The organism is Streptomyces sp. A01, from assembly GCF_059026195.1.
In genome coordinates this window covers 1-56,785 of the sequence record NZ_JBWLKN010000031.1, presented here as the reverse complement: position 1 = coordinate 56,785, position 56,785 = coordinate 1, and the positions used below count along the sequence as shown (strand labels likewise).

At 69.7% G+C, this 56,785-nt stretch carries 54 protein-coding genes and 1 other RNA gene; 21 read left to right on the top strand and 34 right to left on the bottom strand.

What is annotated here, in order from left to right:
* Positions 1-129: 129 nt before the first annotated feature.
* The 6 genes from AC5P1B_RS30400 (at position 130) to AC5P1B_RS30375 (ending at position 9,389) form a co-directional block, all read left to right on the top strand.
* Positions 130-1,602 carry an aldehyde dehydrogenase gene (locus tag AC5P1B_RS30400; protein WP_493891195.1) on the top strand — a complete coding sequence of 491 codons (1,473 nt, stop codon included), beginning with the start codon at positions 130-132 and terminating at the stop codon, positions 1,600-1,602.
* A complete protein-coding gene (locus AC5P1B_RS30395; RefSeq protein ID WP_493891194.1) occupies positions 1,599-1,832 on the top strand; it encodes a ferredoxin in 234 nt (77 codons plus the stop codon). The genes AC5P1B_RS30400 and AC5P1B_RS30395 overlap by 4 nt, the downstream gene beginning before the upstream one ends.
* Before the next feature lie 123 nt (positions 1,833-1,955).
* Positions 1,956-4,841 (top strand): class III lanthionine synthetase LanKC, encoded by a 2,886-nt coding sequence (gene lanKC / locus AC5P1B_RS30390; RefSeq protein ID WP_493891193.1) that lies wholly within the window; start codon positions 1,956-1,958, stop codon positions 4,839-4,841.
* 81 nt (positions 4,842-4,922) lie between these two features.
* Positions 4,923-5,054, top strand: a complete 132-nt coding sequence (locus tag AC5P1B_RS30385) for a SapB/AmfS family lanthipeptide (RefSeq protein WP_493891192.1) — start codon at positions 4,923-4,925, stop codon at positions 5,052-5,054.
* Between the two features lie 260 nt (positions 5,055-5,314).
* Positions 5,315-7,351 (top strand): ABC transporter ATP-binding protein, encoded by a 2,037-nt coding sequence (locus tag AC5P1B_RS30380; RefSeq protein WP_493891191.1) that lies wholly within the window; start codon positions 5,315-5,317, stop codon positions 7,349-7,351.
* Entirely contained in the window at positions 7,344-9,389 is a 2,046-nt protein-coding gene (locus tag AC5P1B_RS30375; RefSeq protein ID WP_493891190.1) for an ATP-binding cassette domain-containing protein, read from the top strand. The genes AC5P1B_RS30380 and AC5P1B_RS30375 overlap by 8 nt, the downstream gene beginning before the upstream one ends.
* A 189-nt stretch (positions 9,390-9,578) precedes the next feature.
* On the opposite strand, the gene AC5P1B_RS30370 is transcribed toward AC5P1B_RS30375, so the two are convergent.
* Together AC5P1B_RS30370 and AC5P1B_RS30365 are read right to left on the bottom strand one after the other, a co-directional pair.
* On the bottom strand, positions 9,579-10,202 hold the full coding sequence (locus tag AC5P1B_RS30370) for a response regulator transcription factor (RefSeq protein WP_493891189.1): 624 nt from the start codon (positions 10,200-10,202) through the stop codon (positions 9,579-9,581).
* A 178-nt stretch (positions 10,203-10,380) separates the two neighbouring features.
* Positions 10,381-10,986, bottom strand: coding sequence for a TetR family transcriptional regulator (locus AC5P1B_RS30365; RefSeq protein ID WP_493891188.1), 606 nt, complete (start codon positions 10,984-10,986; stop codon positions 10,381-10,383).
* 337 nt (positions 10,987-11,323) lie between these two features.
* Here AC5P1B_RS30365 and AC5P1B_RS30360 point away from each other — a divergent pair, with 337 nt between their 5' ends.
* The 4 genes from AC5P1B_RS30360 (at position 11,324) to AC5P1B_RS30345 (ending at position 15,753) form a co-directional block, all read left to right on the top strand.
* Entirely contained in the window at positions 11,324-12,703 is a 1,380-nt protein-coding gene (locus AC5P1B_RS30360) for a glycosyltransferase family 4 protein (RefSeq protein WP_493891187.1), read from the top strand.
* 194 nt (positions 12,704-12,897) lie between these two features.
* Entirely contained in the window at positions 12,898-13,698 is an 801-nt protein-coding gene (locus AC5P1B_RS30355; protein ID WP_493891186.1) for a class I SAM-dependent methyltransferase, read from the top strand.
* Positions 13,695-14,795 (top strand): prenyltransferase/squalene oxidase repeat-containing protein, encoded by a 1,101-nt coding sequence (locus AC5P1B_RS30350; RefSeq protein ID WP_493891185.1) that lies wholly within the window; start codon positions 13,695-13,697, stop codon positions 14,793-14,795. The genes AC5P1B_RS30355 and AC5P1B_RS30350 overlap by 4 nt, the downstream gene beginning before the upstream one ends.
* A gap of 169 nt (positions 14,796-14,964) precedes the next feature.
* Positions 14,965-15,753: a maleylpyruvate isomerase family mycothiol-dependent enzyme gene (locus tag AC5P1B_RS30345; protein WP_493891184.1), complete on the top strand. Its 789-nt coding sequence runs from the start codon at positions 14,965-14,967 to the stop codon at positions 15,751-15,753.
* Between the two features lie 190 nt (positions 15,754-15,943).
* Here AC5P1B_RS30345 and AC5P1B_RS30340 read toward each other — a convergent pair whose 3' ends face one another.
* From AC5P1B_RS30340 to AC5P1B_RS30325, 4 genes are all read right to left on the bottom strand, one after another.
* Positions 15,944-16,954 (bottom strand): LLM class F420-dependent oxidoreductase, encoded by a 1,011-nt coding sequence (locus AC5P1B_RS30340; RefSeq protein WP_493891183.1) that lies wholly within the window; start codon positions 16,952-16,954, stop codon positions 15,944-15,946.
* Between the two features lie 187 nt (positions 16,955-17,141).
* A complete protein-coding gene (locus AC5P1B_RS30335; RefSeq protein WP_493891182.1) occupies positions 17,142-17,981 on the bottom strand; it encodes a hypothetical protein in 840 nt (279 codons plus the stop codon).
* 154 nt (positions 17,982-18,135) lie between these two features.
* Positions 18,136-19,068, bottom strand: a complete 933-nt coding sequence (locus AC5P1B_RS30330; RefSeq protein ID WP_493891181.1) for an N-acetylmuramoyl-L-alanine amidase — start codon at positions 19,066-19,068, stop codon at positions 18,136-18,138.
* Positions 19,069-19,275: 207 nt separating this feature from the next.
* On the bottom strand, positions 19,276-19,914 hold the full coding sequence (locus AC5P1B_RS30325) for a class I SAM-dependent methyltransferase (RefSeq protein ID WP_493891180.1): 639 nt from the start codon (positions 19,912-19,914) through the stop codon (positions 19,276-19,278).
* A 265-nt stretch (positions 19,915-20,179) separates the two neighbouring features.
* Here AC5P1B_RS30325 and AC5P1B_RS30320 point away from each other — a divergent pair, with 265 nt between their 5' ends.
* Entirely contained in the window at positions 20,180-21,046 is an 867-nt protein-coding gene (locus AC5P1B_RS30320) for an SDR family NAD(P)-dependent oxidoreductase (protein WP_493891179.1), read from the top strand.
* 112 nt (positions 21,047-21,158) lie between these two features.
* Here the strand turns inward: AC5P1B_RS30320 and AC5P1B_RS30315 are convergent, their stop codons facing one another.
* The 4 genes from AC5P1B_RS30315 to AC5P1B_RS30300 all read right to left on the bottom strand — a co-directional run bounded on the left by AC5P1B_RS30315 (position 21,159) and on the right by AC5P1B_RS30300 (position 25,037).
* Complete coding sequence (locus AC5P1B_RS30315; RefSeq protein ID WP_493891178.1) at positions 21,159-21,797, bottom strand: response regulator transcription factor; 639 nt, start codon at positions 21,795-21,797, stop codon at positions 21,159-21,161.
* Complete coding sequence (locus tag AC5P1B_RS30310) at positions 21,794-23,140, bottom strand: sensor histidine kinase (RefSeq protein WP_493891177.1); 1,347 nt, start codon at positions 23,138-23,140, stop codon at positions 21,794-21,796. Before AC5P1B_RS30310 ends, AC5P1B_RS30315 begins: the two co-directional genes overlap by 4 nt.
* 230 nt (positions 23,141-23,370) lie before the next feature.
* Positions 23,371-24,096 carry an ABC transporter permease gene (locus AC5P1B_RS30305; protein WP_493891176.1) on the bottom strand — a complete coding sequence of 242 codons (726 nt, stop codon included), beginning with the start codon at positions 24,094-24,096 and terminating at the stop codon, positions 23,371-23,373.
* The gene (locus tag AC5P1B_RS30300) at positions 24,093-25,037 is read right to left on the bottom strand and encodes an ABC transporter ATP-binding protein (protein ID WP_493891216.1); all 945 of its coding nucleotides are present in this window, start codon (positions 25,035-25,037) and stop codon (positions 24,093-24,095) included. The genes AC5P1B_RS30305 and AC5P1B_RS30300 overlap by 4 nt, the downstream gene beginning before the upstream one ends.
* A gap of 503 nt (positions 25,038-25,540) precedes the next feature.
* Between AC5P1B_RS30300 and AC5P1B_RS30295 the strand changes: the two genes are divergently transcribed.
* The 3 genes from AC5P1B_RS30295 to AC5P1B_RS30285 all read left to right on the top strand — a co-directional run bounded on the left by AC5P1B_RS30295 (position 25,541) and on the right by AC5P1B_RS30285 (position 28,764).
* Positions 25,541-26,443 carry a MaoC/PaaZ C-terminal domain-containing protein gene (locus AC5P1B_RS30295; protein ID WP_493891175.1) on the top strand — a complete coding sequence of 301 codons (903 nt, stop codon included), beginning with the start codon at positions 25,541-25,543 and terminating at the stop codon, positions 26,441-26,443.
* Positions 26,444-26,592: 149 nt separating this feature from the next.
* Entirely contained in the window at positions 26,593-27,678 is a 1,086-nt protein-coding gene (locus tag AC5P1B_RS30290) for a Zn-dependent alcohol dehydrogenase (RefSeq protein ID WP_493891174.1), read from the top strand.
* A gap of 114 nt (positions 27,679-27,792) precedes the next feature.
* Positions 27,793-28,764, top strand: coding sequence for a 3-oxoacyl-ACP reductase (locus AC5P1B_RS30285; protein ID WP_493891173.1), 972 nt, complete (start codon positions 27,793-27,795; stop codon positions 28,762-28,764).
* Between the two features lie 132 nt (positions 28,765-28,896).
* Here the strand turns inward: AC5P1B_RS30285 and AC5P1B_RS30280 are convergent, their stop codons facing one another.
* Complete coding sequence (locus tag AC5P1B_RS30280) at positions 28,897-29,106, bottom strand: hypothetical protein (RefSeq protein ID WP_493891172.1); 210 nt, start codon at positions 29,104-29,106, stop codon at positions 28,897-28,899.
* A 327-nt stretch (positions 29,107-29,433) separates the two neighbouring features.
* Positions 29,434-30,852 carry a hypothetical protein gene (locus tag AC5P1B_RS30275; RefSeq protein ID WP_493891171.1) on the bottom strand — a complete coding sequence of 473 codons (1,419 nt, stop codon included), beginning with the start codon at positions 30,850-30,852 and terminating at the stop codon, positions 29,434-29,436.
* Between the two features lie 287 nt (positions 30,853-31,139).
* Between AC5P1B_RS30275 and AC5P1B_RS30270 the strand changes: the two genes are divergently transcribed.
* The 4 genes from AC5P1B_RS30270 (at position 31,140) to AC5P1B_RS30255 (ending at position 35,172) form a co-directional block, all read left to right on the top strand.
* On the top strand, positions 31,140-32,195 hold the full coding sequence (locus tag AC5P1B_RS30270) for an ABC transporter substrate-binding protein (RefSeq protein ID WP_493891170.1): 1,056 nt from the start codon (positions 31,140-31,142) through the stop codon (positions 32,193-32,195).
* A 147-nt stretch (positions 32,196-32,342) separates the two neighbouring features.
* The gene (locus AC5P1B_RS30265) at positions 32,343-33,206 is read left to right on the top strand and encodes a Nif3-like dinuclear metal center hexameric protein (protein WP_493891169.1); all 864 of its coding nucleotides are present in this window, start codon (positions 32,343-32,345) and stop codon (positions 33,204-33,206) included.
* The gene (locus AC5P1B_RS30260) at positions 33,203-33,946 is read left to right on the top strand and encodes a zinc ribbon domain-containing protein (RefSeq protein WP_493891215.1); all 744 of its coding nucleotides are present in this window, start codon (positions 33,203-33,205) and stop codon (positions 33,944-33,946) included. The genes AC5P1B_RS30265 and AC5P1B_RS30260 overlap by 4 nt, the downstream gene beginning before the upstream one ends.
* Positions 33,947-33,951: 5 nt before the next feature.
* Entirely contained in the window at positions 33,952-35,172 is a 1,221-nt protein-coding gene (locus AC5P1B_RS30255) for a bifunctional RNase H/acid phosphatase (RefSeq protein ID WP_493891168.1), read from the top strand.
* A gap of 143 nt (positions 35,173-35,315) precedes the next feature.
* Here the strand turns inward: AC5P1B_RS30255 and eda are convergent, their stop codons facing one another.
* The 4 genes from eda to AC5P1B_RS30235 all read right to left on the bottom strand — a co-directional run bounded on the left by eda (position 35,316) and on the right by AC5P1B_RS30235 (position 39,071).
* The gene (gene eda, locus AC5P1B_RS30250; RefSeq protein ID WP_493891214.1) at positions 35,316-35,927 is read right to left on the bottom strand and encodes a bifunctional 4-hydroxy-2-oxoglutarate aldolase/2-dehydro-3-deoxy-phosphogluconate aldolase; all 612 of its coding nucleotides are present in this window, start codon (positions 35,925-35,927) and stop codon (positions 35,316-35,318) included.
* Positions 35,928-36,218: 291 nt separating this feature from the next.
* On the bottom strand, positions 36,219-37,016 hold the full coding sequence (gene yaaA / locus AC5P1B_RS30245) for a peroxide stress protein YaaA (protein WP_493891167.1): 798 nt from the start codon (positions 37,014-37,016) through the stop codon (positions 36,219-36,221).
* A gap of 371 nt (positions 37,017-37,387) precedes the next feature.
* A complete protein-coding gene (locus tag AC5P1B_RS30240; protein WP_493891213.1) occupies positions 37,388-38,602 on the bottom strand; it encodes an APC family permease in 1,215 nt (404 codons plus the stop codon).
* 103 nt (positions 38,603-38,705) lie between these two features.
* Positions 38,706-39,071, bottom strand: coding sequence for an ArsR/SmtB family transcription factor (locus AC5P1B_RS30235; RefSeq protein ID WP_493891166.1), 366 nt, complete (start codon positions 39,069-39,071; stop codon positions 38,706-38,708).
* A gap of 159 nt (positions 39,072-39,230) precedes the next feature.
* On the opposite strand from AC5P1B_RS30235, the gene rnpB reads away from it, so the two are divergent.
* Positions 39,231-39,654, top strand: an RNA gene (gene rnpB / locus AC5P1B_RS30230) — RNase P RNA component class A.
* Positions 39,655-39,749: 95 nt separating this feature from the next.
* Here the strand turns inward: rnpB and AC5P1B_RS30225 are convergent.
* From AC5P1B_RS30225 to AC5P1B_RS30185, 9 genes are all read right to left on the bottom strand, one after another.
* Positions 39,750-40,199 (bottom strand): NUDIX hydrolase, encoded by a 450-nt coding sequence (locus AC5P1B_RS30225; RefSeq protein WP_493891165.1) that lies wholly within the window; start codon positions 40,197-40,199, stop codon positions 39,750-39,752.
* Between the two features lie 21 nt (positions 40,200-40,220).
* Positions 40,221-40,934, bottom strand: coding sequence for a sulfatase-like hydrolase/transferase (locus AC5P1B_RS30220; protein WP_493891212.1), 714 nt, complete (start codon positions 40,932-40,934; stop codon positions 40,221-40,223).
* A gap of 365 nt (positions 40,935-41,299) precedes the next feature.
* Entirely contained in the window at positions 41,300-41,515 is a 216-nt protein-coding gene (locus AC5P1B_RS30215) for a hypothetical protein (RefSeq protein WP_493891164.1), read from the bottom strand.
* On the bottom strand, positions 41,508-42,143 hold the full coding sequence (locus tag AC5P1B_RS30210; protein WP_493891162.1) for a nucleoside/nucleotide kinase family protein: 636 nt from the start codon (positions 42,141-42,143) through the stop codon (positions 41,508-41,510). The genes AC5P1B_RS30215 and AC5P1B_RS30210 overlap by 8 nt, the downstream gene beginning before the upstream one ends.
* Complete coding sequence (locus AC5P1B_RS30205) at positions 42,140-42,757, bottom strand: hypothetical protein (protein ID WP_493891161.1); 618 nt, start codon at positions 42,755-42,757, stop codon at positions 42,140-42,142. The genes AC5P1B_RS30210 and AC5P1B_RS30205 overlap by 4 nt, the downstream gene beginning before the upstream one ends.
* Before the next feature lie 637 nt (positions 42,758-43,394).
* Entirely contained in the window at positions 43,395-43,793 is a 399-nt protein-coding gene (locus AC5P1B_RS30200) for a hypothetical protein (RefSeq protein ID WP_493891160.1), read from the bottom strand.
* A 214-nt stretch (positions 43,794-44,007) separates the two neighbouring features.
* Positions 44,008-44,751: a DEAD/DEAH box helicase family protein gene (locus tag AC5P1B_RS30195; protein ID WP_493891159.1), complete on the bottom strand. Its 744-nt coding sequence runs from the start codon at positions 44,749-44,751 to the stop codon at positions 44,008-44,010.
* Positions 44,687-45,073, bottom strand: coding sequence for a DEAD/DEAH box helicase family protein (locus AC5P1B_RS30190; protein ID WP_493891158.1), 387 nt, complete (start codon positions 45,071-45,073; stop codon positions 44,687-44,689). Before AC5P1B_RS30190 ends, AC5P1B_RS30195 begins: the two co-directional genes overlap by 65 nt.
* Positions 45,074-45,075: 2 nt before the next feature.
* The gene (locus AC5P1B_RS30185) at positions 45,076-45,654 is read right to left on the bottom strand and encodes a restriction endonuclease (protein ID WP_493891157.1); all 579 of its coding nucleotides are present in this window, start codon (positions 45,652-45,654) and stop codon (positions 45,076-45,078) included.
* Between the two features lie 201 nt (positions 45,655-45,855).
* Here AC5P1B_RS30185 and AC5P1B_RS30180 point away from each other — a divergent pair, with 201 nt between their 5' ends.
* Both AC5P1B_RS30180 and AC5P1B_RS30175 read left to right on the top strand, forming a co-directional pair.
* On the top strand, positions 45,856-46,398 hold the full coding sequence (locus tag AC5P1B_RS30180) for a hypothetical protein (protein WP_493891156.1): 543 nt from the start codon (positions 45,856-45,858) through the stop codon (positions 46,396-46,398).
* Positions 46,399-46,668: 270 nt separating this feature from the next.
* Complete coding sequence (locus AC5P1B_RS30175; RefSeq protein ID WP_493891155.1) at positions 46,669-47,097, top strand: HIT family protein; 429 nt, start codon at positions 46,669-46,671, stop codon at positions 47,095-47,097.
* An 84-nt stretch (positions 47,098-47,181) separates the two neighbouring features.
* Here the strand turns inward: AC5P1B_RS30175 and AC5P1B_RS30170 are convergent, their stop codons facing one another.
* From AC5P1B_RS30170 to AC5P1B_RS30130, 9 genes are all read right to left on the bottom strand, one after another.
* Positions 47,182-48,264: a glycosyltransferase gene (locus AC5P1B_RS30170; RefSeq protein WP_493891154.1), complete on the bottom strand. Its 1,083-nt coding sequence runs from the start codon at positions 48,262-48,264 to the stop codon at positions 47,182-47,184.
* A gap of 14 nt (positions 48,265-48,278) precedes the next feature.
* Positions 48,279-48,878 carry a glycosyltransferase gene (locus tag AC5P1B_RS30165; protein WP_493891153.1) on the bottom strand — a complete coding sequence of 200 codons (600 nt, stop codon included), beginning with the start codon at positions 48,876-48,878 and terminating at the stop codon, positions 48,279-48,281.
* 512 nt (positions 48,879-49,390) lie between these two features.
* Positions 49,391-50,488: a glycosyltransferase family 4 protein gene (locus AC5P1B_RS30160; protein ID WP_493891211.1), complete on the bottom strand. Its 1,098-nt coding sequence runs from the start codon at positions 50,486-50,488 to the stop codon at positions 49,391-49,393.
* Between the two features lie 91 nt (positions 50,489-50,579).
* Positions 50,580-51,353 (bottom strand): phytanoyl-CoA dioxygenase family protein, encoded by a 774-nt coding sequence (locus AC5P1B_RS30155; RefSeq protein WP_493891152.1) that lies wholly within the window; start codon positions 51,351-51,353, stop codon positions 50,580-50,582.
* A gap of 39 nt (positions 51,354-51,392) precedes the next feature.
* Positions 51,393-52,541: a hypothetical protein gene (locus tag AC5P1B_RS30150; RefSeq protein WP_493891151.1), complete on the bottom strand. Its 1,149-nt coding sequence runs from the start codon at positions 52,539-52,541 to the stop codon at positions 51,393-51,395.
* 218 nt (positions 52,542-52,759) lie between these two features.
* Positions 52,760-53,500: a polysaccharide deacetylase family protein gene (locus tag AC5P1B_RS30145; protein ID WP_493891150.1), complete on the bottom strand. Its 741-nt coding sequence runs from the start codon at positions 53,498-53,500 to the stop codon at positions 52,760-52,762.
* The gene (locus tag AC5P1B_RS30140) at positions 53,493-54,548 is read right to left on the bottom strand and encodes a glycosyltransferase family 2 protein (protein WP_493891149.1); all 1,056 of its coding nucleotides are present in this window, start codon (positions 54,546-54,548) and stop codon (positions 53,493-53,495) included. Before AC5P1B_RS30140 ends, AC5P1B_RS30145 begins: the two co-directional genes overlap by 8 nt.
* The gene (locus tag AC5P1B_RS30135) at positions 54,541-55,269 is read right to left on the bottom strand and encodes a hypothetical protein (protein ID WP_493891147.1); all 729 of its coding nucleotides are present in this window, start codon (positions 55,267-55,269) and stop codon (positions 54,541-54,543) included. The genes AC5P1B_RS30140 and AC5P1B_RS30135 overlap by 8 nt, the downstream gene beginning before the upstream one ends.
* 5 nt (positions 55,270-55,274) lie before the next feature.
* Positions 55,275-56,252, bottom strand: a complete 978-nt coding sequence (locus AC5P1B_RS30130) for a UDP-glucuronic acid decarboxylase family protein (protein WP_493891145.1) — start codon at positions 56,250-56,252, stop codon at positions 55,275-55,277.
* Between the last annotated feature and the right edge of the window lie 533 nt (positions 56,253-56,785).

Here is a 56,785-nt window from a genome sequence, read left to right as displayed (position 1 = left end):
CGCTCCGCGCGGCGCGTTCCCGCCCCGTGCCGACCGTGTGCGCCCCGCGCGGCCATTGCCCGTGCCGTCGTGAGCTGATATCAGTTCTGATGCAGCGTCAGATTCTCGCCGAGCCGCGGAGGCAGCGGAATGAGCGACCTGATCGAATACGGGCAGCTGTTCATCGGGGGCGCTTACGTCGCTCCGTCCTGCTCGGCAACCCTGGAAGTCGTCTCGCCCCACACCGAGCAGGTGATCGGGCGGGTCCCGCACGCCGCCCGGGCCGATGTGGACCGGGCCGTCGCCGCCGCCCGAGCCGCGTTCGACGACGGGCCGTGGCCCCGTATGGAACTGGCGGAGCGGATCGCCGTCGTCACCCGTATCAAGGACGCCATCGCCGCCAGGCACGAGGAGATCGCCCGGCTCATCAGCGCTCAGAACGGGTCCCCGTACTCCTGGAGCGTCCTGGCGCAGGCGCTCGGCGCGATGATGGTGTGGGACTGCGCCCTCACCGTCGCCCGGGGCTACACCTTCGAGGAGCGGCGGACCGGGGCCCTCGGGCCGCTGCTGATACGGAGCGAACCGGTCGGCGTGGTGGCGGCCGTCGTGCCGTGGAACGTCCCGCAGTTCGTTGCGGCGGCGAAGCTGGCTCCCGCGCTGCTCACCGGCTGCCCGGTGGTCCTCAAGCCGTCGCCGGAGACCCCGCTGGACGCGTTCCTGCTCGCGGACATCGCCACCGAGGCCGGGCTGCCGCCAGGAGTGCTGTCCGTGCTCCCGGCCGACCGCGAGGTCAGTGAGTACCTGGTCGGACACCCCGGCGTGGACAAGGTGTCCTTCACCGGCTCCGTCGCCGCGGGTAAGCGCGTCATGGAGGTCGCGGCCCGCAACCTCACGCGCGTGACGCTGGAGCTCGGCGGCAAGTCGGCCGCCGTGATCCTGCCGGACGCCGATCTGGAGGCCGCCGTCGCGGGGATCACGCCCAACGCGTGGATGAACAACGGGGAGGCGTGCGTCGCGCAGACCCGCATCCTCGCCCCGCGCCGCCACTACGACGAACTCGCCGAACGCTTCACCGCCGCCGCCACCGGGCTCGTCGTCGGCGACCCCCTGGACCCGGCGACACAGATCGGGCCGCTGGTCACGGCCCGGCAGCGGGAGCGTGTGCTCAACTACGTCGCGCTCGGGCAGCGGGAAGGCGCCAAGGTGCTCGCCGGCGGCGGGCGCCCGGCGGCGCGGGAACGCGGCTGGTACGTCGAGCCCACGCTGTTCGGGGAGGTCGACAACGCCATGCGCGTCGCCCGCGAGGAGATCTTCGGGCCGGTCATCTGCCTGCTGCCGTACGAGGACGAGGAACAGGCCATACGTATCGCGAACGACTCCGACTACGGCCTGTCCGGCAGCGTATGGACGGCCGACACCGAACGCGGCATCGCCCTGGCCCGCCAGGTACGCACCGGCACGTACTCCGTGAACACCTTCAGCCTCGACATGCTCGGCCCGTTCGGTGGCTACAAAAACTCAGGCATAGGGCGGGAGTTCGGCCCCGAGGGGCTGGCCGCCTATCTTGAGCAGAAGATGATCCACTTGCCCTCCGGGGCGGACGGGAACGGTGAGGCGGAATGACGGAACGCTGGCAGATCGAGGTCGACCGGGACGTGTGCATCGGGTCGGGGCTGTGCGTGGGGAGCGTGCCGGACGGGTTCCGGCTCAACGCGGAGCGCCAGTCCGAGCCGGTCGCCTCCGAGACGGCTCCCTCAGAGCCGCTGCTCGACGCCGCGGAGTGCTGCCCGGTCGAGGCGATCTCCATCCGTCTCGCCCCCGATGGCGAACACATATTCCCACCGGCCGAATAGCGCCGGGCTTCGCAACCGCTAAGTTACTTATGCGTTCCGCATAGGATCTTCATGACGGATGTGACTGTTGTCTGACCCGGCTCTCGTGGAACCCTCAAGCAACGCAACCGAGGGGGACGCGCAATGGACAAGCGATATGAGGTCTTCTGCCTGGCCGACAGGCATTTCTACGAGACCCCGGATCGCTTGACCGTTGCCGAGCCCGCTGTCCGTGAGCCGGGCAGCCAGTCGGCCGGCCAGCCGCCCGGTCAGCCGGGTGGGTCCGCCCGTCGGCCAGGTGGGGCCGGTGAGGGCGCTGACCCCGGTGGGACGGTAAGCGGCGGGCCCCGCTACGAGGCGGCGCAGCGCCCTGCCCCCGAGGGGTGGCGCACCGCCCTCTCCGGGGACTGGCTTCACGTCAACCCGGTCGGCGCGGACGGTACTCCACGGCCGGGGCACCCGAAGCAGGGCTGGAAGATTCATGTCTCCGCCTGTCTCGATAACGCGGAGAAAACAGCGGCGAAAGTCTGGGACTACTGTATACCCCGGGAAATACCGTTTAAATTCGTACCGGGCTCTAACGCACTTCACTTGCGCAATTCCAAGTACGCGGGACGCGGCTCAAGCGGAAAGTTCGTCACGATCTATCCGGCCGACGAAGCCGCCCTGCACACCGTTCTCACCGAGCTCGGCGAACTCCTGGAAGGCGAGCCGGGCCCGTACATCCTGACGGACCTGCGCTGGAACGACGGGCCGCTGTACGTGCGGTACGGCGGTTTCGCCCACCGCTACTGCGTGGACGGCAGCGGCACCCTCGTCCCCGCGATCGAGGACCCCACGGGCACCCTCGTCCCTGACCGCAGGGACCCGGCGTTCCACACCCCGGACTGGGTGCCGCTCCCCAGCTTCCTCGCTCCGCAGCTCGCCGCGCGGAACGCGACCACCACCGGGGACCTCCCGTACCGCATCGAGCGTGCCCTGCACTTCTCCAACGGCGGCGGCGTGTACGCCGGACGCGACACCCGCGATGACGAGAAGGTGGTCCTCAAGGAGGCCCGCCCGTATGCCGGACTCGCCTCGGACCGCGCGGACGCCGTCACCCGGCTGGAGCGGGAGAAGACGGCACTTGAGGCGCTTTCCGGGCTCGGGGTCGCTCCCGAGGTCCGCGACTGGTTCGTCCTCGGCGACCACCGCTTCCTGGTGATGGAGTTCCTGGAGGGCCGCACCCTCAACTCCTTCTTCGCGCAACGCCACCCGCTGCTCGCGACCGACCCCGAGCCCACCGCGCTCGCCGAGTACACGCAGTGGGCACTGCGTTTGCACCGCGCCGTGGAGGAGGCCGTGGCCGCCGTGCACGGCCGGGGTGTCGTCTTCAACGACCTGCACATGTTCAACATCATGGTCGCTCCCGACGAGGAGTCGGTGAAACTGCTCGACTTCGAGGCGGCCGCGCACGTCGACGAGGGGCGGCGGCAGGCCCTCGCCCACCCCGGCTTCATGGCACCGGCCGAACGGCGCGGCTTCGCGGTGGACCACTACGCGCTCGCCTGCCTGCGGCTGGCCCTGTTCGTACCGATGACCACGCTGCTGGCCATCGACCCCGGCAAGGCGGAACACCTCGCCGAGGTGGCGGCCGAGCAGTTCCCCGTGCCACACGCCTTCCTCGCGGAAGCCGTGGAGGTCATCACCGGCGGCGGCCGGGCGGGCCACGGGGCGGCGGAGTCGCGCGACGGAGCGCGCCCGCGAGGCGGAGCGCCGTCGCGCGGTGCGCGAGAGCGGCGGGACGAGAGCCCACGCGAGTGGGGGGTGCGCGGGGAACGAGGCACGGACGAGCCGGGCGAGGGCCGCACGGGCGGCAGCGCGTACGTACCGGTGCGACCCGCGGACTGGCCGCGCAGCCGCGATTCGATCGTGGCGGCCATCCGTGCCTCGGCCACTCCCCAGCGCGACGACCGGCTCTTCCCCGGTGACGTCGCCCAGTTCGCCGACGGCGGCGGGCTCGGCCTCGCCCACGGGGCGGCCGGAGTGCTCTACGCCCTCGACCAGTCAGGCGCCGACCGCTACCCGGACGGCGAGGAGTGGCTGCTCACGCACACAGACCCACCTCCGCTGGGCAGCCCGCTCGGTTTCTACGACGGGCTGATGGGCGTCGCGTACGTCCTCGACCAGCTCGGCCACACCGAGCGCGCCCTCCAGGTCGTCGGCCGGGTCCTCGAAGAGAAATGGCAACGGCTCGTGCCCGACCTGTACGGCGGGCTCGCCGGGGTCGGACTGGCCCTGGACCAGCTGTCCCGCTCGACCGGCGAAAGCGCGCTGCGCGACCGCGCGCTGGAGGCCGCCCACCTGCTCGCGCAGCGGTTCGGCGGCGACAGGCTGGGCGACGCCCCGGCGGACGCGGGCCCTGGAGCCAAGGCGTCCGGCGGCGACGGCGCGGTGCGGCGCGCGGGACTGCTGCACGGCGCGTCCGGCCCCGCCCTGTTCTTCCTGCGGATGTACGAACACGGCGGCGACCCCGCCTTCCTCGACCTCGCGGCGACCGCGCTGCGCCAGGACCTCGACCAGTGCGTCGCCGACCGGCACGGCACCTTGCTCGTGGACGAACGTGTCCGCGCCATGCCCTACCTCGGGGCGGGCAGCGTCGGCATCGGCATGGTCATCGACAGCTACCTCGTCCACCGCGACGACGAGGACCTGCGCCGCGCCAGGGACGCCATATTCCCCGCCGCACGGCTGCGCTACTACGCGCAGCCCGGGCTGTTCAACGGCCGCGCGGGGATGATCCTGCACCTCAGCCGCACCACCATCCCGGACGGCGGCGGCGACCGCGCCGCCCACCTGTCCGCCCAACTGTCAGGGCTCAGCTGGTATGTCGTGCCCTACCGGGGCGAACTGGCCTTTCCCGGCGACCAGATGATGCGCCTTTCCATGGACCTGGGCACCGGTGGCGCCGGGTGCTTGCTCGCGCTCGGCGCGGCACTGCACGACGCGCCCGCCGCACTGCCCTTCCTCCCGCCGCTACGGCGGCCCTAGAGCCGGTCCCCCGCCGGGGGGCCGTACCGCACCAACCGCACCCCTGTCCCCACGGGCTGGGCACAACGAAAGGAAGACACCATGTCGCTTCTCGACCTGCAGACGCTGGAGACCGAGACCGAGAACACCGGCGGTGGCGGCGGCGACCAGAGCAGCCTGAGCCTGTTGATCTGTGACACCCACAGCTCCAACAGCTTCCTGCTCTGCCTGTAACCGTCCCCATCCGCGACCAACGGGCGTTCATCCGCTCATGAGTCGCCTGTGATGACAACGGGCCAATGACGCGGTCCCGGGTGGTATGGCCCCTGCCCGGGATCGCCTCGCCCGGTCTACCCCGCCGGGTGGCTGCCCGCCCGGCGGCTGTCTGTCACACCACCCGTCACACCCACCGCTGTCCACCCGCCCTTCCCCGCTACTCGCTCCCTGTTCGCTTCCCTGTTCGTCCTTCCGTCCGCACGCGAGGACCGCCGCGCATGGCCGCAGTCACCGAGGACCCCAACGACCCCGGGCCCGACCCCGGACCCGGCCTCCATTCCGGACCCCTCCATTCCGGACCCGAGCAGGGTCCCAAGGCGGCACCGGGAGCCGAGGGCAGCGTCGGACGGCCACCGCACGCCACGGACAGCCCCCGCGCCGAGACCACCGCGGGCGCCGTGGCCCACCCGGAAGCGAAGGCCGACACCGCGGAAGCGCGCGCCACCGACCGCGCCCCCACCAAGGCCGCCCGCACCGCCGACCGGTTGCTGCTGGGCGCCATCCGGCACAACGCCTCCCGCGCCGCCGCGCTGTGCCTGCTGACCACCGCGACCGCCGCCGCCGGGCTGGCCCTGCCCGCCGTCCTCGGCCACACCGTCGATCTGCTGCTCGCCGACCGCGCGGCGGCCGACCGCTGGGTCATCGGCTGCGCCGCCATCATCACGCTGATCGTCGTCCTCGACGCCCTCGACGGACTCCTCACCGGCAGCACCAACGCCCGCTCCACGGCCTGGGTGCGCCGCCGAGTGCTGCGCCACACCCTTGCCCTCGGACCGCGCCCTGACCGCCTTGCCCCCGGCGACCTCGTGGCCCGGCTCGTCGGCAACGCCGCACACGCGGGCACCGCCCCCACGAGTGTCGCCTCGACCCTCGCCGCCGTCATCACCCCGGTGGGCGGGCTGATCGCCCTCGCCCTCATCGATCCATGGCTCGCCCTCGCCTTCCTGGTCGGACTGCCCCTCCTCGCCCTGCTCTTGCGTTCCTTTGTACGGGACACCACTGACAGCGTCGCCAGCTACCAGCACAGCCAGGGCCTGATCGCCGGGCGGCTGGTGGAGACGCTGCACGGGGCGCGGACGGTCGCCGCCGCGGGAACGGCTGAAAGGGAACGGGCACGTATTCTCAGTCCCCTGCCCGAACTAGGTAGGCACGGCTACCGCATGTGGCGTATCCAGGGTCGCTCAAGCGCCCAGGCGGCGGCCGTGCTCCCGCTGCTCCAGATCGCCGTGCTCGCCGTCGCCGGTGTCCGGCTGACCTCGGGGGCGCTCAGCGTCGGCAGCCTGCTCGCCGCTTCCAGATACGCCGCCCTCGCCACCGGTTTCGGCATGCTTGTCGGCCATCTCAACGGCCTGGTGCGCAGCCGTACGGCCGCCCGGCGGCTGGCGGACGTCCTGACGGAGCAGCCGACGCCGTACGGTGAGTGCCGGCTGCCGCCCACGACGGCCGGACACGGCGCGGCCAGCGGAACGCTGGAGCTGCGCGGGGTGAGTGTGGCGCGTGGTGGCCGCACCGTACTGAGCGAGGTGTCCCTGGTGGTGCCCGGCGGGCAGGTCGTCGCCGTCGTCGGCCGCTCGGGGGCGGGGAAGTCGCTGCTGGCCGCGCTCGTCGGGCGGCTCACCGACCCGGACGCCGGCCAGGTGCTGCTCGACGGTGTGCCGCTCACCGACCTCTCCCACGACGCGCTGCGCCAGGAGATCGGCTACGCCTTCGAGCGGCCCGCCCTGCTGGGCGGCACGATCGGCGGCACGATCGCCTTCGGGGGCGTGGAGCCGCCTCCCGAACAGGTCGCCGAGGCGGCGCGCGACGCCTGCGCGGACGGCTTCATCCGGCTGCTGCCCGACGGTTACGCCACGCCCTGCGAACAAGCCCCGCTGTCCGGCGGTGAGGCGCAACGGCTGGGCCTCGCCCGCGCCTTCGCGCATCCCGGCAGGCTGCTGGTGCTCGACGACGCGACCTCAAGCCTGGACACCGTCACCGAACTGCGCGTAGGCGAGGCCCTGACCCGCGGGGCGCGCTCCCGTACCTGCCTGATCGTCGCCCATCGCGCCACCACGGCCGCGCGCGCCGACCTGGTCGCCTGGCTCGACGACGGCGGCATCCGGGCGCTCGGCCCGCACGCGGAGCTGTGGCGACGCCCCGACTACCGCGCCGCGTTCAACGCGCCCGCCGAGACGGCCGCACCGCCACCCGACGGGACCGCCCCCGAGCCTGCCACCAGGACGGCCGCTTCGGCGGGAGGCCGCGCCGATGTCTGACCCGACCTCCGCTGACCGGGCCGCCACCGAGCCGACTGGTGCCGAATCGACCGCTACCGGGCCGACCGCCGCCGACGGAGCCGCCGCCGACGTGACGGCTTCAGGGCCGACCAACCGGCCGTACGCCGAGGGCCTGCGGTTTCTGCGCCGCAGGTGGCCGGTGCTCGCGCGGCTGTCCGCCTGGTCGGTGCTGGAAGCGGGGCAGACGTTCCTCACCGGCTTCGCCCTGGCCCGCGCCCTGGACGACGGGTTCCTCGCGGGTGAACGGAACACGGGGCTCGGCTGGCTCGGCCTGGCGGCACTCGCCGTCGTGGCGGGTGCGTACGGCACGGGGCGCGTCTACCGCGAGATCGCCGCACTGGTCGAGCCGCTGCGTGACGGGCTGGTGCGCAGGGTCGTGGACCGCGCCGTGCTGGACGCCGTGCGCGCCGGGCGGCGTGGCGGTGAGAGCGCCGCCGTGTCCCGCCTCACGCACCAGGTGGAGATCGCCAGGGACACCTTCGCCGGTCTGGTCATGGTCTCCCGCTCGTTCGTCTTCGTCGCGATCGGCGCACTGGCGGGGCTGTGCGCGCTCGCCCCCGAACTGCTGCTGATCATCGTGCCGCCACTCGTCCTCGGACTCGGATTGTTCGCGGCGTCCCTACGGCCGTTGGCCCGCCGCCAGGTGACCTTCCTCGACGCCGACGAGGACATCGCCGGGTCGCTGGGCGAGATCGCCTCCGGGCTGCGGGACATCACGGCGGCGGGCGCCGAGGAGCGGATGGGCGCGGAGGCCGACGTACGGATCGAGGCGGAGGCCGCGGCGGCCCGGGCCCTCGCCCGCTGGGGGACGCTGCGGGTGGTGGCCCTCGGGGTCGGCGGGCGGCTGCCGATCGTGCTGCTGCTGGTCGCCACCCCCTGGCTGCTCGACCGGGGCGTCACGGCGGGCGCTCTGGTCGGCGCCCTCGCCTACCTCACGCAGTCGCTGCTGCCCGCGCTCCAAAGCCTGATGCAGGGCCTGGGCGCGGGTGGCTCACGGCTGGCCGTGGTCATACGCCGCCTCGCCGAGCGCCCGCGTGACGACCCGCCCCGGCCGCCCAGCACCGACCCCGCCCGCCCGCTCGCCCCCGGCTCCGCTCCGCCCGCCGCGCCCCGGTCGGCCGTCGCGCTCCGTTCCGTGAGCTTCGCGTACGGCGCGCACGCGGCGCCCGTCGTCAGCGACCTCGATCTGGAGGTGCCCGTGGGCGGGCATCTGGCGGTGGTCGGGCCGAGTGGTATCGGCAAGTCGACACTGGCGGGCCTGATCGCCGGGCTGCTTGAGCCCCACAGCGGAGAGATCACCCTCTGCGGCGAACGTGTGCGCACCGGGAACGCGGCGGCGCTCGCCGCCGTACGCGTACTGATCCCGCAGGAGGCGTACATCTTCTCCGGGACGCTCGCCGACAACCTCGGTTATCTGCGCGCCGCGCCGGTGGAGGAGCCGGAGCTGTCGGCGGCCTCGGAGGCCGTAGGGCTCACCGAACTCGCCGGCAGGCTGGGCGGGTTCGCCGGGCATGTCGATCCGCAGGCGCTCTCGGCGGGGGAGGGGCAGCTGATCGCGCTGACGCGCGCCTACCTCTCGCCCGCTTCCGTGCTGCTGCTCGACGAGGCGACCTGCCATCTCGACCCGGCGGCCGAGGCGCGTGCGGAGCAGGCGTTCGCGCGGCGCCCCGGCAGCACGCTGATCGTGATCGCGCACCGGGTCAGCTCGGCACGCCGGGCTGACCGCGTGCTGGTCATGGACGGCCGGCACGCGATCAGCGGCACGCACGCGGAGCTGCTGACCAGCTCCGCGCTCTACGCCGATCTGGCGGGTGGCCGCGCGGCCACCCCACAGGACCTGCCCCGCGCCCGTCCCGGGGCCCCAGCAGACACCCCGTCAGGCTCTTCGTCAGGCCCTCCGGAAGGCACCGGGCAGGGCACCGCTGCCGGTGCCCTCCTCGGCACCGCCCCAGGCGCCCGGCCTGGTACCGCGTCAACCAGATCAGCCACATCAGGCCACCTCAGCCGTTCCAGCTGAGCCGGCTGCTTCTGCTGCCTGTCCTTCTGTTTGCTTCTCATGTTCCGTGTACTTCAGCGACGTCAGCCACCTCGGTGACCACCGCGTCCGCTGCCTCACCCGGCGCGCTCCCCAGCACGCCTTCCGGTGACTCATCGGACGTCGCCGCTTCGGACAACGCTTCGGTGGGGGCTCGGCGCTGAGGATGCCTTACAGCCAGCCGGCCCCCTGGGATATTCGGATGGCGTCGACGCGGTTGCGGGCGCCGGTCTTCCGGGTGATGGCGGCCATGTAGTTGCGTACGGTGCCGTGGCAGAGGTGCAGGCGGCGTGCGATATCGCCGATGGAGGCGCCCTCAGCCGCGAGGGACAGCACGCTCAGCTCCCTGCGCGTCAGCGGGATCTCCGAGGCCTGCATGAATCCGAAGCCGAGTGAGTCATCGACGTAACGTTCCCCCTTGGCCACCCGCCGTATCGCCTGGAGCAGCCGGTCCGGCGCCGCGTCCTTGTCGAGGTAGCCGAGGGCCCGTGCCTCGTAGGCCCGGCGCAGTGGGCCGGGACGTCCCGCGCTCGCCAGGACGAGGAGCGCGGATCTGCCTTCGCCTCCGCCCGGGGCGACTTTGCCGATACCCAGGTCGCCCGCGATGCCGGCGATCCCGGTGGCCCCGGGGCAGTCGATGTCCGCGACGCACACGTGGGGCCTCAGAGAACGGGCGGAGCTGGGCGCGTTGCGCCACGAGGTCGCCACCGTCTCGATGTCGTGGGCCGTGCTGAGTAAAGCGGTGAGTGCGGACCGTAACAGCCTGGTGTCATGGACCAGTAGAACTCTGATCACGTTCTGTTCCCTCCCCAAGCCCCCCGTCTCCGGCACTTCGCCGGAGCGAGGTCCATCAATACCCGCGAACGCCGGGTGGTTGACGAAAGTTATTGGCCAAAACGGGGCGCGGGGGCGCATTGCAAGCGTTGGATGCGCCCTTCTGTTCCTCAGCGCGCCCCGCGCGCCCCCTGGTGGGTCAGTTGGGGGCAGTGAGGTCGATGAGACGACACACCGTTTCGATGTCTATCTTGACCTGAGCGATCGAGGCGCGCCCGGAAAGCCAGGTGATGAGCGCCGAATGCCAGGTGTGCTCGATGACGCGGACGGCCGACAGCTGCGCCGGGGTCGGCGAGCCCGCGAGGCCCATCGCGTCCAGGATGATCGCGGTCGTGAGCCGGGAGACTGTGTCCACCTCGGGGCTGACCGACCGGTCGGCGAAGGTCAGCGCGCGCACCATCGCCTCGGCGAGATGCGGTTCGCGCTGCATCGCCCGGAAGGCGCGCATCAGCGTCTGCGCGACGCGGGCGGAGGGCTCCTCCTCCGTCGGCGGCCGCTTCCGCAGCGTCTCGTGCAGCCGCTGCAACTGGTCCTGCATGGTCGCCACCAGCAGGTGCACCTTGGAAGGGAAGTAGCGGTAGAGCGTGCCGAGGGCGACGCCCGAACTCTCGGCGACCTCCCGCATCTGCACGGCCTCGAAGCCGCCCCGGCTGGCCAGTTGGGCGCTGGCGTGCAGAATCCGGCGGCGGCGTGCCTCCTGCCGCTCGGTGAGCGGCAGTGGGGCTGACTTGGAGGCTGCGGTCATCTGTCCCACTTCGATGCGTTCCGTCTGCGGGCTGCGGACACCGTGCATGATGGCAGGGCCCGCGAGGCGGCGCGAGCCGCTGGAACCTGTTCCACTTTAGCGCGGGCGCGCGCGGGTGCCGCGGCTCTCGCGTGTCCGGCGACCGGTCGTAGCGGGACGTGGGCGAGGTGCGACATCCCCGGGTGATTCAGTGGCACGAATCACCCGGCGCGAAGCCGGGGCGGTGCGTCCGGGCGGGTATCTTCAAGACTTCCCGGACGTTCCGAGAGTGGAACTTGTTCTAGATATCAGTGAGCGGCTACGCTCCCGCTGAACTGCACCAAGAAGGGGGCCGTGAGTGACCGCTGAGGCCGCGCAGGCGACCGGGCCCGATCCGCTCAGGGCGGCGCCCCCCGCCGCCGACGGCAGCCCCCTGCGGATCGCGCTGCTCACGTACAAGGGCAACCCGTTCTGCGGCGGTCAGGGTGTGTACGTACGCCACCTGTCGCGCGAGCTCGCCCGGCTCGGCCACACCGTCGAGGTCCTTGGCGCACAGCCGTATCCGGTCCTGGACACCGTGGACAGCGGACAGTCCACCAAAGACGCTCTGGGCGCCGCGGGCGGCAGTGTCCGGCTCACCGAGCTGGCCAGCCTCGACCTCTACCGCCAGCCCGATCCCTTCCGTACCCCCAAGCCGCACGAGTACCGGGACTGGATCGACGTGCTGGAGGTCGGCACGATGTGGACGGGCGGTTTTCCCGAGCCGCTGACGTTCAGCCTCCGCGCCCGCAGGCACCTCGCCGCCCGCCGTGGCGCCTTCGACGTCGTGCACGACAACCAGACCCTGGGCTACGGCCTCCTCGGCCTGCCCCGAGCCGGATTCCCGCTGGTCACCACCGTCCACCACCCGATCACCGTGGATCGCCGGCTCGACCTCGACGCGGCCGCCCACTGGCGCCGCCGCGTCTCCGTGCGCCGCTGGTACGGCTTCACGCGCATGCAGAAACGCGTCGCCAAGCGGCTGCCGTCCGTGCTGACCGTCTCCGGGTCCTCCCGGCGCGAGATCGTCGACCACCTCGGGGTCCACCCCGGCCGGGTGCACGTCGTGCCCATCGGCGCCGACACCGAGATGTTCTCGCCCGACCCCGCCGTCGCCGAGATCCCCGGCCGCATCGTCACCACCTCCAGCGCCGACGTCCCCCTCAAGGGCCTGATCCACCTCATAGAGGCCCTCGCCAAGCTCCGTACCGAACAGCCCGCCGCGCACCTCGTCGTCGTCGGCAAGCGCGCCGAGGACGGACCGGTCGCCGCGGCGATCGCACGCTACGGCCTCGAACACGCCGTCGAGTTCGTCAAGGGCATCACCGACGCCGAACTGGTCGATCTCGTCCGCGGCGCCCAGATCGCGTGCGTCCCCTCGCTGTACGAGGGCTTCTCGCTGCCCGCCGCCGAGGCCATGGCCACCGGCACCCCGCTGGTCGCCACCACCGGCGGCGCCATCCCCGAGGTCGCGGGGCCCGACGGCGAGACCTGTCTGGCCGTGCCACCGGGTGACGCCGGAGCGCTCGCGCACGCGCTGGGACGGCTGCTCGGAGACGAAACGCTCCGGCGGCGCCTCGGTGCCGCCGGACGGGAGCGGGTACTGCGCCGGTTCACCTGGGCGCAGGCCGCGCGCGGCACCGTCGAGCACTACCGCGCGGCCATCCGGACGCAGGCCGCCGCGGCGCGGCGGCGCTGAGCGCGCCCGTGCCCGTGCTTCCGCCCCAGCGCCCGGCCCCGCCACCGGCCCACGCCCGGGCCCTGACCGCGCACCGGACCGCCCTCGCCCGGAACCGCCCGCCCCGACCCGCCACCCCGCCTCCGCGCTGACCGCCGGGGACGTATCACCGCCGCCGCGCACCACCGCCTGATGGAAAGAGAGGGCAGACCCCCGTGCTGACCGTCGACTTCTCCCGCTTCCCGCTCGCCGCAGGCGACCGGGTTCTCGACCTCGGCTGTGGCGCGGGCCGTCACGCCTTCGAGTGCTACCGGCGCGGCGCCCACGTCGTCGCGCTCGACCGCAACGGCGAGGAGATCCGTGAGGTCGCCAAGTGGTTCGCGGCGATGAAGGAGGCCGGTGAGGCCCCCGCCGGAGCCACCGCCACCGCCATGGAGGGGGACGCCCTCGCGCTGCCCTTCCCCGACGACAGCTTCGACGTCGTCATCATCTCCGAGGTCATGGAGCACATCCCCGACGACAAGGGGGTGCTCGCCGAGATGGTCCGGGTGCTCCGCCCGGGCGGCCGGATAGCGGTCACCGTGCCGCGCTACGGCCCCGAGAAGGTGTGCTGGGCGCTGTCCGACGCGTACCACGAGGTCGAGGGCGGCCACATCCGCATCTACCGCGGCGAGGAACTGCTCGGGAAGATGCGCGAGGCCGGACTGCGGCCCTACGGCACCCACCACGCACACGGACTGCACAGCCCCTACTGGTGGCTCAAGTGCGCGTTCGGTGTGGACAACGACAAGGCCCTGCCCGTACGCGCCTACCACAAGCTGCTGGTGTGGGACATCATGAAGAAACCGCTGGCCACCCGGGTCACCGAGCGCGCGCTCAACCCGCTCATCGGCAAGAGCTTCGTGGCCTACGCGACCAAGCCGCACGCCCCCGCCGACCCGCTGCTCACGGCCCCGGCGACTCCGCTCACCTCGGCGAGCGCCGTGGACGGCGCGGCCCGCGAGGAGCAGGAGTGACCGTCGCCGGACCCGGCCCCGAGCGTACGGAACACCTGGTCCTGCCCGGTGTGCTGTCCGCTGAGCAAGCCGCGGCCACGGTGCGGGGCATCCTCGCCGTGCAGCGCGCGGACGGCGCCATCCCGTGGTTCCGCGGGCACCACCTCGACCCGTGGGACCACACCGAGGCCGCCATGGCGCTGGACGCGGCGGGCGAACACGAACGCGCCGCGGCGGCCTACCGCTGGCTCGCCAGGCACCAGAACCCCGACGGGTCCTGGTACGCGGCCTACCCGGACCTGCCGGACGGCGTAGCCGCCGACCAGCCCACCGACCGGGGCAGAGAGACCAACTTCTGCGCGTACATCGCCGTCGGCGTCTGGCACCACTACCTCTCGACCGGCGACGACACCTTCATCGACGAACTGTGGCCCGCCGTCTTCGCCGCCATCGAATTCGTGCTCGGGCTCCAGTCACCCGGCGGCCAGATCGGCTGGAAGCGCGAGAATCCCGAGGACGGCGGCGCGGCCGTCGAGGACGCCCTGCTCACCGGCTGCTCCTCCATCCACCAGGCGCTGCGCTGCGCGCTCGCCATCGCCGAGCACCGCGAAGAGCCGCAGCCCGACTGGGAGTTGGCGCTCGGCTGGCTCGGCCACGCGATCCGCCGCCACCCCGAGCGGTTCCTCGACAAGGGCCGCTACTCGATGGACTGGTACTACCCGGTACTCGGCGGTGCCCTGACCGGCGTCGAGGCCAAGGAGCGCATCGAGGAGGGCTGGGACCGCTTCGTGGTCCCCGGCTACGGCGTGCGCTGCGTCCTGCCGAACCCCTGGGTGACGGGCGGCGAGAGCTGCGAACTGGCGCTTGCCCTCTGGGCCATGGGCGAGTCCGACCGCGCCGTGGAGGTGCTGCGGTCCATCCAGCACCTGAGGGCTGAGGACGGGCTGTACTGGACCGGCTACGTCTTCGACGACGACGCCATATGGCCGCGCGAACTGACGACGTGGACCGCCGGATCGCTGCTGCTCGCGGTGGCCGCGCTCGGCGGCGACGAGGCGACGACGGCCGTCTTCGGCGGCGAGCGCCTGCCCAGGGGACTCGACCCGGACTGCTGCTGACACCGGCTGCCTCCGGCCGGGACCGGCCGAGTCCGGCGGGACCCGGTAGGGGAGCGCTTCCAGGCTGCGGCCGTCGCTGTGGCTGTGGCCGTGGCCTTGGCTATGGCTGTCTCTGTGGACTGTGGCTCTGTGCCAGGGCGTTGTCAGTGGAGGGCTCTACGGTGGTTCCATGAGCCTTCTGGGATACGACCGCTACCTCTCCGCGTTCCTCGCCGAATGCGACCGACTGCGCGCCACCCTGGCCGGGGCCGACCTGTCGGCGAAGGTTCCCACCTGCCCGGAGTGGACCGTCGCCGACCTGGCACGGCACGTGGGCCAGGCCCACCGCTGGGCGGAGTCCCTGGTGCGGACCCGCGCCACCGAGTATGTCGCCGACGAGCAGCCCGAGTCGGCGGGGCCCGAGGGGGACGACCCGGCGGCCATGGACGCCTGGCTGGCGGAGGGCGGCGCGCGGTTCGCCGCCACCTTGGAGGAGGCGGGGCCCGACGCCGCGGTCTGGAGCTGGGACCCGAACCGGACATCGGCCTTCTGGGCCCGCCGCATGACGCACGAGACCCTGGTGCACCGGGCTGACGCGGCGGCGGCGACAGGCGGCGCCTATGAGGTCGACCCCGAGGTCGCGGCCGACGCCCTGGACGAGTGGCTGGGCATCGTCGGCAGCCCACTGGCCGCTCAGTTCAATCCGAAGCTGGGCGAACTGCGCGGCCGTCCGCGAAGCATCCATCTGCACGCGACGGACGCCCCGCCGGAGCTGGCCGCCGAATGGCTCATAGACCTGCACGAGGAGGGCTTCGACTGGCGCCGCGCTCATGAGAAGGCCACCGTCGCCCTGCGTGGCCCGCTCGCCGATGTGCTGCGCGTGTTCTTCCGGCGCCTTCCGCTGGACAGCGACCGGGTGGAGCTCATAGGGGACCGCGCGGTGCTGGAATTCTGGCTTGAGCGAGCCAGCTTCGAGTGACGCGCCGGGCAGGCGCCGGCCTGAGAGCCGGACGCCTGCCCTGGGTGGCACTCCCGCAGCCCGGCTCGGTGAGCGTACGCAGGGGAGCAGTCACGCACGCGGTGGCGGGGACACGCGCACGCGGCCTCGCGGACACGTGCGGCGTCGTGGTCACCTACGCGGCGTTGGAGTCGCCTACGCGGCGGCGGGGTCAGGAGTTGAGTTCGGCGAGCGTACGGAGCGTGTGTGCGTCGGACGGGGTCACCAGCAGGTCCGTCACCGGGCCCGCGCGCCACACCTCCAGCCGCTCCGCGATCCGTTCGCGCGGGCCGACCAGCGATACCTCATCGGCGAAGGTGTCCGGCACGGCCTCGGCCGCCTCCTGCCGGTAGCCCGAGAGATACAGCTCCTGGACACGGCGGGCCTCCGCCTCGTATCCCCATCTCGCCATCAGGTCGGCGTGGAAGTTGCGGGAGGCGTGTCCCATGCCGCCGATGTAGAGGGCGAGCATGTCCTTCACCGGGCGCAGGCCCTCGGCGATGTCGGTACACACCCTGGCGTGCGCCATCGGGGCGACGAGGAAGCCCGGCGGCGCCTTGGCGAGGACGTCGGCGTACAGCTCGGTGCGCGACGGCGACCAGTACAGCGGCAGCCAGCCATCGGCGATGCGCACGGTCTGCGCGATGTTCCGGGGGCCCTGCGCCCCGAGGACGACCGGCAGCGAAGCGCGCAGCGGGTGGGTGATCGACCGCAGCGGCTTGCCGAGCCCGGTGCCGTCCGGACCGGTGTACGGGTGCTGAAAGAACTCTCCTTCGAGCCGCACCGGCCCTTCGCGGCGCAGTACCTGCCGTACGACATCCACGTATTCCCGGGTCGCGGTGAGCGGACTCTTCGGGAACGGGCGACCGTACCAGCCCTCCACCACCTGCGGCCCTGACAGCCCGAGCCCGAGCGTCATCCGGCCGCCGGAGAGATGGTCGAGGGTGAGTGCTTGCATTGCCGTGGCGGTGGGCGTGCGGGCCATCATCTGCGCGACGGCCGTGCCCAGAGTGATGCGCGAGGTGTGTGCGGCGATCCAGGTCAGCGTCGTGAAGGCGTCCGAACCCCAGGCTTCCGCCGTCCATACCGAGTGGTAGCCAAGGCGCTCGGCCTCCTGGGCGATGTCGACATGGCCCCGCCCTGGACCGCGTCCCCAGTAACCGAGTTGCAGACCGAGCCGCATGGCGCCCCTCCGCTCATCGTCAGGCCCGCCGCGTATCTGACCAGCCGTCAGGCGGCGGGCTGCCGGGCGGAGACTCTACGGGCCCGGTGCGCGGATGACAACGGTCCGTCGGGCTTGGCGCGCGCACGGCAACGGCCCCTCGCCCGTTGCCGTGCGAGGGGCCGTGCGGAAACTCAGGCGAGGCGAGTCAGCCGCGCTGAATTCCCGTGGTGTCCTGCAGGACGCCGCGACGGCCGTCCTGGGTCTGCGCGACGAGAGTCTGGCCGCGCTGCTCCACCGCGAGGTACCAGGTGCCGGGCGCCAGTTCGGCGATCGGCGTCGGCGTACCGTCCTCCGCGTACAGCGGACGAGCCACCGGCACCGCGAACCAGAACGGGGCGAAGTCCCCGCCACTGGGCTGCGGAGCGGGGGCCGCCGCGCCAGGCTGACCACCGTAGGACGGCTGGCCACCGGGCTGCGCACCGTACGGAGCCGGAGCACCCTGCTGCGGGCCGGGGTAGCCGTAGCCGGCGGGCTGACCCGGCTGACCCGGCTGGCCGGGCTGCCCACCGTACGGAGCGGCGGGCCTGGGGCTGCCGGAGCCCGCGAGGGGAGCCTTCAGCGCGGGCACGCGGGGAGTGGCGACCGCGGCGCCGCCCAGGGCGAGCAGGGCGATGAAGCCCAGGATCTGGCCGATCCCCTTGTCGAAGTTCTCGGGGTGGCTGAAGAGCAGCGTCCACGTGGAGATGAACGTCGCCGCGACGGCGAACGCCACCCCCCACTGGTCAAGGGCGAGGCCCAGCAGGCTGCGGCCCTGGGGCAGGAAGCGCGATCCGACGATGAGGGCCGCCGCGAGGACACCCAGCACGAAGATGCCCGCGGTGTTGGCGGCGAAGTCGGAGGTCCAGCCGTTGTACGCGGGGCAGCTTGAGTCCGGCACACCAGACGGGCAGTCCACGGCGATGAAGTCGAGGAACGAGGCGATGAACAGCAACACCGCTGCTCCGATCACCACGCCGTCGCCTCGAGTGAGGGAGCGGATGTTCACGTAAAATCCTCTGTTGTTTCGTCTGAGTCGTCGCTGTCGCCGGACGCGAGGTGCGAAAGCGCGGGGGTGGTCCCCCATCGTACGGGTGAATCTATCGCCGGAACGGCCGGGTCGTCTTGTGGAGATTGACCGTTACGGCTGCTCAACCAGGCCGTTATCGCTTCCCCCGCAAGAAGTCCGTAATGCCTTCCGCGATGCCACGCGCCGCCCGCTGCCGCCATTCCGCGTCGGTCAGCAGCCCGGCATCCTTCGAGTCGCGCATATTGCCACACTCGATGAACACCTTGGGAACCGTGGACAGATTGAGTCCGCCCAAATCGTCTCGGACCGTCAGACCATCGCCTCCCCCGAGGTAGTTGGCGGGCTTGCTGTCCGTCGCTTGAGTAAAGCGGTCCACCAGTCGGTCGCCGAGAAGGCGGGAGGGCCGGGTGATCTTGGACGTATCGGCGCCACCGCCCCGTACAGACGCGGGAAGGATGACATGAAACCCGCGCTGTCCGACAGTGCCCCCGTCCGCGTGGACGGAGACGGCCGCGTCTGCCTGCGCCTTGTTTCCGATTTTGGCCCGCTCGTCCACACACGGGCCGTACGGGCGGTCGTCGTTCTGTGTGAGTTTCACGGTGGCACCACGCGCGGTGAGGAGCGCACGAACACGACGTGAGACGTCGAGAGTGAAGGACGCCTCCGAATATCCGGCGTTGGTCGCCGTGCCGGTGGTGTCGCACTCCTTGCTCTGTGCGCCGATATTCACCTGTCGGCCGATTTCCCGCGCATGATCCTTGTTACGGGGGTTGTGGCCCGGATCGATCACCACCACCTTGCCCCGCAACGCGTCGGAGGCGGGCCGGTCCTTGGGTTTCGCCGACGCGGTCGGATCGCCGGGACGGCCCTGCTCCGCCGCATCGCCCGGCGAGACGGCCCCGGACCGCGAGGGGTCCGGCGGGGTCCTGGCGCCGCCCTTGCCGTCGTCGTCCGTCGTACGCCACACGAGCCAGGCCGCGAAGCAGACCGGCACGAGCACGGCGAGCACGATGACGAGCGTCCGGCCGCGACGGCGGGAGGTGGGGGAAAAGCTGCCGTTCGACACCCGGGCGATGGTAGTCGGCTCATGCGGCGCCGGGATGGCACGGGGGAGGAGCCGGGGTGGGCGCGTCCCCTTCGAGCCACCGGGACGAGGCGTTCTGCCCAGGGATGTGGGGAAGCGCTCGCGGAACACGGGGCACGGAGGACGGGGCGCGGCGGTGGGCCGGGGCGTCAGAGCGGATGAGCGGGAGCGCCCGAGGTGTGGGGGGACTCACACGCCCGGCGCGGTACGGCGCAGCACACGCAGCGACCCCGTCGCCGAAACCTCGGTGAAGGCGCCCGACTCCAGGGCGCGGCGGTAGATCCGGTACGGGGCCTGGCCGCCGTCCGCCGGGTCGCGGAACACGTCGTGGATGACGAGCAGCCCCTCGGGCGCGACATGCGGCGCCCAGCCCTCGTAGTCGGCTCTCGCGTGCTCGTCGGTGTGCCCGCCGTCGATGAACACCATCCCGACCTGGCCGCCCCAGACCGCGGCGACCTGCGGGGAGCGGCCGACCACGGCGACCACGTGCTCTTCGAGCCCGGCCGCGTGCAGCGTGCGCCGGAAGGTGGGCAGCGTGTCCATCCGGCCCACCTCGGGATCGACGACCGTCGGGTCGTGGTACTCCCAGCCGGGCTGCTGCTCCTCGGAACCCCGGTGGTGGTCGACGGTGACGACCACGGTGCCCGCCGCGCGGGCGGCGTCGGCCAGCAGGATGGTCGACCGCCCGCAGTACGTGCCGACCTCAAGCAGCGGCAGCCCACCGGCGGTCGCAGCCGTCGCCGCCTCATAGAGGGCCAAGCCCTCATCGAGCGGCATGAACCCCTTCGCGGCCTCGAACGCGGCGACGGTCTCCGGCTTGGGCGGCATGGTCCCTCTTCCTCTTGTTCGTTTCGTTCGCTGTGTGGTGCGGGCTGTCCGTGTGCTCGTGCTGCTCGTACTGGGCCGACCGTTCATCGTGCCGCATGGCGCCGTCGGGGTGCGCCCGCGGGGTGCGGATGGCGGTGCGGGTGCGGTGACTGCCGACGCGTGCGCGCGTGCGCGTACTGAACTGCCGTGCGTGCGGGCAGGGGCAAGGGGGGCAAGGGCAGCCTCGTAGGCTGGCGCCTTCCGGCGCAGTCGCCGAGGAGTCACGATGACCTACGAGGAGGCCACCGCCATGCAGCACCCGCACGCCCCGTCTGCCCCGTCCGCCTCGCACGCGCCGCATGCTGCCGCTGCCGGGGAGGCCGCTGCCGCGTTTCCCGCGCGGGGGCGGCGTGTGCTCATCAGCGGCGCCTCGCGGGGGCTGGGGCGGGCGCTGGCGGTGGCCTTCGCGGCGCAGGGCGACCAGGTGGCGGTGCACTACGGGACGCGCCGCGCGGATGCCGAAGAAACGTTGGCGAGGCTGGCGGGCACCGGGCACGCGCTGATCGGGGCGGACCTCTCGACACCGGACGGCGCGGCCGAACTGGCGGAGGCGGCGGCCGCCGCGCTGTGCGGCATCGACGTGCTGGTGAACAACACGGCGGTGAACACCCCGCACCCGCCCGCGCGTACGTCCTACGCGGACTGGACCGCCGCTTGGCGCGACCACGTCGCCGTGAACCTGCTCGGTACGGCCCATCTGAGCCACCTCGCCGCGCAGCGGATGATCGCCCAGGGCTCCGGCGGGCGGATCGTCAACATCGGCTCACGGGGCGCCTTCCGCGGTGAGCCCGACCACCCGGCGTACGGGGCGACGAAGGCGGCGGTGCACGCACTGGGCCAGTCCCTCGCCATCGCCCTCGCGCCGCACGGCATCGCCGTCTCCTCGGTGGCCCCCGGCTTCATCGACACGGACCGGGTCGCCCACCGGCTCTCCGGCGAGGAGGGCGCGGCCATCCGGGCCCAGAGCCCCTTCGGCCGCGTCGCCGCGCCGGACGAGATCGCGGCGGCCGTGCTGTGGCTCGCCTCCCCGCAGGCGCAGTGGAGCTCGGGCACCGTCCTGGACCTCAACGGGGCCTCCTACCTGCGCACCTGAGCGGTCCCGCGTACCTGAGCGGTGGCCGGGAGCGGGCGGGGGCATGCGGACGGTTGCCGCGAGCGAGCGCCTGCCTGGCGGTGGTTCCAGGCCGAGCGCGTCCCTGGCCTGGTCAGAGCCAGCCGTTCTGGCGGGCGGCACGGACCGCCTCCATCCGGTTGCGGGTCCGGGTCTTGCCGATGGCGGCGGACAGGTAGTTGCGCACCGTCGCGGGGGACAGGTGCACCTTGGCCGCGATGTCGGCGACGGTGGCGCCGTCCGCCGCCGCCGTCAGGACATCCCGCTCGCGCGGCGTCAGCGGGTTCGGCCCGGCGCTCAGCGCGGCGGCGGCGAGTGCCGGGTCGATGACGCGTTCGCCCGCCAGCACCCGGCGGATCGCCACCGCGAGCTCCTCCACCGGCCCGTCCTTGACGAGGAAGCCGGAGGCGCCGGCCTCCATCGCCCGGCGCAGATAGCCGGGACGGCCGAACGTGGTGAGGACGAGCACCCGGCAGCCGGGGAGCCGGGTGCGGAGTTCGGCCGCGGCGTCCAGGCCGCTCCGGCCGGGGAGTTCGATGTCGAGCAGGGCGATGTCGGGCCGGACCTCCAGTGCGCGCGGCAGGATCTCGTCCCCGGCGGCGACCTGCGCGACGACCTCGATATCCGGCTCAAGACCGAGGAGCAGGGCGAGCGCGCCGCGCATCATGCCCTGGTCCTCGGCGAGCAGGACGCGTACCGGACGCCCGTCCGGCGCGTACTCCGTGTCCTTCACCGGTCTCCCACCTCGCTGGCCCCATTGTTCCCGTTTTCCCCGTTACCCCTGTTATCTTCGTCGTCACCACTGTCCCCGTCGATGGGGAGTTCGGCGGTGAGCCGGAAGCCGCGCCGTCCGGCGGACCCGGAGCGCAGCGAACCACCCGCCGCGGCGAGACGTTCCGCCAGGCCGGTCAGCCCCGTACCGCCGGTACCGCCGCGCATTCGCAGCGCCACCGGTGACGGCGCGGCGGCGCTCCGAGCGGTCGGGCCATCGGCTGGATCGTCGGTCGGGTCGTCGGTCGGGTCATCGGCTGGGTCACCGGCTGGGGCATCGACCGGTCCGCGGGCGTGCAGGCGCTGGTGCGCGTGTCCGCGCCCCTGCCCGCACCCGGCGCCGTCGTCGAGGATGTCCAGCCGTACGTGGTCGGCACCCGCTCGCACCTCGATGTCGCAGCGCGCCGCACCGCTGTGCCGGACCGTGTTGGTGACGCCCTCGCGGACCACCCAGCCGAGCAACGCCTCGGCCTGGGGCGGCAGCGGCGGCCCTGACTGCCGTACGACGGCCTCGATGCCGGAGGCGTCGAGCAGCGAGCGCGCCCGGTCGAGTTCGGTGGTCAGGCTGCCCTCGCGGTAGCCGGTGACGGCCTCGCGGATCTCGGTGAGCGCCTGGCGGCCGATGGCCTCGATGTCGGCGGCCTGCGCGAGGGCGGCCTCGGGCGCGCGCGGTGTGAGCCGCCGTACCGCCTCAGCCTTCACGACGATCACCGACAGGGTGTGGCCGAGCAGGTCGTGCAGGTCGCGCGAGAACCGCAGCCGTTCCTGCTCCACGGCGGACCGGGCCAGCTCGCTGCGGGTGGCGTGCAGTTCGCGTACGGTGCCGGTCAGCCGGATGATGATCGCGACGACCGCTCCGGACAGTGCCGAGGAGTAGGCGACGCTCCACATCTTCTCCGTGTCACCGCTGTACGCGGTGCTCAGCTCGCCGATGGCCACGACGACGAGCAGCGCGGGCCCGACCTTGCGGCCCCAGACGGCCATCCCCGTAGCGAGTGAGACCAGCGAGAAGAGCATCAGCCAGCTCCCCCCGTACGAAGAGCCCAGCACGACCGCGAGCGCCGCCGTCGGCAGGAGCAGCAGCTGGGCGGCGCGGCGCCGGGCGGGGGCGAGGCTGGCGCCGACGAAGATCACGGCGACGTAGCACGCGGCGAAGAGCAGCAGCCCCGTTCCGGCGAGCCAGCGGTGGGGGACCGCCCCTCGCACCACGTCGACCGCCGCGCCGCTCGCCATGAGCAGCCAGGGCATGAGCGTCCATTCGCTGGGCCCTTCGCCAAGCTCCTCGTTGTTGCTCCGTGTGCTCATGGCTCCCGTTGTCCGCTTTCCGCCGCCTGCCGCGCAGCCCAGCTGGCCTGCTGCCCTGCTGTCTTGCTGTCTTGCTGTTTTGTTCTGTCTTGTTTCTGTCTTGCTGTCTGTTCGCCGTCGGGCCGGTGCGTCGTCGCCGTCGGGCCGGTGCGTCCCGCTGTGTCCGGTATGCCTATGTGACCATGCGCGCGTGGCGCGGCCGTCACCGGCCGGTCCGGTGCTCAGCCGGGTCATGCCGTATGGGCGCTCACGCGGTAGGAACGGAGGGCGTAGCCGCCGAACGCGGCGCACCACGCCACCAGCGTCAGTGCCGTGACCAGGCTGGGCGCGTGCCCCTCGGTGACGCTCCAGCCCAGGTCGGCGAAGCGGTGGGTGGGCGTCCAGTCGGATATCGCACGCAGCCAGCCGGGGAAGTTGTCCACCGGTATCCACAGCCCGCCCGCGATGGCCAGGCCCAGGTTGCAGGCCATGTTGACCACGCCCGTCGTCTGGGCGGACAGGAGGTAGCCGTTGCCGAGACCGAGCAGGGTGAAGGGCGCGGTGCCGATCCACAGCAGGGCGACGAGCGCCGCCCACTGCCAGACGTCCAGCTCCACGTGGTTGATGACGCGGCCCGCGAGCAGCACCGCCGCGATGGCGGGCAGGACGATCACGGAGCCGGTGAGCGCGCGGCCGGCCACGATCCGGGATGGCGGCAGCGGAGTGACCCGCAACTGCCGTAGCCAGCCGGTCGCCTTGTCCTCGGACAGGCCGGTGCCGACGCTGAGGGCGGAGCCGAGGGCGCCGTACGCGGCCATGCCGACCATCAGCGAGACCGCGACGTCCTTCCGGTCGCCGCTGTTGACCCCGAGGTTGCTGAAGAGCAGATACAGCATGACCGGCATGCCGATGCCGAAGACGACGAACCCGGTGTCGCGCAGCGTCCGGCGCACTTCGAGCTGGATGTAGTCGATCATCGGGAAGACTCCTGCACGGCGTGGGTCGGGGAAGGGGACGGGGCGTGGAGCGGCGGCGCGCCGCCCTGTGTGTCCGGGCCGGTGGTCAGCGCGAGGAACGCGTCTTCGAGGCTGGCCGGGGCCACCTCCAGGCCGCGGATGGCGCCCTGCTCGGCCAGCGCGCGTACCGTCGCGTCGGAGTCGGAGCTGCGCAGCCGCGCGCGGTCACCGCGGATCTCCACCGACGTCACGCCCGGCAGCAGGGCGAGGCCCGTGGTGGCCGCGCCCGCCAGGTCGAAGGCGACCAGACTGCCGCCGACGGCACGCTTGACCTCGTCGGCACTGCCGTCGGCGGCGATCCGGCCCCGGTCGATGACCACGATCCGGTCGGAGTTCTCGTCCGCCTCCTGGAGGTAGTGCGTCGAGAAGAGCACGGTGTTGCCGCGCTCCGCGTACGCCCGCATGGAGGCCCAGAACGCCCGGCGGGCCTCCACATCGAGCGCCGCGGTCGGCTCGTCGAGCACGATCAGTTCCGGATTCCCGGCGAGCGCCATGGCGAAGCGCACACGCTGCGCCTGGCCGCCCGAGAGCTTGTCGACGCGGCGGTCCGCCAGGCTCTCAAGCCCCGCCAGGGCCAGGGCTTCCGGCACGGGCATGGGCGCCGGATAGCAGGAACCGACGAAGCGGACGAGTTCCCGCACCGTCACCCGGGCGATGGGCCGCCCGTCCTGGAGCATGGCGCCCACCCTGCCCTCGCGCGCCGCCCGCTGCGGTGTGTCACCGAAGAGCCTGACCTCACCGCTGGACGGCGGAAGCAGCCCGAGCAGCATGCTCAGGGAGGTGGACTTCCCCGCGCCGTTGCGGCCCAGGAGCGCCACGGTCTGACCGCGTGGAACCTCCAGGTCGAGCCGGTCCACGGCGCGGACCGCGCCGTAGCTGCGGGATACGCCGTTGAACGTCACGGCGGGTGGACCGCCGCGCCAGGTGCGCCCCGCGCCAGCCCCTGTCCCTGTCCCTGTCCTTGTCCTTGTCCTTGTCATGGTGCCCGTGCCCGTGACCGTGCCGGATGTTGTCGTCATGTCAGTGACGCTACGGAGCCGCCGAAGGCGACGGCAGAGGTGAATGTCGGTAGCTGACCAGGACAGATGTCATGGGTAACGGGGCGCGACCGGAGCCGGCCTGTCGTCATGGCCCTTCCCGGGTGCCGGTGGATCGGCTATACATGGGGGCATCGGCTAGAACGTGTTCTAGGTCTTGTCCGCGCCACGGCGCCACCCCCTGGGGCGCCACGGCGCGGACCGGCCGAGCGGGGCCTTGGCGCGGCCCGGCGGAGCACGGGCTGAGGGGCGCGGCGGCGCTCGCGCGGCGCCGCGGCCCGACCGGCTGATCAGCTATGACCCCGTTACGGCCAACGGCGCGGACGGCCGGGCCGGGGTCTTCCCGTCCCGGAAGGAGCAGTACGCCGATGCCCATCGACGTCGCCAAGGCCACCACCGCCGAGCCCACCAGCACGGAACTCGCCTGGGGCCACAAGGACGTACAGCTCTACCACTTGGGCATCGGGGCGGGTTCGGCCCAAGGCGCGCCAGGAGCGGCGACCGACCCCGGCGAACTCCGCTACACCCTGGAGAGCCGACTCCACGTCCTGCCCAGTTTCGCCACCGTGGCGGGCGGCGGCATGGCCCTCGCCGGTGGGCTCTCCGCGCCCGGCATCGACGTGGACCTCACCGCCGTGCTGCACGGCGGCCAGCGCGTCGAGCTGCACCGCCCGCTCCCCACCTCCGGGCGGGCGACCCAGACCTCACGGGTAGCCGCCGTCTACGACAAGGGCAAGGCCGCCGTCATCGTGCTGCGCTCCGACGTCGCCGACGCCGAGGGGCCGCTATGGAGCTGCGACACACAGATCTTCGTACGCGGTGAGGGCGGATTCGGGGGCGAGCGCGGCCAGTCCAGCCGCCCCGCCCTTCCCAGCCGGGAGCCGGATGTCACGGTCGACCGGGCCACCCGCGAGGACCAGGCGCTGCTCTACCGGCTCTCCGGCGACTGGAACCCGCTGCACGCCGACCCCGAGTTCGCCAAGCTGGCGGGTTTCGACCGGCCGATCCTGCACGGGCTGTGCACGTACGGCATCGTGCTCAAGGCCGTCGTGGACACCGTCCTCGGAGGCGATGTCAGCCGCGTCCGCTCGTACGCCACCCGCTTCGCCGGTGTCGTCTACCCGGGCGAGACGCTGCGCGTGCGGATGTGGCGGGAGAGCGGCCGGGTGCTGGTGCTCGCGACGGTGGACCGCCCCGGGGATGGCGACGACGGCGACGGGGAGCGGGACGACGTGCAGGTCCTCGTCGACACCGTGATCGAGCACAGCTAGACCGCGACCCTGAGTACGGCCCGGCACCACACCCCCGGCACCAGTCCTGACGCGGGCCCGGCTTCCGACCGAGCCTGACGGAGACCTGACCGGAGATCCGACCGGAGACCTGGCCGGAGTTCTTACGGAGTTCTGAGAGGAGTCGTACCGTGCGCGCAGCCGTACAGCACGAGATCGGGCGGGAGAAGCTCGACGTCCTTGACGACGTGGAGGCGGTGGGGTTCGGCCCCGGCAAGGTCAGAGTGCGGGTCCGGGCTACGGGACTGTGCCACTCCGATATCTCGGCGATGAACGGGGTGCTGCCGCAGCCCGCCCCGTTCGTCCCCGGACACGAGGGCGCTGGCGAGGTCATCGACGTCGGGGACGGCGTGACGGGCCTCAGCGTCGGCGACCGGGTCCTGATCTGCTGGCTGCCCGCCTGCGGCGACTGCCCGTCCTGCAAACGGGGCCAGACCCAGCTGTGCCTGGCGGGCTTCGCCAACGCCGGTACGCCCAACTTCCGGCGCGCCGGGGCGACCCCTGGCGATGTCTTCGGCTTCGCCGGAACGGGGACCTTCACCGAGGAGGTCGTCCTCGCGGCGGGATGCGCCGTGCCCATACCGGACGATGTGCCCTTCGACATCGCCGCGCTCATCGGCTGCGGGGTGACAACGGGTCTGGGCGCCGCCCTCAACACGGCCCGGGTCGAGGCCGGTTCTTCGGTCGCCGTCATCGGCTGCGGTGGCGTCGGGGTCAGCGTCATCCAGGGCGCCCGGGTGGCGGGCGCCGCACAGATCGTCGCCGTCGACCCGGTCACGTCCCGGCGCGAACGTGCGCTCACCTTCGGCGCCACGGAGGCCGTCGCCCCGGCGGAGCTGGCCGACATCAAGGGCCGGATCACCGGCGGCGAAGGCTTCGACTACGTCTTCGAGGCCGTCGGCACGTCAGCCACCGCCCGCACGGCGTATGAGACGACGCGGCGCGGCGGCACGCTGTGCGTCGTCGGGGCGGGCGCGCTCGACGACTTCTTCCAGGTCAGCATGTTCGAGTTGTTCTTCGACGAGAAGCGCGTCCTGCCCTCGCTGTACGGCGGTGGCGACGTGCTGCGGTCCTACGAGCGGGCCATCGCCCTGTGGCGGGCCGGGCGCGTCGACCTCGAACGGCTCATCACCCACCGGGTGCCGCTCGCCGAGGTCAACGAGGCGATCGACCAGATGCGCACGGGCGAGGCGCTGCGGACGTGCATCGAGCTCTGAGAGCACGAGCGGGCGTGATGAACACGACGGACGCGATGGATGTCATGGACGCACTGCACGCGATGGACGTAACCGACACAGCAGGCGCAGGAGCCGCAAGCCGGGAGGCGAGCCGTGGCGTTGCTTGAGGGGAAGACCGCGATCGTTACGGGCGCCGGGCGGGGCCTCGGGCGGGCGGAAGCGCTCGAACTGGCCCGGCTCGGTGCCCGTGTCGTCGTCAACGACTATGGCCAGCCGGGCCGCGACGGTACGGGAAAGGCGTGGTCAGGCCCGGCCAACGAGGTCGTCGCCGAGATCACGGAGGCGGGCGGCCAGGCCACGGCGCACACGGGCGACGTGGCCGACCACGAACAGGCCAGAAGCCTCATCCAGTGCGCCCTCGACACGTACGGCGCCCTCGACATCCTCGTCAACAACGCGGGCATCCTGCGAGACCGGATGGTCTTCTCGATGACCGAGGACGAGTGGGACTCGGTGATCCGGGTGCACCTCAAGGGGCACTTCAACACGACACACTTCGCGGCCGCCTACTGGCGCGAGCGCTTCAAGACCGCGTCCGACCGGGGCCGGAGCGAGGCGAAGACCGGCTACGGGCGCATCATCAACACCTCGTCGGAGGCGTTCCTCGCCGGTTCCGCCGGGCAGCCCAACTACGCTGCGGCCAAGGGCGGCATCGTCGGGCTCACCACGTCGACGGCGGCCGCGCTCGGCAAGTACGGCGTCACCGCCAACGCCATCTGCCCGCGAGCCAGGACGCGGATGACCGAGGATGTCTTCGCCGGATTCGGCGAGCCGTCGGCGGGCGAGCTCGACCCGCTGGCCCCTGAGCACGTCGCACCGCTGGTCGGCTACCTCGCCTCGCCGCCCGCGGGGCGGATCAACGGGCAGCTCTTCGTCGTCCACGGCGGGATGGTCGCGATCGTCGAACGCCCGAAGGTGGCGGCCAAGTTCGACGCGGCGCGGCCGGGCGCCGCCTTCACCGCCGAGGAACTGGACCATCTCCTCACCCCGCACTACGCGAGCCGCCCGCCCCACGAGAGCTTCGCCGCGGTGGAGGTGCTCGGCCTCAAGCGGGAGGCCGGGTGAGGCCAGGGCCGTTTGCCGGGCGGGGTCGTGCGGCGCTCGGTCCCTCGGCGCGGTGGCGGCGGGGCCAGAGGCGAACGCCGCCCGGGCCACACGCGTACGGAGCCGTAGCGGCTGGGACGCGCCCGGCTGCTCCTACGGACGGATGCCAGAGCTGACCGTCCCCGTCGTCCGCCGGTGCTTGCCCTGCACGGGCCCGCCGCCGTCCTCGGCGGCGGCCGGGCCACGGTGCCTGCCCGCGTGAGCCGCCTGGGCGGCCGGGTTCCCGGGCGCCGCCGGACCGGGTGACCCCAGCGGTCGGGCCTCGGATATGTCAGTACCGGCTTCGGCCATGAGGGAAGTCACTCCGTGAACTGTCGCTACCTGCTGTGCGTAGGGGATCGCCGCCCGTGCGCGTCGGCTTGAGGAGACGTCACCGCCCCACCGGCGCAAGGACGTTCGGCGCACGGTGCGTGTCCGCTCGTACGGCTGCGCGACCCCTGTTCGAAGTCTAACCAGGACGTTGATCACGCAGCCAACCGACTCCCGCACGCCTCCCGCCCTGTTTCCCTTCCTTCTCTCCACGGCCTCTCCACCGGCTTCTCGGCAGTTCCTGACGGTCGGCAGTTCCTGACGGGCTCGTGGCCGGTTCCTGACTTCTTGACCGGCGTCTCCTCGTGCTGCGGTCGCGCACTATCTGGCTCCGGCGAGCGGAGCCTGTTGCAGTGGTACGGGCCGGGGCGCCGTGGCCGGAGTCGCCTCCGGGAGGGGCCCTTGCCCTGCCAGTGGTTCCCGCGCGCCCGCCGCCGGCCCCGCCGGGTACCCCGTCTGATGTGACGGCCAAGCGCCGCCGAGCCCGGCCCCGAGCCCGGCGCCGGGTCTGAGCCCGTACGCGGCCCCGTCGCCCCCCGCGGTGCCGTGCTGCGGCAGTACGGGCACGGGGAGGCCGCGCCCCGGCGTCACGTCCGGCCACGGTTCGGGCACGCGCACCCGGGCCAGCCCGCAGGGCACCTGCTCCGTGGCGAACGGCAGCCTGAGTTCTCCGTCGCGGGTCCACAGGCCCGCGCCGGCCAGCCAGCCGCGCGGTGGCGAGACGTGCCGCAACCGGCGCTCCGAGGGCCGCCAGACGCCCACCCAGCTGCCGCCCCCACCCTGGCGGCTCTTGCCGTCGCCAGGCGCCCCGGCCCCGGCGCCGCCCGCCGCGCCGCCCGCCTCGGCACCGTTCCCCCCGCCGTCGCCCTGGGGCCGTGCCCGGTCGAGCCGGAACGCCACGGCGCAGCCCTCCGGCGTCAGCATCTGGCCTGGCTGCACCGCGAACGGCGTCACCGCCAGGCCGGCGCCGCCAGTGGCACCGGCGTGCTCCGGTGTCAGATCCAGGCATTCGGGGAAGCGCACGGGCAGCGCGCTGCCGAGTACGCCCCAGCCGAGCCGGTCGCGACCGGGGGCGTCGGACCGTACGAGCAGCAGCCCGCTGTCCGGGTCGGCGAGCAGCAGCCGGTCGTTGCTCTCCTTGGTGATCTGGAGCAGCGGGCTTGTCTCGCCGCCGCGCCGCAGGTCCACCACGATCGTCTTGACCTGCCCGCCGACTTCGCGGTCCACGGCGAGCAGGCGCCCCATCCGGTCGAGCCAGGTGCCCGATGAGCACCGGCCCGGGATCTCGGCGACGTGTTCGGGCCCGAACGAGCCGCCGTGGACGAGCCACACATGCGTGGCCAGCTCGCCGGGCGCCAGCGCGTACGCGCTCACGCCGTCCGGGGTGGGCGGCAGCAGCGTCAACTCCTCGCACTCGATGAAGCCGAGGGGCAGTTCGCCGGTGTTGGGCCCCGTGGGGTACAGCAGCGCGAGGGCGTGCCGGTCGGCGACGCGGCGGCGGATCAGCACCCGGCCGTCCGCCAGTGGCAGTACCTCGCTGTCGGGCTCCTCGGGCTGATCGCCGGGCAGGGGGACGGCGTAAGGCTCGGGGCCGTCCAGTGTCCAGCGCTCGGGAAAACAGCCGCCGGTCGCGCCGCACACCGCGAGGCGCGCGGCGTACGAGCCGTCCGCGGCGAGCGTGATCGCCGCTCGGCGTGCGGTGTCGTCACCGAGAGCGGTTTCCATGGCACAGGCCGTCATGAAACGGTCACCTCCGGCGACTGAACGTAGTTTTCGCACTCGATGCCGAACCACGAGAGGTGCCGCACTTCACGCGAAAGGGTGGCGATCGTCCGATTCTGCTGAGCGGGCGCGGGTGGCTGTGCTGGGCGGCGGGGGTGGACGCGGCGGGGGCGAGGGGCCCGGCATAAGGTAAGGCTCGCCTCACCAGGCGCCTGTTGTGTCGCGGAGGCGTTTTGTCGCGGAGGCGCACCGTGCGGCGTCAGCGCGTACGGCCGCGCGCCTCACCCCTGAGCCAGGAGTACGTCATGTCCCCGTCCCCACGCCGTCGCGGTGCGGTCCCCAGCCTTCGCAGGCGCGGTCTCGCCGCCGTCTCCCTCGCCCTGACCGGCGCGCTCGCCCTGTCGGCCTGCGGGTCCTCCGGCGACGACGGCGGCAAGGGCGGCGGCTCGAAGTCCGTGGCACAGGGCGGCAAGGACTTCGCGAAGGCGGCCGAGCAGACCGCGAAGATGGGTACGGACGCGGGGCCGGGCCAGTTCCCCCGCACCGTCACGCACGCCATGGACAAGACCGAGATCAAGGCGGCGCCCAAGCGGGTCGTGGTGCTCGACGTCGGCGAGCTGGACAACGTCGTCTCGCTCGGGGTCAAGCCCGTCGGTTACGCCTCGGCAGAGGCCGACGACGGCGTCCCGGGCTACCTCAAGAAGGCCGCCGGGAACCCGAAGAGCGTGGGCACGATCAACAGCCTCAACTTGGAGGCCATCAACGCGCTCCGCCCCGATCTGATCCTCGGCAGCAAGCTGCGCGCCGAGGGCCAGTACAAGGAGCTGTCGGCGATCGCCCCGACCGTCTTCTCCATCCGCCCGGGCTTCACCTGGAAGGAGAACTACCTCCTCAACGCGGCGGCCCTGGACAAGACCGCGGCGGCGAAGAAGAACCTCGACGCGTACGAGGCGAAGGCGAAGAAGCTCGGCGCGGACATCGGTCCTGACAAGCCGACCGTCACCATGCTCCGGTACATGCCGCAGTTCACGCGGCTGTACGCCAAGGCGTCCTTCATCGGCACCATCCTCGACGACGTCGGCCTGCCCCGGCCCAAGAACCAGCAGATCAACGACCTCGCCGCGGAGATCAGCCCCGAGCGCATTGACGACGCCGACGCCGACTGGATCTTCACGGGCGTCTACGGCGACGCGAAGGCCACCAAGCGGGCCAAGGCCGAGGGCAACGCGCTGTGGAAGAAGCTGGACGCGGTGAAGAACGGCCAGGCGAAGGACGTTCCCGACGAGACCTGGTACCTCGGGCTCGGTGTCACGGCGGCCGACAGCGTCCTGGACGACCTCGGCGGCTATCTCGTGAAGTAGCAGCGCGCGGGGCGCCGGCCGGTACGGACGCGTGCCAGCCCGTACCGGCCGGCGCCGTCCGCCGGGGCTGCGGCGGGACGGCTGGTGGGACGGCCGCTCTGACAGCTCAGGGGCGTAGGGGCGCGGTGGACAGGTAACCTCTAAGCCGTGCCCGTACTCGCTGAAGTCCTCACCGCGCTCGACGCCCTCTGGCCCCCCGCGCGGGCCGAGGAGTGGGACGCCGTCGGCACGGTCTGCGGAGACCCTGACCAGCCCGTTACGCGCGTCCTGTTCGCTGTTGACCCCGTTCTCGATGTCGCCGACGAGGCGGTACGGCTCGGTGCCGACCTGCTCGTCACGCACCACCCGCTCTACCTGCGGGGCACGACGACGGTCGCCGCCTCGACCTTCAAGGGCCGGGTCGTGCACACACTGATCAAGAACGACGTCGCGCTGCACGTGGCGCACACCAACGCGGACCGCGCCGACCCCGGCGTCTCCGACGCGCTCGCCGGGGCCCTCGACCTCCGGGTCGTCGCGCCCCTGGTCCCCGACCCGGCCGACGCGGCCGGACGCCGCGGTCTCGGCCGGGTCTGCGAGCTGGACGCCCCGATGACCCTGGGCGCGTTCGCCGAGCGGGCCGCGGCCCGGTTGCCGCGCACGGCGCAGGGCATCCGCGTCGCGGGCGACCCGGAGCGTATGGTCCGTAGCGTCGTGGTCTGCGGTGGTTCCGGAGACGGCCTCTTCGACGCCGTACGGGCGGCCGGGGCCGACGTCTACGTCACCGCGGACCTGCGCCACCACCCGGCCTCGGAGGCCCAGCAGCACAGCCCGCTGGCACTCGTCGACGCCGCGCACTGGGCGACGGAGTGGCCCTGGACCGAGCAGGCGGCGGCGCAGCTCGACGAGATTTCCGACCGGCACGGGTGGGGCTTGCGCACCCACGTCTCCCGCGCCGTCACCGACCCCTGGACCGCGCACGCGGCCTCCACTGTCCCCGCCACACCCTTGAGCCCAGGAGCCCCGAACTGAACGCCGAGCCCGCCGACCAGATCCGCCTTCTCGACGTCCAGGCCCTCGACGCCCGCCTCTCGCAGCTCGCTCACAAGCGTCAGAGCCTGCCCGAGCACCACGAGATCGAGACCCTGAACGCCGACCTCACGCAGCTGCGCGATCTCCTCGTCGCCTCGCAGACCGAGGAGGGTGACACCGCACGCGAGCAGACCAAGGCGGAGCAGGACGTCGATCAGGTCCGCCAGCGCGCCGTCCGCGACCAGCAGCGTCTCGACTCCGGCGCCGTCACCTCGCCCAAGGACCTGGAGAACCTCCAGCGCGAGATCGTCTCCCTCGCCAAGCGGCAGGGCGCTCTGGAGGACGTCGTCCTGGAGATCATGGAGCGCCGCGAAGCCGCGCAGGAGCGCGCCGTGGAACTCACCGAGCGCGTCTCCTCCCTTGAGGCGAAGGTGATCGACGCGACCGCGCGCCGCGACGCCGCGACGGAGGCCATGGACTCCGAGGCCGCCACGGCCACCAAGGAGCGCGAGGTCATCGCCGGCTCCGTGCCGGCGGACCTGATGAAGCTGTACGAGAAGCTGCGCGTCCAGCAGAACGGCGTCGGCGCCGCCCGGCTCTACCAGCGCCGCTGCGAGGGCTGCCGCCTTGAGCTGAACATCACCGAGGTCAACGAGGTCAAGGCAGCGCCCGCCGACGAGGTCCTTCGCTGCGAGAACTGCCGCCGCATCCTGGTCCGTACGCCCGAGTCAGGTCTGTGAGCCGGATGCCGAACCGCTTTGTCGTCGAGGCGGACGGAGGGTCCCGGGGCAACCCGGGGCCCGCGGGGTACGGCGCCGTCGTCCTCGACCCGGTGACCGGTGAGACCCTCGCCGAGGCGGCCGCCTCCATCGGCACCGCCACCAACAACGTCGCCGAGTACAAGGGCCTGATCGCGGGCCTGCGCGCGGCGTACGCGCTCGATCCCACAGCCGAGATCCAGGTCCGGATGGACTCCAAGCTCGTCGTCGAGCAGATGTCGGGCCGCTGGAAGATCAAGCACCCGGACATGCGGCCGCTCGCCGCGGAAGCGAAGACGGTCTTCCCGCCCGACCAGGTGTCCTACGCCTGGATTCCGCGCGAGCAGAACAAGCACGCGGACCGGCTGGCGAACGAGGCGATGGACGCGACCAAGCGCGGCGAGCGCTGGCAGCCGTCGGCCTCGACGGCGGCGCTGACGGTGGGCGCACGCCCGGGCGGCGCCACAGCGACCGTCGCGGCGGCGGACACCACGACCGGCGCCCACGCCCTTCCGGCCACCGACGCCGCGCCGGTCGCCGAACCGGCGGGCCCGCCCGTCGGCTGGGCCGCGCCCGCCGACCTCGGCGCGCCCACCACGTTCGTCCTGCTGCGCCATGGCGAGACGGCGCTGACCCCGGAGAAGCGGTTCTCGGGCAGCACCGGCGCCGACCCCGAACTCTCGGCTACGGGAAGGCAGCAGGCCGCGTACGTGGCCGCCGCGCTCGCCACCCGGGGCACCATCCAGGCCGTCGTCAGCTCACCGCTGCGCCGCTGCCGCGAGACGGCCGAAGCGGTCGCCACCCGGCTCGGCCTTGAGGTGCGGATCGACGAGGGCCTGCGCGAGACCGACTTCGGCGCCTGGGAAGGCCTGACGTTCGCCGAGGTACGCGACCGCTACCCGGCCGACCTGGACGCCTGGCTGGCCTCGGCGAAGGCCGTACCGACCGGCGGCGGCGAGAGCTTCGCCAGCGTCGCCCGCCGGGTCGCACTCTCCCGCGACAAGCTCATCGCCCGCTACGCGGGCAAGACGGTGCTGCTCGTCACGCATGTCACGCCCGTCAAGACCCTGGTCAGGCTGGCGCTCGGGGCACCGCCCGAGGCGCTGTTCCGGATGGAGCTGTCCGCCGCCTCGCTCTCGGCCGTGGCCTACTACGGCGACGGCAACGCGTCGCTGCGGCTGCTCAACGACACCTCACACCTGCGCTGACCCGCCGCCGCGTGCCGGGCCTGCCACCGGGCGGGCCCGACGCCGCGCGCAACGCGCGCCTGGCCCGGCGTGATCAGCCCGGCGTGATCAGCCCGGCGTGACCAGCCCGGCGTGACCCGTACGGCATGACGACTCCGGCCCGCCTAGCACTGGCGCAGGGCCGCCGCCTCGCGGGCCAGGCGTTCGACCCGGCCCCAGTCCTTCGCGCGCAGCGCGTCGGCGGGCAGCATCCAGCTCCCGCCCACACATCCCACGTTCGGCAGCGCCAGATACGCGGGCGCCGAGGCCGGGCCGATGCCGCCGGTGGGGCAGAACCGGGCCTGCGGCAGCGGCGCGGACAGGGCCTTCACGAACGCCGCGCCTCCGGCCGCCTCCGCCGGGAAGAACTTCATCTCCCGTACGCCGCGCTCCAGCAGGGCAAGCACCTCCGACGCGGTGGAGACCCCGGGCAGGAACGGCAGCCCCGACTCCAGGAGGGCGGCCAGCAGGTGCTCCGTCCAGCCGGGGCTGACCAGGAACCTGGCCCCCGCCGCGACCGCCGTGTCCACCCCCTCGGGGCTCAGCACCGTACCGGCGCCGACCACGGCGCCAGGGACGCCGTCGGCGATGGCGGCGATGGCGTGGGGGGCCGCGGCGGTGCGCAGCGTCACCTCGATCGCGGGCAGCCCCCCGGCGACCAGGGCGCGCGCGAGCGGCACCGCGTCCGCGACGTCGTCGATGACGACCACGGGGACGACGGCCGCGAGCCCCAGCACCGACCCCGGTACCGGTCGCGGTACGGGAGTCGGCTCCGGTACCGGGACCGGGTCCGGTTCCGGCGGGGAACTGGCGGGGCCGCCGGTTGCCGCCGGGGGAACGGTGGATGGAGCGGTGAACGGGGCGGCGGACGGGGCGGAGAACGGGGTGGTGGACGGAGCGGGGCCGGAAGGACCGGTGGGGCCGACGGGGGAGGAGGCAGCACGACGAGTCACGCGGCCCATCATCCGCCCCGTGGGCGGCACTTGCAATGCCCGTTGCGCAAAGCGCAACAGTCGCTCGTCCCTACGTCAGACCTCGGTCACCACGACGTCCAGCGCCCAGCCCGTGCCGCGCTTGGCCGGAGGCTGCGCCTCCACCGTGTAGCCCAGCTCGCGCAGCGCGTCCACCAGTTCCCCGGGTCCGCGCGGCGTCGCCCCGTCGGTGAGCAGGTCCCGCACCATCCGGCCCTTCGTCGCCTTGTTGAAGTGGCTGACGACGGTCCGCTTCTCCACCCCGTTCACGGTCGTGGACTGGAGTACCCGCACCGTCGCCGTGCGCTCGGCGGTCTCGCCCTTGGGCTTCCAGGCCGTCGCGTACGCCGCCGACCGCAGATCGAGCACCAGGCCCCGGCCCGCGACCTCCGGCAGCGCCTCGGCCATCGGCGCCCGCCAGTACGCCCCGAGCGCGCCGATGCCGGGCAGCTTCACGCCCATCGAGCAGCGGTAGGAGGGAATCCGGTCACCGATCCGCACCGCGCCCCACAGCCCGGAGAACACCAGCAGGGACCGGGCCGCGCGCCGCCGCGCCGCCGGTTCCAGCGTCGCCAGGCCCAGCGCGTCGTACAGGACTCCGGTGTAGATCTGCCCGGCGGGCCTGGCACCGGCGGTGCGCAGCTCCGCGTTCTTCGCGACCTCGCCGCGCAGCCCGGCACTCAGCCCAAGGACCTCGGCCGCCTTGTCCTCGTCCCCCGCGCACAGCGTCACCAGCTCATCGAGCACCGCCTCGCGCGCCGTGCCGAGCCCGGGCAGCGACAGCGCCCCGAGGTCGAGCGCGGCGCCGGACCCACTCGGGGCCTTCCCCTCGGACGGCGGCAACAAGACGAGCACGGCGGTTCTCCTCACACGGACGGGACGACGGTCTACGGGCATTGCGCGGGCCATGGCGCGGACGACGGGGCGTACGAGCCGGTCGGCAGGGGCGGGCACGGGGGCCGGAGCGGCCAGGTGGGCCCGGACGTCCAGCGGTGTCCCGGCGGCGGCCCGTGCGCGGCCCCGCCGCAGCCTATGCCGGTGAGGTGCGGCCACAGAAATGCCGCCCTCCGCATCCGGCGGCGGACCCTGTCACCGCCCACGTGCGCCCACGCGCGCGCAGCCACCGGGGAGGCACCAGTCACGCAGCCGTGGCAGGTCCCAGCGCACCCACGCGCGCGTAGCCACCCGGTCACCACCGCGACCGGCTCCCACCTGGTCACGCCTTGTCACTCCTCGTCGCGCCGCTCCCTGGGCCGCGCCCGCACCGCGTACGAGACGACGCCGAGCGCCAGTACGCCCGTTCCCGCCAGTACGGAGGTGAGCGGCAAGGCGAAGGCGAGTGCCGCGCATCCGGCGAGGCCGACGAGCGGGATGGCACGGGGCGGCCGCCCCTCCTCGGTGCTGAGCGTCCACGCGCTGGCGTTCGCGACGGCGTAGTAGGCGAGCACGCCGAAGGACGAGAAGCCGATCGCCCCGCGCAGATCCGCTGTCGCCGCCGCCACGGCCACCACGGCGCCGACCGCCAGCTCCGCACGGTACGGGGCGGCCGTGCGTGGGTGGACGGCCGCCAGGACGTGCGGCAGATGCCGGTCGCGTGCCATGGCGAGGGTGGTACGGGAGACCCCGAGGATCAGCGCGAGCAGCGATCCCAGGGCGGCGAGTGCCGCGCCGCACCGCACGACGGGGGCCATCCAGCCCGCGTCGGCGGCGCGTACCGCGTCGGCGAGCGGCGCGCCCGCATCCGCCAGCCCCCGTGGGCCGAGCGCGGCCAGCGCGGCGGCGCCCACCGCCGCGTAGACGACGAGGACGATGCCGAGCGCGAGCGGAACGGCGCGCGGGATCGTACGGGCGGGGTCGCGCACCTCTTCGCCGAGAGTGGCGATCCGGGCGTATCCGGCGAAGGCGAAGAACAGCAGCCCCGCCGCCTGGAGGACGCCGCCGGGTGTGACGTCCGTGGCCGTGCTGTCCGCCGCCCACGGCGCGCGCGTGTGGCCGCCGGTCCACACGGTGACCACGATCGCCGCGAGAACGACGAGCACCACGGCGACGACCGCGCGCGTCAGCCAGGCCGACTTCTGGATGCCGAGGCAGTTCAGGGCGGTCAGCGCCACGACGGCGGCGACCGCGACCACCCGTTCGTGCTCCGGCCAGGCGTACGACCCCACGACCAGGGCCATGGCCGCGCAGGACGCCGTCTTGCCGACCACGAACCCCCACCCGGCGAGATGCCCCCAGAAGGGGCCGAGCCGTTCCCGGCCGTAGACGTAGGTACCGCCCGAGGCCGGGTAGCGGGCGGCGAGCCGGGCGGAGGAGGTGGCGTTGCAGTAGGCCACGACGGCGGCGACGCCGAGCGCGATGAGGAGGCCGGACCCGGCGGCGCGGGCGGCGGGGGCGAACGCGGCGAAGACACCGGCGCCGATCATCGCCCCGAGGCCGGTCATGACCGCGTCGAAGGTGCCCAGCTCACGCCGGAGACCGCCGGTGCCTGGCGCGGGGCCGGAGGCCGGGCCGGGAGACGGGTCGGGGCTGGTGCGCGCCATCGGCTCAGCCTGACACGGCGAAGGCGCCCGCGAGGGAGGCCAGCACTTCGGGAGCGACGCGGTAGTACACCCAGGTGCCGCGCCGCTCGGACACCAGCAGGCCCACTTCGCGCAGCTTCTTGAGGTGGTGGCTGACGGTCGGCTGCGAGACGCCGACGTCCCGGATGTCGCAGACGCACGCCTCGCCGCCCTCGTGTGAGGCGATCTTGGAGAACAGCCGCAGCCGCACGGGGTCGCCGAGCGCCTTGAACATGGCGGCGGTGCGCTCGGCCTCGGCGATGGTCAGGGCGTGCTGGGTCAGCGGCGGGCAGCACGGCTGGGTGCTCGACGGCGGCGGGCTGACCGCCGGTGGTTCACTCGCGATCGGCATGAGGCAATCTTGTCGACCCCCGCCACCATCCGCCAAGGCCGGCCCACGCCTCGGACCGCCCCCGCCGGGCCCCGCAGGTGCTCGCGTGGCGCGTCGTGTCCGCTGGGCCGCGCGCGAAAAGGCCCAGCTCGCTGCGGGTAGCATGGTCGGTACGACGGACGAGTCGGCTGGGCGGCCGCGTCGGGCTCTGCCGCGTCTCCGGAAGCGGAAGAAGCCCGCCGAGGAACGTCCGGGCTCCACACGGCAGGGTGGTGGGTAACGCCCACCCGGGGTGACCCGCGGGACAGTGCCACAGAAAACAAACCGCCGGGGGCCGAAAGGCGCCCGGTAAGGGTGAAACGGTGGTGTAAGAGACCACCAGCGTCCGAGGTGACTCGGACGGCTAGGTAAACCCCACCCGGAGCAAGGTCAAGAGGGGCCGCCGATTGGTGGCTCTGCGTGAACGTCCGAGGGCTGCCCGCCCGAGTTCACGGGTAGACCGCATGAGGCTGTCGGCAACGGCAGTCCTAGATGGATGGCCGCCTCCCCTCGGGCCGCAAGGCCCCTGGGTGACAGAACCCGGCGTACATGGCCGACTCGTCCGTCGGTCGGCTGAAGCGAGGCCCTCTGATCTGCTTTCTCGCAGGTCAGAGGGCTTTTTGCTAGCCCTTGTGGCGGTAGTTGGTTGGCTGAAGTGGCTCAGTCGCCTTGCAGCGCCCGTTGTGCGAGGAGTAGGGCCAACGGGCCGGCGGGAGGAAGGAACCGGCCGTGTGACGCTGCGTTGATCGCGTCTTCCATGGGCCACCAAGCGAGTTTGTAGCCCTCCTCGGTGGGGGTGAGGTCCTGTGGTCCGCGGGTCAACTGCTGAGCTTCGAAAAGATGCACGCGCGCCGTCGATCCGAGGGTGATGGCGTAAGAGCCGAGCGGCCTCCACGTCTCGGCAGTGACGCCAGCCTCTTCACTCAGTTCGCGGCGTGCGCACGCCTCAGCCGTCTCGCCGTCTTCACTCCGCCCGCCGGGCAAGAAGAGGTACTCGCCCCCGTGGCGGGGGAAGTCGGCGCTCAGCAGGGCAACCAGCCCGTCGGCGTCGCGGGCTACAACAATGGAGGCGTCGCAGCCTGGTTCGTGGCCTTGCGCATCGTCGCTCATGACTCGCGAGAGTAGCGAGCGTCAGCGCACCCAGGCGGCGAAGGGCACGTTCATGACGGCAGGGTGGGCGATTCCGCGACCGTGGAAGCCGTCGTCGCCGTAGGCGTCACCGTGGTCGGCGCACATGATGATCAGCCATCGCCGCTTCGCGGTCAGCGTGGTGATCAGGCGGCAGAGATGTCCGTCCGCGTAAGACAGGGCGGCCCTCTGCGACGCGATGGAGTCCAGGCTTTCGTCGATGTGGTGACCGTGGGGTACATGGGTGGCCGAGACATTGACGAAGAGGTACAACGGGCGGTCGTCGTATTTCTCGGCGATCTCCAAAGCTTGGTCAACCTGGTGGCGAGTGGAGTCCATCTCAGGGGAGCAGAACTCGGGTCGCCAGTGGTCCTTGTCGAAGAGGTCGGGCAGGACGGAGCCGAGCGGTGTCTCGCGGGAGAAGTAGGTGACGCCCCCACGCAGACGCTTCGGTATCCGTGTTCGCCAGACCGTTGAGCAGGTTCGATGCCTCGAAGACGAACGTCTCCTTCGGAACTGCCTTGAAGGCCGGTGGGCGACACTCCCAGAGGCGGGGTGGCTGCTCGGGTTGCGGGAGCTTGGGCAGGAACCCGGAGAAGAAGGCCATGTGGGCGGGAAGCGTGAAGCTGCCTGGGGTATGTCGACGCTCCCAGCCGCCCTCGGGTAGCAGGCTGGCGAGCTGCGAGTGAGCGCATTGTCGAGGGCGCTACGTGCCACGTCGTGTCGTAGCGAGTCCAGGGTGACGAAAAGGATGCTGGTGCCGGTCCGGATGATTTCGGCTGCGTCGACCACGACACTCCTTCCGGCCCGGTCAACTGGTGATGCCAGGGCTCGATGGTCCCTCGGGCTTGGTCGTTGACCGGGATCGGCACATGGTCTTCGGCGATCATCCGTCGGATCTGCGCGAGGCCGTTCGTGTCGTCCAGGGCAAGGCCCTGCCGGTTGTAGAGGGTGATCCGAATGGTGAGCAGACTGTCGTCGGTGCTCGCCGAGAGCCACGCGCCCGGGGCTCCTTGAAAGCTCTTGAGCGCGGCCAATAGCCGCTCTTCGGTCTGGTGGCCGAGGAACCGTACATCGCAGGCCTAGTGCTGAGCATTGATCGCACCTCGGCAGAAGCGGCTCGCGAACTCGGCGATGGCAGGATGACCGTTGTGGGCGACGCCGATCCGGTGGGTCTTGTGGGTGACCACGAGGCAAGCGCCAAGCCACCATGCGACTCCCTCGTGGATCTCGCCGGGAAACCGGCCGATAGCGCCGCCGCCACGGATCACGGCATCGGTGTCGATGGGGTTAAGCACCGTTGGCCTCCAGGTGGGCGATGACCCAGTTGGCGAGTTCGTCGGGCGTCTTGTCGTCGGTGTCGACGACGACGGTCGTGGTGTCTGAGGCGGCCACTGCTTCGCAGTTCGCGAGCAGGCGCGGAAGGCGGTCAGGAATTGCGAAGAGATCGGTGTCGTCCTGCTTCACGTCCTGTTTTTCGGCCATGCGCTGTCGCAAGGTCGACTCAGAACATCGGAGGTAGAAGGTGTGAGTCGGCTGCACCAGGTAGGGCCGGAACGGCTCCAGAAGTCCGGTGACGGTCTCCACCTCTACGCCGTGTATCGCTGCGTGGCACGCGATCACAGAGGAGACGTACCGGTCGGCCATGACCGGGCCGGTCATTCGGGCGCGCCGGACCGCGTCGGAGGCGTGCAGCAATCCCGAAAGGTAGAAGGCAAGTTGTGGGAGGGGCCGCAGTCGCAAGTTCACGGCAGACGACCAGGCCGAGTGTGGGAGCGGCAGCGTATGCAGGCTCGTTGCCTTCAGGCGTCGGGTCACGGTCTTGACGAGTGTCGTCTTGCCTATCCCAGATACGCCCTCGAAGACGAGGAGCGGTCCCGACGAGCCGTCGTAGTCGATGGGCAGGTAGGCGGGCGGCAGCCTCATAGGGTCCCCTCGGTGAAGGAAGTGACGTGCCCGGCGACGGCTTCGGAGAGCCGCGTTGGATCGGCCAGAAGCTCCTTGATGTCCAGCCGCAGGTCTTCGCGCAGGAGGCACGGCTGGATTCCACCGTCGTGGTCGACGCGGAGGGCCCAGAACCCCTCGACACACTTGGCACGCAGGGGACAGGCGCCGCATTGGCCGATGCGATGGCGGCCCAGGTTGCGATGGATGACATCGAACTCGATGTCGTCGATTCGGAAGACGCGACGCCCTTGCCCGACACCGGCCACCTCAGTGTGCTCATCGCTCGTGAGTGTGCGCAGGTACGCAACGATTTCGTCGGCCGACACGGCAGACGAGGCCCGGCCCTCGTTGAAGTCGGTGCCGATGAGTTCGATGAACTGGACCGGCATACGTCGTTCGAGTGCGAAGTCGAGGATCTTCCGGACTTCGTGAGCGTTTTCTTTCTGGAGGAGTGTGTTCAGCTCGACCCGCTCGAAGACATCTCGTGCCACCTCGATCCCGTCGAGAACGGCTCCGATCCCGATCCGGGTTCCGGCAATGGCCTTCAAGGACTCGTCGGAGAAGTAGTGCAGGGACACCTTCACCTTGTCCAAGTGAGTCTTGGACAGCCACCACCGGTGCGTGCGGATGCGAGTTCCGTTGGTGATCAGGGTGTAGGAGGCATCCGGCCCCGGCTCTGGGAGATGTTCCAGGACAGGGCGGGCGAGGGGGAGGTCAGGGGTTCGCCGCCGGTGAAGTAGACGCGCTTGAGCTCGCCGTGCCGGTCACGGGCGGGTCTATCGGCTATCTCAACTGGGTGTCGAGCGCAACCAAGTAGCTGTCCCTATGCCACTGCGGCGCGGATATCCTGTCGGAGGTCACGCGGCAGTGCTGTCCGGGAGCGCTCGGGGCGCGGTGATCCGCACGTTCTTCCCACCGGGCAGGCCCGTCACCTTGAATCCGAGGAGTTCGAGCTGCTTCCTCGCATCCGCGGTCGGCGCCTTGACAGTGATCGACTTCCCAGCCCCGAGACTGTACAACTTGCCGCGCAGTCCGAGGATCTGGGCCGTCGACTCCGGATGCCCTTCGTCGTCATCAGCGTGGTGACGGTGTCCGGGATGAACCCCATCTGGTCGGCGAGAGCCTCCGCCTGGGCCTTGGGGATTCCCATGTCCATGGCGAGCTGGATCGCCTTTGCGCGGGCCCGCTCCATCGTGCCCTGCCCCTTGTCCATCGCTTCGGACATGGGCATCAGGCCCTGCTCCGCGGCCTCCTGCGCCTTGATGGCGCACCAAGCATCGAGTCACGCAGCTCGGTGAGCTGGCTGTTGAGGGTCTGGCCATTGCGGGACGCGGTGTTCACCAGGCCGTCGCTGTCGACCAGGGCCTTACCCCAGCTCTCGGCACGGTCGATGTTGCCCTTCATCGTGTCGTCGATCTGCAGCATCACGGAGTTGAGCTGCGCGGTCGCGTCGTGGAAGGACTGCGTGTTGCCGTTGAGAGCGTCGAGTGCTCGCATGAGGTTGTCGACTCGGTCGTCGGCGGTCTTGGTCTTGTCGCTGAAGCCCTGCACCGCGCTCTGCAGCCGGTCGTACGCGGATGTGCCGGTCGTGCCGCTGCCATTGATGGCGTCGGACAGTTCCTTGTGCATTGTCGGCGAGGGCCTTTTCCGGGGCCATACCCGCCGGGATGCCGACGGGCGAGATGATGTAGCCGTACTGCTTCCCCTCGGCCAGGCGCATGACGCGGCCGACGGACTGGACGACATCCACCACGGAGTTACGCGGGTGGAGGAAGAGCACCGCATCCAGGTCGGGGACGTCCACGCCTTCGAAGAGGCAGCGGGCGTTGGAGAGGATGCAGGCCTAGTGCTCGCCCGGGTCCTGCTTGAGCCAGTCGAGCAGCACGTTGCGGCGCAGGGAGTTGAAGGTGCCGTCGACGTGGTTGACCTCGCAGTTCAGGATGTCCTCGTTGGCACCGTCGTAGGCGCTGACAACCTCGGCGAACGGGTCGGTGATCTTCTTTGAGCCGGCGATGTTCTTGGCGAAGGCGACCGCAGGTTTCATCGGGGCTTCGCCAGGCTGGAAGCCTGTGCCATCAGCGAAGCTTCCCGACCGCTTGGCCAGGCCGTTCCAGCAGCCGATGATCTTCACGGCGTCGTCGAGCTGAGACAGCTCGCTGTTCTGGTCGGCGAACTGCTGCTGGAGGGAGGAGGCCACGTACTCCCCATCGACGGTGAGGATGAGGACCTTGTAGTCGGTGAGCAGGCCCTGTTTGACGGCTTTGCCGAAGCCGAGTCGATGGAACTCCGGGCCGTACAGCGCCTCATCGTCCATGGAACACAGGACGGCGTCGTTCTGCTTGGCGTCCGACTTGGTCTCGTCGTTGAACAGACGCGGCGTCGCCGTCATATAGAGACGGCGGTCGGCCTTGAGGAACGTGTTGTCGTGGACCTTGACGAACTGTGACCCGTCCTGGCCGACCTTGTCGGCCAGGGTGACGCCGGTGGTGCGATGGGCTTCGTCGCACAAGATGAGGACGAAGTCAGGCAGACCGGTCTTCTGGGCCTGGGCAACGGTGGTGATCGACTGGTAGGTGGAGAAGATCACGGAGAGGCCGTGGGTCGCCTCGGCCCGCTTCATCTGCTGGATCCAGCCGGGCGGGGTCGGTGGTGGCGGGGAAGGCCAAGTCATGGGAGCTCATGTCCTGGTTGTCGCCGTTCACCGTCTGCTTGCTGGCCTTGGCATCCGAGCAGACCGCGAAGCTGTGCAGCGGCGTCTGGCTCTGGGCGGTCCATTCCCGCAGGGTCTGTGACAGCAGCGAGATCGACGGAACGAGGAACAGGACTCGGCTCAGCTCGTCGCCGCCCTTCTCTGCGAGCCGCTCGGCGATCTTCAGCGAGGTAAAGGTCTTGCCGGTGCCGCAAGCCATGATCAGTTTGCTGCGGTTGTGACTGGTGAGCCCTCGAGGACCGCGTCGACGGCTTCTTCCTGGCGCGGGCGCAGCGACTTCTTGTGCTCCAGGCGCAGCTGGATGTTCTCGCCAGGCTTCGGCCAGACAACGTCCCAGTCGACGGGGCTCTGTGCGATGTCGGCCAGACCGATCCGGGTGACCGGGATCTGCTGACTGTTGAGCGCGTCCTCGGCGTTCTTGCCCCGCTTGTCGGTGGTGGAGATGATCAAGCGTCTGGTGAAGGGCGCCTTGCCGGAGGCGGTGAAGAAGGAGTCGATGTCGGCCTTCTGCGAGACGTGATCCGGCTCGTAGAACTTGCACTGGATCGCGCAGAAGTCGCCAGTGTCCCGTTCCCGGGCCACGAGGTCGATGCCGGTGTCGATCTTGGTGCCGTTGCTCGGCCAGTCGGTCCACATCCACACGTCGCTGAAGTGGCCGGCGTACCGCGGGTCGGTGCGCAGGTACTGGACCATGAGCTGCTCGAAGCGCGTTCCGAAATCGCGGTTCGTGTCCGCGCCGTCACGGATTGTCCTGAGGACGTCGTGCACCGTCGTGGCCACTGCGCTTCGGTTCCCCGTTCCAGTCAGCGGTACGCACTCCCGCGTACCGGCAAGATCGCACCCGAGTATTCGCAGGAAGCCTAACCGACAGCACTCCCCGACTACCCTAAAGTCACAGACCTGAGCAGCTCCGAGAAGGGGATGGAGCGGGACGGTCACGCAAGCTCTCGGCTTCCGGCGTTCGGGTGGCAATCGCGAACCTTGTCCGAACTTATGGAGCTTGCTGCCCACGATGAACGCATTCAAAAGGTCCGTGTCCACGCATCCGCCAGCGGTAACGGAGTCGGGGTGGACCACTGGTCTGATCTCGACGTGATGCTCATCACTGAGGACCCGATCACCACCACCGAGGACTTCACGCGCCGCATCGGCAACTCTCTGGCCCCGGTTTTCGCAGTCAACCGCAGCAGCGATCAGCCGCGGTACTGCATGCGTCTCGTCCTATCCAATCTCCGCCGCCTCGACATCACTGCTACGGCAGCTCCCGCCTGCCCAGCGCTCGCGCCCGAGATGCGCTTGGAAGTGCCAGAGGCGGGAAGCGCAGTCGTCGAGCTGATCAACTCCTTGCGGTTCGACGCTGTGCTCGCCGCCGTCAAGGCCGCGCGTGGTGACATGCTGATTGGCGCGCACCTCACTCTGCAGCTTGTTTGTCACGTCCTCGTGATAGCGATGCTCCTGCGTGACCGCGAGGCGGGCACAAACCATCACCGATACGGCGGGACTCGCTGGGAACGCCTGGTCTGAGCGGCTGACCGGGGCGCCGGCCCCGTACACACTCACCGGAATCATCTCCGCCATCCGCTGTCACACATCCGCGCTGGAAGAACTGGCCTTCGAATGGGATACCAGACTGTGTACGACGAACCGTCCGTTGGGCCACCTTCTGGACGCGATTGAGGAACGGAGCGAAAGCCCGCTGGCTGCCGACTGCGTCGCGCGCCCGAAGGGAACGCAGCAACAGTTGCCCTGATTTCGGTGGTGGGTACCGTTAGAGGTCTGGCAGGGTCAGCGGGTATGAACTGCGTGTTCTGTACTCTCGTTCGCGAGGACTCCGCTCGCTGGATAACCCGCAGGCCAGCGGTCACGTCCTTCGCCCCTCTGGACCCTCTTGCGCCGGGGCACACGCTGGTTATTCCAACGGTGCACTACACGGACCTTTTCGGCGTACCACGCGATGTACTGGCGGAGACCGTGGCGCTGGCGCAGGAAGTGGCCGGCGCGATGCAGTCCGTCCTGAAAGCCGCGGGTGTGAACATCCTCAGCGCCAGCGGCCCAGGCTCGGAGCAATCGGTGCCGCATTTCCATTTCCACGTTGTACCCCGCTGGCCCAACGACGGGTTCTCTACGTGGCCAACGGACCGGTCTCATCACCGAGTCCAGGTCGATCCGATTCTTCAACTCGCTATGACCCTGGCGAAGGCGGACGACCTACGCGCGACTTGAGGTTGTGAACTCCCCGAGTGCAATTGCTCCCCGCAGAGCCGCCATACTCGCTTGGGCTCCTGGACGCTTCGTCACGTCGCCGTGCTATGGCAAGCGTTCTGCGGCGAGCACATCACCGTATAGGTCGCAGAAGTCACATGTGTGCGAGGGATTGGTGTACGCGCCCAGTGATTGAGTGTGAGCCAACGCCTCGATCGTCTGCTCTGCCAGCGATTGCGCATCCATGGGCCTGGCCACGTGCACGAGCCTTTGGGGATCGGCGAAGTTTCGAGAATAAGGGGATTCGATAGTCACGATCGGCACCCGTTTGGCCTGAGCTTCAACAAATACCCTCGGATAGCCCTCGAACAATGAGGGATGTAGCAGAACGTCGGCCCATTCGAAGAAGATGTCCGGACTGCCCGAGGTGCCGGCAAAGTGTACGTGCTCGGCTAGGTGAAGCTCCTCGGCGAGAGCTACCAGCGGGGCATGCTGTGGGCCTGCTCCCAGGACGGTGAGCATGACACGAGGGTATGTCTGGCGTAGGTGGGCGACGGCGCGGATAGCGTCGTTAACTCTCTTGTGCGGGATGAGACGCCCCACGCACAGTAGCTTCGGTGAGCAGCTGAGGATTTTATCGAGAGCGCGGGTGGATGGGTCCTCCGATGCTGGCGGGGTGTGGTGGTGCGGGATCGAGCGCACGCGTCCGGCAGTGTAAGGGTATTCCCTCAAAAGTTGCTCAGCGACACTACTGGAGACGGCGTGCAGAATATCGCACCTCTTGGCCAGGAATGACTCCAGACCGCTCTTGAAGTGATCACGGGGTGATCGCGTTGCGAATGGCCTTTGAGTGTGCAGACAGTTGGTGTAACTGTACACGATTGGGTTTTTGGAAATGCGCGCCAGAGGTAGAGCTAGAATCCCGGCGGTCGGCATGGCAGCGTGAAACACTACTCTTTTCCTGCGGAACAGAAGTTCCAACGTATATCTCAGGCCGGAAGGCTCCGTAAGACGTACAACTTGAACGCCCGCTCGCCGCAGCCGCGATTTCAGACTTGTGTCGACGGTGCGAAGGAACGTGATACAGTCCACGCGGTGTCCATGGGCAGCTAGGTGCTCAGCAAGATGAACAGTTCGGGTGGCTGCGCCCGACAGGGGCAGGTCCGGCAGAAGAAATGCGATGTGCATGCGTCACTCCCGGCCTAGGTACTGGCCAGTCCCATGATGTGATCACGCCACTCGGGGTAGCGCGCTTCTGTGCTGAGGGCTTTCTCCAAGTAGTCGCGACCCGCCATTCCCAACCGCTCCCGCATACTCTTGTCTCCCCACAGGGCCAGCAGAGCGGCTGCCCATTCTTCATTGGAAGCCGCTTGCAAGCCGGTCTCGCCGTGCCTCACCATTGCGGCTTGTGCGCCCACAGGTGATGCCACGACCGGCGTGGCCGAGGCGAAGTATCCGAGGATCTTCCCCCCACACTTTGCTCGAGTCCACGTGTCATCTCCCAGTGGAGCCAACGCAACATCCGCCCTCAGCAATGCTTCCTTTTCTCTCTGCTCTGACCATTCGGTGAGCCGGAGGGGAAACCCTTCCAGCAGATCGGGGGGGAGCTCATCGAGGCGGGTGACCAGTTCAACCTCCAGGCGTACGGTGCTCTGTACTTTTGCCAATGCCTCCGTCACCGGCTTGAGATACCAGGCGTTAGTCGGCGTGCCGGCCCACACCAACCTCAGCGTGCTACTGGTGGTCTCGTATGAGCGGGTGGGGCGCTCACCTGCATTGATGCAAGTGGGAAAGATCCGCACATCCTCAGCATAAGGACGAAGGTGCGCTGCTATTGGTTCAGACCCGGCTAGCGATAGGGTCGCAGATCTGGCTATATAAGCGATCTTTGACAGCATGTGAGGGACCGCTTGGTGCGCCGATCCCAGATATATAGCGTCATCTAGATCGAACACGACCCTCACGCGGCGCAGACGGGCGATCTGGAAGAGGAGTCTCTCTAGGATTTTAATCCGAGAGCGGAACAGTAGATCTTTCTGCAGGAGCACGACGTCCACGCGTGGAACGACCGTGCAGATCTGCCACAGGCGCTGAACCATGATAGATAGCATTCCCAGCGAGAGGTAGGGAAGGCGGCATGACGCGTTCCTCGGCAGCCATGACGGATGGGTCAGGTACTTCGATGGCCGCGTAATGCACACGCGTACGCCGATCCCTTCCCGAGCTAGTTGGTCGGCGAAATGGAGAGCACGCAGACGACTCGAAGCAGATTGACGATCCGCTACGAAGAGGGCCACCGTCGACTCTCGAGCCTTCAGGGAAAATCGCATGAAAGTTCCTCTATCAAGTGACCGTAGGCGCGGATCAGTGCCCGAGTGGAGTGGTCCTGAGCCTTGCTGCGTGCAGCACGCCCGATACGCGCTCGATCCGTTGCTGCCCTATCGAGAAAGCGATCGATGGCTCTGCGAATGCTGTCGGTATCCGGCGAGTTACAGAGGAAGCCGTGGATCCCATCCTGGATGAGATCGCTCAGCGCCGATCTCATCCCGATAACGGGCAGGCCGGAGGCCATCGCCTCAAGTGCGGCATTCGAGCAGCCCTCCAACGAGGACGACAGGATGAAGGCGTCGTGGTGTGCATAGATACTGGGCATGTCACCGTGAGGGACTCTCCCCCTGAACTCGATGCACCCCTTGAGATGGGAGCATTCTCTCTCAAGGCGTTCACGCAGTGAGCCGTCACCGACAATGGTGAGGCTGACGCGCTCGGATGATGTTCGCTGCACATCGGAGAAGGCTTTGACCAGTCGCCACGGTGCCTTGTGCGGTTCCAGCTGGCAGGCCGCCAGAAAGCGCACGGCGCCATGGTCCCTTGACTGTCGCGCCGTGAAGAACTTTTCGTCGACGGCATTGCGTATCAGATGGACACGAGGGGCTTTGGCGGCACTTGCCACCAGTGACCACTCCAACTCCGACTTCACCACGACGGCATCCGCGTTACCAAGCAGGCTGTGAGTCAAAGGGCGCGACACCGAACTGATCCACGGAAACTTGCTCCACTCACGGGAGAGTTCCGGACCGCAAGTTCGCACGATGTGTGGCACCCCATGACGCTTCGCCGTGGTGCGCCCAGCCAGGGCCCCGGGGAGAGGTTGCCAGCTGATGACGATGTCCGGCCTCGGTGCGAAGCCGGCGAGGCCGCGCACTGACGCGAGGGTGACATAGCCTGCCAATTGGATGCGTCGGCCCCAAGAAGCGGACATGGGCACACGTATCCGTCTGACACGGCCTTCGCCAGGCATCTGGCGAGGCAAGACACGATCAGGGACGACGAGCGTCACACGCCAACGCGAGTGCGAGAGTACGGAGTCTACGAACGTACGCAGAGCGGTCGCTGAGCCATATCCGTCCATGAGGCTCTCTGCGGAGAAGATGACGATATGGAGGCGTCGCTGTTCCAATACCGACGCTGACACTTGTCCTCTACTCTCCTCTCAATGCCGCTCAGTAGTGCCCCAGCTTGTCGATCGAAGGAGACCGGAGGTCGATCTCCTTCCAGTCAGTGACGAAGGCCGGCGCAAAGCTGAATGCCAGGACCAGCCGTTCTCCCTCGCTTTCCTTTGGCAGGGTTCCGTGCAGAAGCGCCTCATTGAGCACGATTGCGTCTCCTGCCTCCGCTCGAACGTAGTCCAGGGACGGGAAGTTTTCCTTGGTCAGAGCTGGTAGGGCACCCGAGGACTCCGGCTCGTGGAACCAAGGATAATTGGCCTTGTGTGAGCCTTGCAGATAGCAGAATGGGCCGTCACCAGGCTCCCGTACATCGGTCAGGTAGACGAGTACCTTTATGAACATGCAGAACAACTTGCCGTCGTGAAAAGTGTGACTGAAGCTCATGTTTCGCTGCACGGAACGATCCTCGCCATAACGCAGGATCTCACTGTTTCCGTTGTGCAGGTAGAAGATGCTCTGGCTTTCTCGCCGGAGAGCATAGCTCTCGATGAGCCGATAGGGCTGGTTGACGACGGGATCGACGCAGTCCCGCATAGCCTGGCTCTCCGCAAGGCTCCTGAACTTCTGACTGCACGCCACCAAGTCGTCGAATCGCTCTTTATCTCCCCGGCCCTCCATCAATCGTGACGGGAAGTCCAATAGCTCAGTACGGCAGCTCTCGGAATCCTCTCGTGAAAGGAAGTTGGAAATCTTAACGAATCCCATCGTGTCGAACAGGTACAGCTCTTCGCGCGAGAGCGGTTCCTTGCGCTGCGGTGTAATTATCACGGCCCACCTCCATATCGACAGGAATACTCGATTGCGCGGTCAGCGTGCGGCCGGCCCACGGGCGAACGGTGCCGCGATGCGGGCTGTGGAACCTCCGACGGCACTCACCCCGATGAGGGTTACGGTCTCCACGTGGTCGAGCCGCACTTGCGTATCCACACGGCCGTATTTCGGCTCCAGGCGATGGGCGAGACGTCCGTCCAGATAGACGAGGAAGGCCACTGCGGCTGGTTCCTGCGACGGCTCGGAATCGCCGGGCATCACGTCGGCGCGTAGGACGAAATCTGATGCGTCGTCGTACATCGCCCAGGTGAGGGCGAAGGGGAGCCCGACAGTCAAGGATGCCCCTGAAGAACCGGAGGTGACTCGTCCATCGCACGGATCGTGACCCTGCCAAGGGCCGCGGACCAGGCATGGGCGTCGTGTTTCCGGGTCGACGGTCGTCGCCGTTCCCCAGGGGTACTCAGTGCGATCCACCTGCGGCTGAGGAAAGAGACGATCGGCCTGGCCCAGGACGAATGCCTTGGCCCTGTGTCCTCCGTAGTGGGCAGCACACCCGAAGACGCCAGGGTCCTTGACCGTATCGGTGATGTAGTTCCACTCATGGCCCAGCGGCAGCAGCCGATCCCAGAGAGGACCGCCCTGACCAAGCAGCGCTGAAACCACGCACATGTCGTCCCAGGGAAGATCGGTGAGGCAGCCGGAGTTCGCTGCGTCCACCGCGAGCTTCCAGAACTGGTCGTAGAAACCGCCGTCATCCATGGGGTTAGAGAAAATCATGCCCGCCTGTAGGAGGGGGCCACCCGATCCAGCTGCTGGCAAGAGACCGCCTGCAGGGGTAGGTGCCAAACTCCCCAACTTCGCGTAGTACTCGAGGCTCGACTCATCGACGGCGGCGGCTATGCGCCCCTTCGCCAACGGGGCCAGGAGCGACGCGAGGTGCAGGGGACGCAGGAAGACGATGTCCGCATCGCAGTGGACGTCGTACCGGTCGGAGTGCGGCAGGGCGTTGAGTAGCTGCCGAGAGTGCCGCCAGTAGAGCAAGTGGTGGCGTGTCCCTCGGCCCACGGCCCTGGCCACCTCGTCTTCCTCCGGAACGATGTGGAGAAGCCTGAACCCACTGACTATGCCGAACGCGCTGTATTCGAGTTGGGGGGTGTCATTCGCATCCACGAGGACGATATCCACGTTGGGGTGGCACCGCCTCAAGGACTTCACCGCGAACAGAGCGAGGGCATTCGCCTTCTCTCCGCGGGCGATGAGTCGGAAGCGAAACCGCTCTGATGCGAGCCTGGGTGACTCCTGGGCTGCCAGGTCAGCTGCGTTGGTTCCGCTGGTGCTCAAAATTGAAACTCGCTTCCTCGCTTCGGCCGTTGCACCACCTGCTGTGCTGCCGTGGACAGCATCTAGCGCTTGAACCATGCTTCTCGTATCGGCGTTCCGCGAGCCAACGCGTTCGCGAGTGAACGGCCGAGGAGACCGCTCTCCCTGTATGCATCGAGTACACGCCGTGTCAGGTCGCCCCGGTCGAATGTTGGTGCGGGGCCATCGTCAACGCCGTCCTCCGGGCCGGCGAAGCCGTCATGGGCCAACACGATGGACCCTGCCATCGCACCAATTCGCGCTTCGGCTACGTGGTCGTCGATGGGTGTGTCTTTCCAGTCCAGCATCGTGGGCCCCCACATGACAGGTTCGAGACCGATGCCGGTGACGGCATGCCAGGTCTCCCGGGTCTGAGCGCCGTAAGGAGGCCGAAACCACCTCACCTCTCGCCCGGTCATGTCCTCCAGTTCGCGTTTCGCATCGCTGGTGCGCTGTTGGACATTTAAGAAGGGCAGACTGGTCAGCCGCCGGTGGTCAGGTCCGTGCAGCCCGATCTCGTGCCCGGAGTCCAGAAGCTGACCGAGTACGGAGCGAAAGCGCCGGGCTCTCGACAGCAGCACGAAGAACGTCGCGGTCGAGCCGTACTCCGCGAGGGCTGTCAGGATCCGCTCGGTCCCGTCCGGGTCAGGGCCATCGTCGTACGTGAGCACGATGTGCGGCTCGGCAGTGCGGACAGCGCAAAGGGAGCCGGCAACCGAGATCTCCGCTCGGGGTCGGAGCTGGCCACTGTCGTCGGTGCGTGATGCTTGCGTCGCATCAGCCATCTGAGCTTCCCACTGTGCCCGGGCGGTCGTGAGACATGTGAGCCTGCGTTATGTATGGCCTGCAGCGTTGACGCGCCTCCTGCAGTTGAAGGCCATCACGCGACAGAGTCTCTACGTGCCGCCTCCAATACAGGACACCCTTAGCCATGCCCAACGTCGCGCCGGTGGCACGGTAGGCGTGGAGAGCAGACCGGCGCTTCAGGCCACGAGCTTCACCCAGTGACAGCGCGAGCCTCAACAGCAGCACCAGAATGACGCCGCCCGCGCGGGTCAGGCGCCTGGCCCGCTCTCGACCCATCCCGTACCTGATTCCTGAGTATGTTGCCGCGAGTTCACGGATGAGGCACTTGGATACCTGAGCGCGATAGCCGACGGCGTAGGAACTCTTCCAGGTCATCGGCCGCTCGTAGGAGACGACGGCCTGGCGCACAAAGGCGACCGATCTGTCTGCCATCACCAAGTCGACAACGAATGCGCGGTCCTCGGCGTAGAGCAGGTCACGGAAGGGCTGTGTCAACGCGTCTTCACGACGAACTGCGCATGCCGAGTTGGAGAACACTGCTACCTCGTATGGATCGGCACCTGTCTCACACAAGGCGAGGAACCGCTTCTTGTCCAAGGTCTGCGAACGGCTGGGGAAGCAGGCAAAGCGCTGCTTCTCCAAAGTTGAGATGCGCGAAGTCGGCACTTGGTGGCAGAACGCAGCGCCTATGGAGTCGTTCTCCTGGATGGGACGGATGAGCTCCGCAAGCCACCGCTCGTCCTGGGGAATGGAATGAGAGGAAAGGAGAACTACAATCTTTCCACGGCACAGCTCGACGCCGAGGTTTATCGCTCGCCCGTAGCCGAAGAGTTCCCGCGGCAGTGTGAATACCCGGGCACCGCCTTCGGTCGCTACCTGTGGACTGCCGTCGGTCGACTCGTTGTCGAGCACGACGATCTCCATCTGTCCGTCTATCTCCTGCTTTCGCAGACTCGCGATCGCATGCCTGAGGGCCGCCGCTTCGTCCCGGTTGCGAATGAAGATTGACACCGTTGGCTCATCCACGTGGGTCTTCCTTCCGAACCTGGGCTGTAGCCCGTGCCGGGAGTTCACTTCGGTTCCAGTAACCGATGTCGGACCGCCGCCTCTCGAAGAAGTATTTGGTCTCGTCATCGGGATACCGCGGGTCCCTGTACCAGGGCATATGGCGGGCGTTGTAAGGGGATGCTGTGCGCAGTGCTTCTGTGACCTTGTAGGGAGTTCCGGGCCGATGGACGGAGAACGTCGTGTCGATGTGCGCGGCGTATACGCCGCGTTCGATCTCTTTCGACCAGAATGGCTTCTCCCACTGGACGACGACCTCCCGGTGGGGGTACCACTCGGGTATATCGTCGATATTCAGGCTGAAGCCAGCTTTGTCGAAATCCTGGTGGCGGAGAAGCAATTCCTGGAAGTACTCGGCCGCGTCATATGGACAGGAGTTCTCGGGTAGAACATCGGGGTCGGTAATAACAAATGGTCGCGTACTGCCGATCTTGTCTACTAGGCCGCAGATCCATGGGGCCTCATGCCCCAAGTTCTGCCGCAGCCTCAGAACGTCATGTGGGCTGGAAGCGAGATACTCCAGGAGGGGAGGGTAGGTCGAGGCGTTGTCAAGAAGGGTGATCTGCTGATGCCCTGACCTCTCCAGCCAACTGACGAGTTGTACGAGGTCCCCCAGCAGGTTGTGGCAGATAATGACGGTCGGCACTTGCGACCGGGGTACTACCTCCCGGTACTCGAACATGGTCATCACCTCTCGCTGTGCGCAGGAGGTCGCCAAGGCGTTCGTTCCAACTGCTGGTGGAACCACTCAGCGGTGTGCTTCAACCCCTCATCGAGGGCGATGGTTGGCTTCCAGCCGAGCAACTCGGTCGCGAGCGTGATGTCGGGGCAGCGTACGGTCGGATCGTCGACAGGGCGGGGCGTGAAGACGATCGGGGATGTGGAACCGACGATGTTGCGGACTCGTTCGGCGAGTTCGAGCATGGACACCTCCTCGGGATTGCCAAGGTTGATGGGGCCGGAGAGCTTTGAGTCAGCCATGAGTGTGATGGCGCTGACCAGGTCGTCCACATAGCACGTGGAACGCGTCTGACTTCCGTCTCCAGTGACCGTCAACGGCAGTCCGTTGAGCGCCTGCCAGATGAATGTGGGAATGGCGCGACCGTCGTTGTGCCGCATCCGAGGCCCGTAGGTATTGAAAATGCGAATGATGCCGGTATCCACTCCGTAGGTGCGCCGGTACGCCATGGTCAGGGCCTCGGCGTATCGTTTCGCCTCGTCGTAGACGCTGCGTGGTCCTATGGGGTTCACGTTGCCCCAGTATTCTTCTCGCTGCGGATGGATTTCCGGGTCACCGTAGACTTCTGAAGTCGAAGCGAGAATGAACCGCGCCCCCTTATCCCTGGCAAGTTCGAGGGCGTTCAGCGTGCCGGACGAGCCGACCTTCAGTGTCTCGATCGGCAGGCGCAGGTAGTCGATCGGCGAGGCCGGGCAGGCAAAGTGCAGCACAGCATGGACAGGGCCAGGGATGTTCACTGGTTCAGTGATGTCGTGACGCAGGACAGTGCCCGGACCGAGATCCTTGAGGTGGGCGACGTTGGACGGGTCGCTTGTCACGAAGTTGTCCAGACAAATCACTTCCGCGCCTTCTCGCAGAAGACGCTCACACAGATGGGAACCGAGTAGGCCGGCTCCGCCAGTGATTACTAACCGACGACGATTCACCTATATCCCTCAAATGCCTCGGAGATGACACTCACACCTTTCTGGGAATAGCTCAAAGAGCCGATGAAGCTGAACGAGGTGCGGCTACAGCCACACGGCGCAGTCTCAGACCATCGATACAAGTCCCCCGGCCCGTCCTGCTAGGCGTGGCCGAACAATCCTGCGGCTTCGCCTCGAAAGGGACGCCGATCAACGTTTTGGGTCATGCCGCACGCACCCCGCCTTCCCCGCCCTCGACCGGACGGATGAGTGGTCATCGGCGCAGCGTACCCGGCCTGACGCAGCATTCTGGAGTGTTTGATCTTTGTTCTGGTTTATCCCAACAGGGTGTGCTGGCAGCCCCGTTCACCGGTCGCCGCCGAGTAGTCGCTAGTGTCCTGCGCCAGTAGTTGATCGTTAGTTGTGGTGTGACTTCTGCTGCTGGTGCGTCTGTTCCTCGTCGGGGCCCGAAGCTGGAGCCGTTGCTGCTGTCCGCTGATGAGCGGGCGGTGTTGGAGCGGTGGGTGCGTCGGGCGACGTCGGCCCAGGCCCTG

Excerpts from the sequence above, each read along its gene's own strand:
- AC5P1B_RS30235 (WP_493891166.1), bottom strand. The coding sequence starts at position 39,071 with ATGCCGATCGCGAGTGAACCACCGGCGGTCAGCCCGCCGCCGTCGAGC.
- AC5P1B_RS30380 (WP_493891191.1), top strand. The coding sequence starts at position 5,315 with ATGGCCGCAGTCACCGAGGACCCCAACGACCCCGGGCCCGACCCCGGA.
- AC5P1B_RS30135 (WP_493891147.1), bottom strand. The coding sequence starts at position 55,269 with ATGTTCGAGTACCGGGAGGTAGTACCCCGGTCGCAAGTGCCGACCGTC.
- AC5P1B_RS30200 (WP_493891160.1), bottom strand. The coding sequence starts at position 43,793 with ATGCACAAGGAACTGTCCGACGCCATCAATGGCAGCGGCACGACCGGC.
- AC5P1B_RS30255 (WP_493891168.1), top strand. The coding sequence starts at position 33,952 with ATGCCGAACCGCTTTGTCGTCGAGGCGGACGGAGGGTCCCGGGGCAAC.
- AC5P1B_RS30340 (WP_493891183.1), bottom strand. The coding sequence starts at position 16,954 with ATGCGGCTCGGTCTGCAACTCGGTTACTGGGGACGCGGTCCAGGGCGG.
- AC5P1B_RS30295 (WP_493891175.1), top strand. The coding sequence starts at position 25,541 with ATGCCCATCGACGTCGCCAAGGCCACCACCGCCGAGCCCACCAGCACG.
- AC5P1B_RS30240 (WP_493891213.1), bottom strand. The coding sequence starts at position 38,602 with ATGACCGGCCTCGGGGCGATGATCGGCGCCGGTGTCTTCGCCGCGTTC.
- AC5P1B_RS30365 (WP_493891188.1), bottom strand. The coding sequence starts at position 10,986 with ATGACCGCAGCCTCCAAGTCAGCCCCACTGCCGCTCACCGAGCGGCAG.
- AC5P1B_RS30345 (WP_493891184.1), top strand. The coding sequence starts at position 14,965 with ATGAGCCTTCTGGGATACGACCGCTACCTCTCCGCGTTCCTCGCCGAA.
- AC5P1B_RS30225 (WP_493891165.1), bottom strand. The coding sequence starts at position 40,199 with ATGAGCGACGATGCGCAAGGCCACGAACCAGGCTGCGACGCCTCCATT.
- AC5P1B_RS30395 (WP_493891194.1), top strand. The coding sequence starts at position 1,599 with ATGACGGAACGCTGGCAGATCGAGGTCGACCGGGACGTGTGCATCGGG.
- AC5P1B_RS30190 (WP_493891158.1), bottom strand. The coding sequence starts at position 45,073 with ATGGCTTGCGGCACCGGCAAGACCTTTACCTCGCTGAAGATCGCCGAG.
- AC5P1B_RS30385 (WP_493891192.1), top strand. The coding sequence starts at position 4,923 with ATGTCGCTTCTCGACCTGCAGACGCTGGAGACCGAGACCGAGAACACC.
- AC5P1B_RS30375 (WP_493891190.1), top strand. The coding sequence starts at position 7,344 with ATGTCTGACCCGACCTCCGCTGACCGGGCCGCCACCGAGCCGACTGGT.
- AC5P1B_RS30170 (WP_493891154.1), bottom strand. The coding sequence starts at position 48,264 with ATGCACATCGCATTTCTTCTGCCGGACCTGCCCCTGTCGGGCGCAGCC.
- AC5P1B_RS30305 (WP_493891176.1), bottom strand. The coding sequence starts at position 24,096 with ATGATCGACTACATCCAGCTCGAAGTGCGCCGGACGCTGCGCGACACC.
- lanKC (WP_493891193.1), top strand. The coding sequence starts at position 1,956 with ATGGACAAGCGATATGAGGTCTTCTGCCTGGCCGACAGGCATTTCTAC.
- AC5P1B_RS30310 (WP_493891177.1), bottom strand. The coding sequence starts at position 23,140 with ATGAGCACACGGAGCAACAACGAGGAGCTTGGCGAAGGGCCCAGCGAA.
- AC5P1B_RS30160 (WP_493891211.1), bottom strand. The coding sequence starts at position 50,488 with ATGGACGGATATGGCTCAGCGACCGCTCTGCGTACGTTCGTAGACTCC.
- AC5P1B_RS30145 (WP_493891150.1), bottom strand. The coding sequence starts at position 53,500 with ATGGCTGATGCGACGCAAGCATCACGCACCGACGACAGTGGCCAGCTC.
- AC5P1B_RS30320 (WP_493891179.1), top strand. The coding sequence starts at position 20,180 with ATGACCTACGAGGAGGCCACCGCCATGCAGCACCCGCACGCCCCGTCT.
- AC5P1B_RS30275 (WP_493891171.1), bottom strand. The coding sequence starts at position 30,852 with ATGACGGCCTGTGCCATGGAAACCGCTCTCGGTGACGACACCGCACGC.
- AC5P1B_RS30325 (WP_493891180.1), bottom strand. The coding sequence starts at position 19,914 with ATGCCGCCCAAGCCGGAGACCGTCGCCGCGTTCGAGGCCGCGAAGGGG.
- AC5P1B_RS30270 (WP_493891170.1), top strand. The coding sequence starts at position 31,140 with ATGTCCCCGTCCCCACGCCGTCGCGGTGCGGTCCCCAGCCTTCGCAGG.
- AC5P1B_RS30175 (WP_493891155.1), top strand. The coding sequence starts at position 46,669 with ATGAACTGCGTGTTCTGTACTCTCGTTCGCGAGGACTCCGCTCGCTGG.
- AC5P1B_RS30210 (WP_493891162.1), bottom strand. The coding sequence starts at position 42,143 with ATGAGGCTGCCGCCCGCCTACCTGCCCATCGACTACGACGGCTCGTCG.
- AC5P1B_RS30400 (WP_493891195.1), top strand. The coding sequence starts at position 130 with ATGAGCGACCTGATCGAATACGGGCAGCTGTTCATCGGGGGCGCTTAC.